The organism is Microcoleus sp. MON1_C1, assembly GCF_036701945.1.
Taxonomy (GTDB): Bacteria; Cyanobacteriota; Cyanobacteriia; order Cyanobacteriales; family Microcoleaceae; genus Microcoleus.
The window spans coordinates 1-57,546 of the sequence record NZ_JAUBRO010000037.1 but is presented as its reverse complement, the minus strand read 5'-3'; the positions used below and the strand labels follow the sequence as shown (position 1 = coordinate 57,546).

55 protein-coding genes and 1 pseudogene (1 of these 56 only partly in view) are annotated in these 57,546 nt (G+C 46.2%); 28 read left to right on the top strand and 28 right to left on the bottom strand.

What is annotated here, in order from left to right; all coding sequences use genetic code 11:
- On the top strand, nt 1–94 hold the end of the coding sequence (locus QUA62_RS20425) for a sodium:proton antiporter (RefSeq protein ID WP_333406267.1). It extends 1,190 nt beyond the left edge of the window; 94 of the gene's 1,284 nt are visible here — the last part of the coding sequence; its start codon lies off the left edge, out of view; its stop codon occupies nt 92–94.
- 94 nt (nt 95–188) lie between these two features.
- Here QUA62_RS20425 and QUA62_RS20420 read toward each other — a convergent pair whose 3' ends face one another.
- The 3 genes from QUA62_RS20420 to QUA62_RS20410 are packed head-to-tail and all read right to left on the bottom strand — an operon-like array spanning nt 189 to nt 1,816.
- Complete coding sequence (locus QUA62_RS20420) at nt 189–824, bottom strand: class I SAM-dependent methyltransferase (RefSeq protein WP_333406266.1); 636 nt, start codon at nt 822–824, stop codon at nt 189–191.
- 6 nt (nt 825–830) lie between these two features.
- A complete protein-coding gene (locus tag QUA62_RS20415) occupies nt 831–1,292 on the bottom strand; it encodes a cupin domain-containing protein (RefSeq protein WP_333406265.1) in 462 nt (153 codons plus the stop codon).
- Nucleotides 1,293–1,336: 44 nt separating this feature from the next.
- A complete protein-coding gene (locus QUA62_RS20410; protein ID WP_190658604.1) occupies nt 1,337–1,816 on the bottom strand; it encodes a hypothetical protein in 480 nt (159 codons plus the stop codon).
- Between the two features lie 148 nt (nt 1,817–1,964).
- On the opposite strand from QUA62_RS20410, the gene QUA62_RS20405 reads away from it, so the two are divergent.
- The 3 genes from QUA62_RS20405 (at nt 1,965) to QUA62_RS20395 (ending at nt 6,176) form a co-directional block, all read left to right on the top strand.
- On the top strand, nt 1,965–3,419 hold the full coding sequence (locus tag QUA62_RS20405) for a folate/biopterin family MFS transporter (RefSeq protein ID WP_190658605.1): 1,455 nt from the start codon (nt 1,965–1,967) through the stop codon (nt 3,417–3,419).
- Between the two features lie 129 nt (nt 3,420–3,548).
- Complete coding sequence (locus tag QUA62_RS20400) at nt 3,549–5,045, top strand: carotenoid oxygenase family protein (protein ID WP_333406264.1); 1,497 nt, start codon at nt 3,549–3,551, stop codon at nt 5,043–5,045.
- A 231-nt stretch (nt 5,046–5,276) separates the two neighbouring features.
- A complete protein-coding gene (locus QUA62_RS20395) occupies nt 5,277–6,176 on the top strand; it encodes a DUF4436 family protein (RefSeq protein ID WP_333406263.1) in 900 nt (299 codons plus the stop codon).
- A 123-nt stretch (nt 6,177–6,299) separates the two neighbouring features.
- Here the strand turns inward: QUA62_RS20395 and QUA62_RS20390 are convergent, their stop codons facing one another.
- Complete coding sequence (locus tag QUA62_RS20390; protein WP_190658610.1) at nt 6,300–7,154, bottom strand: SGNH/GDSL hydrolase family protein; 855 nt, start codon at nt 7,152–7,154, stop codon at nt 6,300–6,302.
- A 362-nt stretch (nt 7,155–7,516) separates the two neighbouring features.
- Between QUA62_RS20390 and QUA62_RS20385 the strand changes: the two genes are divergently transcribed.
- From QUA62_RS20385 to QUA62_RS20350, 8 genes are all read left to right on the top strand, one after another.
- Nucleotides 7,517–7,759 (top strand): DUF7219 family protein, encoded by a 243-nt coding sequence (locus tag QUA62_RS20385; protein WP_190658612.1) that lies wholly within the window; start codon nt 7,517–7,519, stop codon nt 7,757–7,759.
- 113 nt (nt 7,760–7,872) lie between these two features.
- Nucleotides 7,873–8,406 (top strand): RDD family protein, encoded by a 534-nt coding sequence (locus tag QUA62_RS20380; protein ID WP_333406262.1) that lies wholly within the window; start codon nt 7,873–7,875, stop codon nt 8,404–8,406.
- A gap of 38 nt (nt 8,407–8,444) precedes the next feature.
- On the top strand, nt 8,445–8,633 hold the full coding sequence (gene rpmG, locus QUA62_RS20375) for a 50S ribosomal protein L33 (protein ID WP_006631376.1): 189 nt from the start codon (nt 8,445–8,447) through the stop codon (nt 8,631–8,633).
- A gap of 168 nt (nt 8,634–8,801) precedes the next feature.
- On the top strand, nt 8,802–9,017 hold the full coding sequence (gene rpsR / locus QUA62_RS20370; protein WP_006631377.1) for a 30S ribosomal protein S18: 216 nt from the start codon (nt 8,802–8,804) through the stop codon (nt 9,015–9,017).
- A 312-nt stretch (nt 9,018–9,329) separates the two neighbouring features.
- Nucleotides 9,330–11,336 (top strand): ribonuclease R family protein, encoded by a 2,007-nt coding sequence (locus tag QUA62_RS20365; protein WP_333406261.1) that lies wholly within the window; start codon nt 9,330–9,332, stop codon nt 11,334–11,336.
- Between the two features lie 454 nt (nt 11,337–11,790).
- The gene (locus tag QUA62_RS20360) at nt 11,791–13,233 is read left to right on the top strand and encodes a 1-acyl-sn-glycerol-3-phosphate acyltransferase (RefSeq protein WP_333406260.1); all 1,443 of its coding nucleotides are present in this window, start codon (nt 11,791–11,793) and stop codon (nt 13,231–13,233) included.
- Nucleotides 13,234–13,390: 157 nt separating this feature from the next.
- On the top strand, nt 13,391–14,278 hold the full coding sequence (locus tag QUA62_RS20355) for a histidine kinase dimerization/phospho-acceptor domain-containing protein (RefSeq protein ID WP_333406259.1): 888 nt from the start codon (nt 13,391–13,393) through the stop codon (nt 14,276–14,278).
- Between the two features lie 214 nt (nt 14,279–14,492).
- Nucleotides 14,493–15,956, top strand: coding sequence for an IctB family putative bicarbonate transporter (locus tag QUA62_RS20350; RefSeq protein ID WP_333406258.1), 1,464 nt, complete (start codon nt 14,493–14,495; stop codon nt 15,954–15,956).
- A 282-nt stretch (nt 15,957–16,238) separates the two neighbouring features.
- Here QUA62_RS20350 and QUA62_RS20345 read toward each other — a convergent pair whose 3' ends face one another.
- From QUA62_RS20345 to smpB, 3 genes are all read right to left on the bottom strand, one after another.
- Nucleotides 16,239–16,466, bottom strand: a complete 228-nt coding sequence (locus QUA62_RS20345) for an Osc7112_2153 family protein (protein ID WP_333406257.1) — start codon at nt 16,464–16,466, stop codon at nt 16,239–16,241.
- On the bottom strand, nt 16,463–17,179 hold the full coding sequence (locus QUA62_RS20340) for a tetratricopeptide repeat protein (protein ID WP_242728558.1): 717 nt from the start codon (nt 17,177–17,179) through the stop codon (nt 16,463–16,465). The genes QUA62_RS20345 and QUA62_RS20340 overlap by 4 nt, the downstream gene beginning before the upstream one ends.
- A 700-nt stretch (nt 17,180–17,879) precedes the next feature.
- A complete protein-coding gene (gene smpB, locus QUA62_RS20335) occupies nt 17,880–18,347 on the bottom strand; it encodes an SsrA-binding protein SmpB (RefSeq protein WP_333406256.1) in 468 nt (155 codons plus the stop codon).
- A gap of 127 nt (nt 18,348–18,474) precedes the next feature.
- Between smpB and xrtO the strand changes: the two genes are divergently transcribed.
- Together xrtO and QUA62_RS20325 are read left to right on the top strand one after the other, a co-directional pair.
- Nucleotides 18,475–20,061, top strand: a complete 1,587-nt coding sequence (xrtO, locus tag QUA62_RS20330) for an exosortase O (RefSeq protein ID WP_333406255.1) — start codon at nt 18,475–18,477, stop codon at nt 20,059–20,061.
- On the top strand, nt 20,039–22,951 hold the full coding sequence (locus tag QUA62_RS20325; protein ID WP_333406254.1) for a TIGR02921 family PEP-CTERM protein: 2,913 nt from the start codon (nt 20,039–20,041) through the stop codon (nt 22,949–22,951). The genes xrtO and QUA62_RS20325 overlap by 23 nt, the downstream gene beginning before the upstream one ends.
- 203 nt (nt 22,952–23,154) lie before the next feature.
- On the opposite strand, the gene QUA62_RS20320 is transcribed toward QUA62_RS20325, so the two are convergent.
- Both QUA62_RS20320 and QUA62_RS20315 read right to left on the bottom strand, forming a co-directional pair.
- Nucleotides 23,155–23,457, bottom strand: coding sequence for a Rieske (2Fe-2S) protein (locus tag QUA62_RS20320; RefSeq protein WP_333288458.1), 303 nt, complete (start codon nt 23,455–23,457; stop codon nt 23,155–23,157).
- 98 nt (nt 23,458–23,555) lie between these two features.
- The gene (locus tag QUA62_RS20315; protein WP_333406253.1) at nt 23,556–23,792 is read right to left on the bottom strand and encodes a helix-turn-helix transcriptional regulator; all 237 of its coding nucleotides are present in this window, start codon (nt 23,790–23,792) and stop codon (nt 23,556–23,558) included.
- Nucleotides 23,793–23,947: 155 nt separating this feature from the next.
- Between QUA62_RS20315 and QUA62_RS20310 the strand changes: the two are divergent.
- Nucleotides 23,948–25,148, top strand: a pseudogene (locus QUA62_RS20310) (ISAs1 family transposase).
- 243 nt (nt 25,149–25,391) lie between these two features.
- Entirely contained in the window at nt 25,392–25,655 is a 264-nt protein-coding gene (locus tag QUA62_RS20305; protein ID WP_333406252.1) for a peptide ABC transporter substrate-binding protein, read from the top strand.
- A gap of 192 nt (nt 25,656–25,847) precedes the next feature.
- Here QUA62_RS20305 and QUA62_RS20300 read toward each other — a convergent pair whose 3' ends face one another.
- The 3 genes from QUA62_RS20300 to QUA62_RS20290 form a co-directional block, all read right to left on the bottom strand.
- Nucleotides 25,848–26,516, bottom strand: coding sequence for an HAS-barrel domain-containing protein (locus tag QUA62_RS20300; RefSeq protein ID WP_333100500.1), 669 nt, complete (start codon nt 26,514–26,516; stop codon nt 25,848–25,850).
- Nucleotides 26,517–26,675: 159 nt separating this feature from the next.
- Nucleotides 26,676–26,867: an NAD(P)H dehydrogenase subunit NdhS gene (locus tag QUA62_RS20295; protein ID WP_015175937.1), complete on the bottom strand. Its 192-nt coding sequence runs from the start codon at nt 26,865–26,867 to the stop codon at nt 26,676–26,678.
- A gap of 131 nt (nt 26,868–26,998) precedes the next feature.
- Nucleotides 26,999–28,069 (bottom strand): Mrp/NBP35 family ATP-binding protein, encoded by a 1,071-nt coding sequence (locus QUA62_RS20290; RefSeq protein WP_006631390.1) that lies wholly within the window; start codon nt 28,067–28,069, stop codon nt 26,999–27,001.
- Nucleotides 28,070–28,259: 190 nt separating this feature from the next.
- Between QUA62_RS20290 and hemF the strand changes: the two genes are divergently transcribed.
- On the top strand, nt 28,260–29,303 hold the full coding sequence (gene hemF, locus QUA62_RS20285) for an oxygen-dependent coproporphyrinogen oxidase (protein WP_190658642.1): 1,044 nt from the start codon (nt 28,260–28,262) through the stop codon (nt 29,301–29,303).
- Between the two features lie 57 nt (nt 29,304–29,360).
- A complete protein-coding gene (locus tag QUA62_RS20280) occupies nt 29,361–29,723 on the top strand; it encodes an STAS domain-containing protein (RefSeq protein WP_006631392.1) in 363 nt (120 codons plus the stop codon).
- Nucleotides 29,724–29,966: 243 nt separating this feature from the next.
- Here the strand turns inward: QUA62_RS20280 and QUA62_RS20275 are convergent, their stop codons facing one another.
- A complete protein-coding gene (locus QUA62_RS20275; RefSeq protein ID WP_190658644.1) occupies nt 29,967–30,587 on the bottom strand; it encodes a chromophore lyase CpcT/CpeT in 621 nt (206 codons plus the stop codon).
- Between the two features lie 343 nt (nt 30,588–30,930).
- On the opposite strand from QUA62_RS20275, the gene psb29 reads away from it, so the two are divergent.
- Nucleotides 30,931–31,644 (top strand): photosystem II biogenesis protein Psp29, encoded by a 714-nt coding sequence (psb29, locus tag QUA62_RS20270; RefSeq protein WP_190658646.1) that lies wholly within the window; start codon nt 30,931–30,933, stop codon nt 31,642–31,644.
- A gap of 233 nt (nt 31,645–31,877) precedes the next feature.
- Here the strand turns inward: psb29 and QUA62_RS20265 are convergent, their stop codons facing one another.
- The 5 genes from QUA62_RS20265 to QUA62_RS20245 all read right to left on the bottom strand — a co-directional run bounded on the left by QUA62_RS20265 (nt 31,878) and on the right by QUA62_RS20245 (nt 37,170).
- A complete protein-coding gene (locus tag QUA62_RS20265; protein WP_190658647.1) occupies nt 31,878–32,414 on the bottom strand; it encodes a late competence development ComFB family protein in 537 nt (178 codons plus the stop codon).
- Between the two features lie 209 nt (nt 32,415–32,623).
- Nucleotides 32,624–33,565 (bottom strand): M23 family metallopeptidase, encoded by a 942-nt coding sequence (locus QUA62_RS20260; RefSeq protein ID WP_333406287.1) that lies wholly within the window; start codon nt 33,563–33,565, stop codon nt 32,624–32,626.
- A gap of 560 nt (nt 33,566–34,125) precedes the next feature.
- Nucleotides 34,126–34,353, bottom strand: coding sequence for a hypothetical protein (locus QUA62_RS20255; RefSeq protein WP_190658651.1), 228 nt, complete (start codon nt 34,351–34,353; stop codon nt 34,126–34,128).
- A gap of 52 nt (nt 34,354–34,405) precedes the next feature.
- Nucleotides 34,406–35,932 carry a phosphomannomutase/phosphoglucomutase gene (locus tag QUA62_RS20250; protein WP_333406251.1) on the bottom strand — a complete coding sequence of 509 codons (1,527 nt, stop codon included), beginning with the start codon at nt 35,930–35,932 and terminating at the stop codon, nt 34,406–34,408.
- A gap of 332 nt (nt 35,933–36,264) precedes the next feature.
- Entirely contained in the window at nt 36,265–37,170 is a 906-nt protein-coding gene (locus tag QUA62_RS20245; protein WP_333406250.1) for a D-hexose-6-phosphate mutarotase, read from the bottom strand.
- A gap of 40 nt (nt 37,171–37,210) precedes the next feature.
- On the opposite strand from QUA62_RS20245, the gene QUA62_RS20240 reads away from it, so the two are divergent.
- Nucleotides 37,211–37,507, top strand: a complete 297-nt coding sequence (locus tag QUA62_RS20240) for a hypothetical protein (protein ID WP_333406249.1) — start codon at nt 37,211–37,213, stop codon at nt 37,505–37,507.
- Between the two features lie 49 nt (nt 37,508–37,556).
- Here QUA62_RS20240 and QUA62_RS20235 read toward each other — a convergent pair whose 3' ends face one another.
- The 3 genes from QUA62_RS20235 to QUA62_RS29460 form a co-directional block, all read right to left on the bottom strand.
- Nucleotides 37,557–38,294, bottom strand: coding sequence for an SDR family oxidoreductase (locus tag QUA62_RS20235; protein WP_333406248.1), 738 nt, complete (start codon nt 38,292–38,294; stop codon nt 37,557–37,559).
- A gap of 171 nt (nt 38,295–38,465) precedes the next feature.
- Nucleotides 38,466–39,527, bottom strand: coding sequence for an NADH:flavin oxidoreductase/NADH oxidase (locus QUA62_RS20230; RefSeq protein WP_333406247.1), 1,062 nt, complete (start codon nt 39,525–39,527; stop codon nt 38,466–38,468).
- Between the two features lie 75 nt (nt 39,528–39,602).
- Complete coding sequence (locus tag QUA62_RS29460; RefSeq protein WP_445301693.1) at nt 39,603–39,764, bottom strand: glutathione S-transferase family protein; 162 nt, start codon at nt 39,762–39,764, stop codon at nt 39,603–39,605.
- A 586-nt stretch (nt 39,765–40,350) separates the two neighbouring features.
- Here QUA62_RS29460 and QUA62_RS20225 point away from each other — a divergent pair.
- Nucleotides 40,351–42,666, top strand: coding sequence for a cation:proton antiporter domain-containing protein (locus QUA62_RS20225; protein ID WP_333406246.1), 2,316 nt, complete (start codon nt 40,351–40,353; stop codon nt 42,664–42,666).
- Nucleotides 42,667–42,859: 193 nt separating this feature from the next.
- Here QUA62_RS20225 and QUA62_RS20220 read toward each other — a convergent pair whose 3' ends face one another.
- Entirely contained in the window at nt 42,860–43,072 is a 213-nt protein-coding gene (locus QUA62_RS20220) for an Hfq-related RNA-binding protein (RefSeq protein ID WP_333218843.1), read from the bottom strand.
- A 312-nt stretch (nt 43,073–43,384) separates the two neighbouring features.
- On the opposite strand from QUA62_RS20220, the gene dapF reads away from it, so the two are divergent.
- Both dapF and QUA62_RS20210 read left to right on the top strand, forming a co-directional pair.
- Nucleotides 43,385–44,311, top strand: a complete 927-nt coding sequence (gene dapF / locus QUA62_RS20215) for a diaminopimelate epimerase (protein ID WP_333406245.1) — start codon at nt 43,385–43,387, stop codon at nt 44,309–44,311.
- 229 nt (nt 44,312–44,540) lie between these two features.
- On the top strand, nt 44,541–45,683 hold the full coding sequence (locus QUA62_RS20210; RefSeq protein ID WP_333406244.1) for a hypothetical protein: 1,143 nt from the start codon (nt 44,541–44,543) through the stop codon (nt 45,681–45,683).
- Nucleotides 45,684–45,895: 212 nt separating this feature from the next.
- Here the strand turns inward: QUA62_RS20210 and QUA62_RS20205 are convergent, their stop codons facing one another.
- Together QUA62_RS20205 and QUA62_RS20200 are read right to left on the bottom strand one after the other, a co-directional pair.
- Complete coding sequence (locus tag QUA62_RS20205; protein ID WP_333081755.1) at nt 45,896–47,080, bottom strand: aspartate aminotransferase; 1,185 nt, start codon at nt 47,078–47,080, stop codon at nt 45,896–45,898.
- A 99-nt stretch (nt 47,081–47,179) separates the two neighbouring features.
- A complete protein-coding gene (locus QUA62_RS20200) occupies nt 47,180–48,325 on the bottom strand; it encodes an iron-containing alcohol dehydrogenase family protein (protein ID WP_333406243.1) in 1,146 nt (381 codons plus the stop codon).
- 201 nt (nt 48,326–48,526) lie between these two features.
- Between QUA62_RS20200 and QUA62_RS20195 the strand changes: the two genes are divergently transcribed.
- Nucleotides 48,527–48,970, top strand: a complete 444-nt coding sequence (locus tag QUA62_RS20195; protein WP_333406242.1) for a DUF29 domain-containing protein — start codon at nt 48,527–48,529, stop codon at nt 48,968–48,970.
- Nucleotides 48,971–49,099: 129 nt separating this feature from the next.
- Here QUA62_RS20195 and QUA62_RS20190 read toward each other — a convergent pair whose 3' ends face one another.
- Complete coding sequence (locus tag QUA62_RS20190; protein ID WP_333406241.1) at nt 49,100–49,306, bottom strand: DUF2281 domain-containing protein; 207 nt, start codon at nt 49,304–49,306, stop codon at nt 49,100–49,102.
- 105 nt (nt 49,307–49,411) lie between these two features.
- The gene (locus QUA62_RS20185; RefSeq protein WP_333406240.1) at nt 49,412–51,529 is read right to left on the bottom strand and encodes a WD40 domain-containing protein; all 2,118 of its coding nucleotides are present in this window, start codon (nt 51,527–51,529) and stop codon (nt 49,412–49,414) included.
- Nucleotides 51,530–51,838: 309 nt separating this feature from the next.
- Here QUA62_RS20185 and QUA62_RS20180 point away from each other — a divergent pair, with 309 nt between their 5' ends.
- Complete coding sequence (locus QUA62_RS20180) at nt 51,839–52,483, top strand: peptidase M15 (RefSeq protein ID WP_333406239.1); 645 nt, start codon at nt 51,839–51,841, stop codon at nt 52,481–52,483.
- On the opposite strand, the gene QUA62_RS20175 is transcribed toward QUA62_RS20180, so the two are convergent.
- A complete protein-coding gene (locus QUA62_RS20175; protein WP_333406238.1) occupies nt 52,484–52,774 on the bottom strand; it encodes a hypothetical protein in 291 nt (96 codons plus the stop codon). It abuts the gene before it with no gap.
- Between the two features lie 35 nt (nt 52,775–52,809).
- Nucleotides 52,810–53,259, bottom strand: a complete 450-nt coding sequence (locus QUA62_RS20170; protein ID WP_333406237.1) for a hypothetical protein — start codon at nt 53,257–53,259, stop codon at nt 52,810–52,812.
- 403 nt (nt 53,260–53,662) lie between these two features.
- On the opposite strand from QUA62_RS20170, the gene QUA62_RS20165 reads away from it, so the two are divergent.
- The 3 genes from QUA62_RS20165 (at nt 53,663) to QUA62_RS20155 (ending at nt 56,676) form a co-directional block, all read left to right on the top strand.
- Nucleotides 53,663–55,087 (top strand): aspartate ammonia-lyase, encoded by a 1,425-nt coding sequence (locus QUA62_RS20165; RefSeq protein ID WP_333406236.1) that lies wholly within the window; start codon nt 53,663–53,665, stop codon nt 55,085–55,087.
- A gap of 174 nt (nt 55,088–55,261) precedes the next feature.
- Nucleotides 55,262–55,588, top strand: coding sequence for a hypothetical protein (locus tag QUA62_RS20160; RefSeq protein ID WP_333406235.1), 327 nt, complete (start codon nt 55,262–55,264; stop codon nt 55,586–55,588).
- Between the two features lie 128 nt (nt 55,589–55,716).
- A complete protein-coding gene (locus QUA62_RS20155) occupies nt 55,717–56,676 on the top strand; it encodes a DUF362 domain-containing protein (protein ID WP_333406234.1) in 960 nt (319 codons plus the stop codon).
- The last annotated feature ends 870 nt before the right edge of the window (nt 56,677–57,546 follow it).

Sequence of the window (57,546 nt, the reverse complement as noted above, 5' to 3'; positions counted from 1 at the left end):
CGTAATTTCTGTGATTTTGCACGGCATTACTTCCACCCCGTTAATGAACTGGTACGAGCGCCGAATCAAACCTAAAGTACCCGATTTAATTTAATTCCGGCACGCACCTCATACAGATAGTATGGGATATTTGTAGGGACACGACACTGCCGTGTCCTTACCCGGATCTGCGAATTTCACGAAATACTCTAAACAGGTTTCACCCCAACTAATAAAGCGAGTTCCCGCCACTTCCAATAACAGTCTGCATCTGTAAAACCAATTTCTCTAAACCAGCGCAGTTGCGTTTCGGCATCCAGCAATTTATTAGACGGATCTTCGGGTTCGTGACTAATACCCAGCGCCTCTCGAAATTTCTCGTGTAAAGCGGGAGTTGCGGACGCTACGTGTTCCAAATTGCAAAAGATGCCTCCCGGTTCCAAAAGCTCGAAAATCTCAGCGTAAAGCGAACGTTTGCGATCGTCTGCTACATGATGAATCGCAAAACTAGAAACAACCGCATCAAATTTGCCCAAATCCGGCAGCGATTCGTCAAAATTGTGCTCGATTACCGTGACATTCTGGTCATCAGCAAAGCGAATTCTGGCTTTTTCCAGCATTGTCGGCGAAAAGTCGATCGCCACACATTCAACATTTGGTCGATCGCACTTCAGCAAACCCAGCAACCGCCCGTCTCCCGTGCCCACATCCAGAATTCGCTTAACATTTTTCGGCACTTCCTCCAACAAAACCGCTTCACCTTCAGTGCGGTGAGGAATTCCATCAGCTTTAGCAAGATACCACAAAGCGTGTTCCGCTGAAGTCCAAAGATTCACTTGACTCATAAATTTTCAACTCTCATAAACCTCGCCATTTTTGCGAGTAAAAATCCAACTATTCCCGTTAGCTTTTGCAATTAGATCGTCATCGGGATATTCGGCACTATCTCCCAGAGTGCGATCGCCAATTTCCAGATAAACAACCTCTCCCTTCGAGCGGTTGACTAAATGATGCCCATCTGCATCCCCCGCCGGAAAACCCGCCGCCATACCCGGTTTCAGCACTTGCTCTCCCGAATTTGTAATCAGAGTAACTTCCCCTTCCAGAACATAGATTAACTCATCTTGCCGGGTGTGCCAATGCCTGAGAGCAGAACAACTTCCCGGCGCAAGTCTCACCAAATTTACCCCAAAATTCTGCAATCCGGCAGCATCGCCCAAGCGTTTTTTAACTCTCCCCGCAACAGCAGATTGGAATTGCTGAGGGTACTTGGAACCCGTAATTTCCGGCACATTTTTAGGATCGATAATCATAAAACATTCCTTTCATCTACCCACTGTTATCCAAAAAAAATCAGCTATTCTAACGGTTTCAAAGTAGTAGGATTTTCCCGAATCGGTTTAATAAAACTGCTATTAGCCCGCACAAAACAATTACCCTTATCCGTTGAAATCGGCAGCCAAGGTTTGCCCTGAGAGTCAGCAATCATAATTTGATTGGCATTATTTCCTGTCACCGCTTGCAAGCGTTCCCCCCGTCTAAACGTAGTCACGACAGGCCACTGCGAAACATTGTGTTTATTTCTTTCAAACAACTCAGCAGGCGCATCCAAACCGTCTACAGAAATTGATCGAAATCTCTGAGCCATCCGGCAATTCAACCCTTTAGAATCCGAGTCCACAACCAACCAATTTACCTGCCTGTTGCCCCGCTGTCGCGCAGGTGGCACCGGATAATCACCTTGCTTGTTAGCAACAGGTATTGCTGAGGCTAAATTAGCCTCCATTCCTAAAATCCAAGCCGCTGCGAGAAAGACAACTCTAATTTCTGCTTTCATTGCTACCAAAAATCCTTTAATTCGAGCTCATCATAATTTTATATTACCTGCCACTTTCCCGTCACTTTCGCATCCCACCTGCGACAGTTCCCGGAACTCATTAAGAATGTGTTATAAATATTGAGATTCATTAAGAAATATTGCTCAAATGCTCGTTTCCCCCTCCGGCGTCAGCAAACTCAAAGAATCTTTAAAAGAAAAAGTATTCTTTGGGAATGAGCCAACTCCCGAACTCATAGCCATCTTAGTGATTTACTTCGTCCAAGGCATTCTCGGACTATCCCGCTTAGCCGTCAGCTTCTTCCTGAAAGACGAACTCGGCATGAGTCCGGCAGAAGTCTCGGCAATGCTGGGCGTCGTCGCCCTGCCTTGGATTATCAAACCCGTGTTCGGCTTCATGTCGGACGGCTTGCCGATATTCGGCTACCGCAGACGCCCTTACATCGTCCTCTCCGGGCTGCTGGGCACCTTAGCATGGGTGAGCCTCGCAACAATTGTACACACACCGCTTGCAGCTACAGGCGCGATCGCCCTGAGTTCTCTCTCCCTCGCCGTCAGCGACGTAATCGCCGACTCCCTGGTAGTCGAAAGGGCCAGAAAAGAATCCGTTACCGACGCCGGTTCCCTGCAATCCTTGTCTTGGGGCGCTGCAGCCCTCGGCGGACTAATTACCGCCTACCTCAGCGGTTCCCTGCTGCAACACTTCAGCACCCACACAATATTTTTAATCACCGCATCTTTCCCGCTAATTGTATCAGCAACAGCTTGGTTAATTGCCGAAGAAAAAACCGACAAAAGAAGCGACTTTGAAACGGTCAAAGACCAAGTAAAACAACTGCGGCAAGCTGTTACCCAAAAAACAATTTGGCTGCCCACCGCCTTTCTCTTCCTCTTGCAAGCCACCCCAAGCTCTGACTCCGCCTTCTTCTTTTTCACCACCAACGAATTAGGCTTTCCACCAGAATTTCTCGGCCGAGTGCGCTTCGTTACCAGCATTGCCGCCCTCGCCGGCGTCTGGGTGTTTCAGCGCTTCCTCAAAACAGTTCCATTTCGAGTAATTTTTGGCTGGTCAACCGTCCTTGCGACTGCTTTGGGCATGACTACTTTATTATTAGTAACTCATGCGAACCGAGCTTTAGGAATTGACGATCAATGGTTCAGCATCGGAGACAGCCTGATCCTGACAGTAATCGGACAAATTGCTTATATGCCGGTGCTGGTACTCTCCGCCCGCTTGTGTCCCCCAGGCGTCGAAGCAACTTTATTTGCACTGTTGATGTCAATCACCAATTTAGCAGGACTTTTGTCCCACGAAGGCGGTGCACTTTTAACCCACTTGCTAGGAATTACCGATCGCAATTTCGATAACCTCTGGCTGCTAGTGATAATCACAAACCTCTCCACACTTCTGCCCCTACCGTTCTTAAATTGGCTGCCCGCCGAGAGTACAGAAAGCGGCGATCCAAACTATCAAAAGTCTCTTCCCGTATTAGAACCAGAACTGGGCAGTTCCAAACCAGGCGGACAGCATTTCATGCCCGAATACTTTCCCGACTTAGTACCGACAGTAAGGTCACAAAGCCGCACGGCAGATAGCAAATAAAGGAACGCACACAGGGATTTTGACACGGATACACGGATGAATTTAACTGTGTTTCCCCATTCTCCCAATTTCCTTCTCTCTGCGCCCTCTGTGTGCTCTGCGGTTAAAAAATTCGCTCCCGTAACACCAATGCAAAACTTACAACTTTCCCCATCTCAAACAGCCGCCCAAAAGGTATCATACGATCGCACAGACTGGCAGCGCGGCTACGAATCCCAACCCAACGAATCAGACTACTGGATTGACGACATAGAAGGCGAAATCCCCCCCGGCTTGCAAGGCACATTCTTTCGCAACGGGCCCGGATTATTGGATGTCAACGGCCAGCGCATCCACCACCCGTTTGACGGTGACGGGATGGTTTGTGCGATCGCAATATCCGAAGGCCGCGCCCATTTCCGCAACCGATTCGTCCGCACAGAAGGCTATCTCGCCGAACAAGAAGCCGGAAAAATTCTCCACCGAGGCGTTTTCGGCACACAGAAGCCAGGGGGCTGGCTAGCCAACATCTTTGATGTCAAAATCAAAAACATTGCCAACACCAACATCATTTATTGGGGCGACAAACTGCTAGCGCTTTGGGAAGCCGCAGCACCCTACAGACTCGACCCCCGCACCTTAGAAACATTCGGCTTAGACACCCTAGACGGCATTTTACAACCCGGTGAAGCCTTCGCCGCCCACCCCAGAATTGAAAAAGGGAAAAATGGCAAAGGAGACAGATTAGTAAACTTTTCTGTCAAGCCCGGTTTGTCGAGTACCATCACGATTTACGAACTCGACGAAAGCGGTAAACTTTTGCAGCGTCACGCCCATGCAATACCGGGTTTTGCCTTCCTGCACGACATGGTAATTACCCCGAATTACTGCATATTCTTCCAAAATCCCGTCAGCTTCAATCCGCTGCTTTTCGTGTTAGGATTTCGGAGTGCATCCCAGTGCATTCAATTTTCGCCAAACAAGCCAACGCAAGCAATTTTAATTCCCCGCAACGGCACTGACGAGGTAAAGATATTAGAAACCGAACCTTGTTTTGTCTTCCACCACTGCAACGCATGGGAAGAAGGAGACGAAGTTTTTGTTGACTCAGTTTGTTACGAATCATTTCCCACTGTAGAGGCGGACGGCGATTTTCGCGAGGTTGATTTTGACAGCGTTCCAGCGGGCGAATTGTGGCGGTTTAAGTTAAATTTGCAAGACAAAACGGTGCAGCATCAAGTTGTTGAAACTAGGTGCTGCGAGTTTCCAACTTTGCATCCGAATAATGTGGGACAACCTTACCGATATCTTTACATCGGTGCTGCTGATGCTCCCACGGGAAATGCTCCTTTGCAAGCTATCCTCAAAATGGATTTCGTGACTGGTGAAAGGCAAATTTGGAGTGCGGCACCACGCGGTTTTGCGGGGGAACCGGTGTTTGTTCTCCGTCCCGATGCTGTTGCTGAGGATGACGGCTGGCTGCTGCTTTTAATGTATGATGCAGCTCATCATCGATCGACCTTAGTGATTTTAGATGCTCGCGACATCACCAAAGGGCCCCTAGCGCGCTTGCATTTAAAACAGCACATTCCCTACGGTTTGCACGGAAGTTTCACACCAAATGTACTGCTTCCTATCGGTTCGTAGTTGCTCGTTGATTCGCCTGGTTCTTGCGCCGATGAGCGCCACAGCCCGCCGGGGGTTGAAAACCCCCGGCTCACAGCGAAAGCCTCTAAAAGAGGACTAAAACCAACATTTATTATCGATCGAGTTTCTTTAGTCGGTTTCAACCGACTTTAGCTATGAGCCAGGGGTTTAAACCCCTGGCGGACTGCGGAGAGTGCTAACAACTATTCCAGATGAAAAATATCATAATAGATGCAAACTATCAACACATTTAATTTCAAAAAAATACTTATTTTAATTGGCACTTTCCTCGCACTTTTCGCAATCATCTTATCTATTTACTCTCACAATGCTAACGCCCAAGAGCCTTACAATCCCTCTCCAGAAAGCGCTGTAGCGTCCAAAGGCTTGGTTGAGGTCAAAATGACGGTAATTGCAGTTGATCCCATTAAGAACGAATTAGAAACCCGCTTGCAGTTTGAACTCAAAGGTATCTATAAAAAAGGACCAACTTACCCGGCTCAAGACTTGTTAATGACAGTTAACGGCGCAAATGTACAGGATTCGGAAATTACCTTTAAAGAAGGCAAACCGATGATTGTTCCTGCATTGAAGTTTAACTTAGTCAAAGGAAAAATTAACAATTACCCGTTTGACAAGCACATTGCTAAAGTAGCTATTTCGCTCGACCCGCTGCCTTCAATTGGTAAAAAGTTTGCTCCATTTGAACTGAATCCCGTGCCACTTAAATTTAATTTTAATGCCGACGTTCCCGGTTTCGACATTAGTTATAAGCCGATGGAGGAGAATTCCTCTATCTTTATTTATATTGATGTTTCTGCAACTCGATCGCTCCCGGTCAAATTCTTTGCTTTAGTGATTATTGTCATCATGTGGGTGTTGTCAATTATGGCATTTTTACTAGCATTAAAAGTGATGAAATCGGGCAAGTTGCCGGAAGTGGGAATGCTGAGCTGGACTGCTGTGATGCTGTTTGCTTTTCCCGCGATTCGCAACGCTCAACCGGGAGTGCCGCCGGTGGGAACTGCAAGTGATTTTCTGTCGTTTTTTTGGACGGAAATTATTGTTGTGGTGGCGTTGGTGATTATCGGTAGTTGTTGGTTGAAGCGGTATCATCCGCCAATTGAATGATTTGAGATTTGAGATTTGAGATTTGAAGAATTTAGCCCAGAGATAAATCTGGGGGCTTTTACCCTGGATACTTTAAATTAACAGTCAACAGCCAACAGTCAACAGTTAACTAAATTCAAAGATTCAATTTTTGACTTCCAAATTCTCAATATCCTTTGCAGGTACGCCCAAACCGCGCAAGATAGTAAAAGCAATAATTCGATATCCCGACGGATTGGGATGAACTCCATCTGCGGCTAACAAATTCAGAGTCTTGCCGGCGTGTTTTTGATACGTGCCGATAACTTCCCGACAAGGCCCATTCAAATCGATAAACAAGCACTGATTCTGCAATGCAATTTCTCGCATCGCGGCAATATACTCTTGCAACCTGCGATTTTCTGGGCCGTCGAGAATTTCGCCGATCGGAGTAGGAGAAAGCAGTACAACTCGAATTCCTGCAGCTTTTGCAGCCAGCACCATTTGAGTTATTTTCTCCCGATATTCTGCCAGTGGCACTCCCTTGGGCAACTTGCCTTGCGGATAAAACTGACGGTTTTGGAAGTCGAAGAAAGCGTGCCAAACGTCGTTTACTCCGACATTAATCATCACTAAATCTGGCTTTTGGTCGATCGCATCTTTCTGGAAGCGCGCTTGCATATCAGTCGCCTTGTTACCGGAGATTCCGGCGTTGACGATTTCGATTTTGCGATCGGGATAAAGGGCATTCAGATAGCGTTGCAGCAGCCAAACGTAACCTCCGGGGTATTTCCCTGCCTCGGTGATGCTGTCGCCCACTGTGACAATTTTGCGCTTGCCGGCGAGCACGTTTTGGATTTCTGGTGGTGGCGTTGCTTCGGATACGGATTCTTTAAACACGGGAATTAAGGAGTGAGGAATGTTGAAGGCGATAATAGCAGCAATTACGGCGATGGCAAGTCTAATTAAAGCTTGCCTCAGCCGGGGTTTGGGACGGGGCGATCGCGCATTTGCAGACATTATGCGGTTTTTTACTCAAAGTCTAACTATTTATGGCTTCAATAATATTATCGATTTTGGTTTTTTTTGTCACTTATTTCAATAACTCAGTCCTAAGACTAACAAAAACCTGGTTTCGACGCCAAATCCGCAGTTATAAGCGTTAAGCCGTAAACCTAGCTGTTGACCCCGCCTGCGTAAATTGTACACGTGAAATTACTGAGGTTTTTGTCTTCCTCATCTGTCGGTGTAATTGCCATCACAAAAAAGTTCGCCCAATGTCACATGATTTCTGCTACTTACAGCACAACTTTAGCAGGTGATCGCGGTTTACAATATTATTGATTAGTTCAGGAAACAAGTTTTCATGCGAGGTTAAAGCAATGGTAGCAAATTCAAATTTTTTATATCCTCAAAATCGCTATTACGGTGAAGTAAAGCCAGAGAATTTGGTATTTAATGCGAATTTACAAGAGTTTTCTCAGCGAGTGGGTTACATAAGTTCCTTGACATCTAACGGTAAAATCTCTGTGGAACAGGCATTTACTCAGATCCAAACACTGTGGGAACAGGTAGAAAAGTCGAAAAAGCAGTTGGGAATTGGCGAAAATCCATTTTCCGCTTGAATAATTAGCGGTTGGCTTTGACGTTGATTTAGGCACCATTGGTGGCGATCGATTATTCCACAGCTTAAGATGAAAAATGAAAAAGTAGCTAGTGGCGATCGACCTTTTTGCCTATGAGTTCCGACCTAGTTCCTCTCCTTCCCAAAGTATCCGTCGGCCGCCGCGCTGCGGCCCTCTGCATCGACGGAATAGCAGTTTGGCTGCCCAGTTTGCTTCTGGGCACTAATGCCATCGTCCAAACCATATTTTTTGTCCTGCTGTGGCTGATCCTGCGCGTACCTATCGTCAGGAAAAACCAAGGTCAAAGTCTCGGGCGCTGGGCCTTGGACATGAAAATTGCCGATACCAGATTCCAACGGACTCCTGGAGTACAAGAACTGTGCAAGCGCGAGGCATTGCTGGGCCTGTGCGTGGCTTTAGCCTTCGCAGGTATAGCTGGGCTCACATCTACCAACGCCGCCGTCTTGCTGCTGATGCTGCCCCTGGCGATCGACTGTAGCGTTGCCCTCACCTCCGCCGAAAGGTTTCCCCAAGCTTTCCACGATCGCATCGGCGGGACGATCGTCGTCGGAGCCCGCCGTGGCTACTCGCTCGACATCAAAGTTAGAAGATTGCTTGACCAAGTGCAGAGCAATGTGAGAAGATAATAAATTGTGTTTAAATTAGTCGAAATTTATTTAGAATTATGGCTAAAGGCGTCCGCATCATAATTACTCTAGAGTGTACTGAGTGCCGTACAAACGTAAGCAAACGCTCGAAAGGCGTGTCTCGGTACACCACGACCAAGAACCGTCGCAACACGACGGCGCGGCTGGAACTCAAGAAGTTCTGCCCCCATTGCAACAGCCACACTGCCCACAAAGAGATCAAGTAGTGATTAGTCATTAGTCCTTAGTCATCAGTCATCAGTTGTTGGCAATTGATATTGACGCGCGAAAAGCAGATAACTAACCAATGCTTTCCTGAGGGCTAGCAACTAACGGCTAATAACTAAAAACTAACAGTCAACAGTCCAAGAACAACAGTAAACAAACAACAAACCATGACTTACTTTCGCCGGCGCGTTTCGCCAATCAAACCAGGAGACCCGATCGACTACAAAGATGTTGATTTGCTCAAAAAATACGTCACAGAACGCGGTAAGATTTTGCCCCGCCGGATTACCGGTTTGACGGCAAAACAGCAGCGAGACCTGACCAGAAGCATCAAAAGAGCAAGAATTGTAGCTTTGATGCCCTTCGTAAACCAAGAAGGTTAACAGGATTTGGGATTTTGGGTTTTAGATTTTGGACTGGGAATAAGACTTGCGCGAAAAGAACGTCTTTCTGTCATTAAGAGTGCAGCAAGAATGCAGCGAAATAATCGCGAAATAGGGTTAAGAGTCGTTGCAGCGCAAGTCTTAATCACAAGTCAAAAGTTAAAAAAAAGCAAGAAGAAAGAACAACTTTTTAGATTTTAACTTTCACAATTGACCAGAAAAATTGCCAATATCCAAAATCTAAAATCGCAAGCTCGAAACTCGATAAGTGGCCACGGTAAAAATCCAAAATCTCAAATATAAAGCTGGCAAGTGGAGAAGGGAACGTTAGTAGAATTTAGAGTGCACGGCGACCGCCGTCTGGCAGTTGCCGATCGCCCCGACGGCAAGAAAAACTGGGTTGTGGTAGACGAAAACGGTCAACCGCACAGCATACCGCCCAAACAAATCACCTACGAAGTAGTCGGAGAAACTTACAAACCCTCGGATATTCCCAAATTTCTCAAAGAAGTAGAAGCATACTCAGATCCGTCGAGTTTGGAAGTCGCTTGGGAACTTTTAGTCGGTGACGGAGAAACAGCAGATCCCGAATCCCTGGCAATGCTGCTATTTTCCGAGCGCAGTGCGGCCCAGTGTTACGCGGCTTACTGTTTGCTATCAACAGACAAACTGTATTTCAAACAAAAGGGCGATCGCTACGAACCGCGACCCGCCGCCCAAGTAGCCGAAATCAAACACCAGCAGGAAGTAGAACAGCAGCGACACCAAGAATCCCAAGGATTTTGGGATCGAGTCAAACAGCGGCTGGCAGGGGAAAATGTAGATTGGGAAAATAGCGACAGAACTCGCCTCGACGCCCTAGAACGCTTTGCCCTCCTCGGAGAAGAAGCAACGCACCGCACCCCAGCCTTAGAAACTTTAGCCAGCTTACAACGGTCCGAAAACCCCGAAGCAGCATTTGGCCTCCTCGTCGATCTCGGCCTCTGGAGTACCCACGAAAACCTGTTTTTGCGGCGCAGCCAAATTCCCCTACAATTCTCCGCAAAGGTATTAGAAGTGGCCCAACGCTGCCTAGAAAATCCCCCAACCGACTCCGACACAAATCGTCTCGATTTAACTCACCTCAAGGTTTACACGATCGACGACGAAAGCACCACCGAAATCGACGACGGCCTCAGCTTAGAATTCCTCGAAAACGGCCAGCAGCGCCTGTGGATACACATCGCCGATCCCACCCGCTTGCTTTCCCCCGGAGACGAACTCGACCTCGAAGCCAGAAAGCGCACCACTACGGTTTACCTGCCAACGGGAATGATTCCCATGTTTCCCCCAGCTTTGGCAACCGGGCCGATGAGTTTAATTCAAGGCAAAGAGTGCAGCGCGCTCAGCTTCAGCGTCACCTTAGACGAAATCGGCGCGGCTCAAGATTACAGCATCCACATCAGCACCATAAAACCCACCTACCGCTTGACCTACGATGACGTAGACGAAATGCTGGAGTTGGGAATTGAAGCAGAACCGGAAATAGCAGCGATCGCCTCTGCGGCCAAACTGCGCCAAAAATGGCGGGAAGCCCAAGGCGCAATCAGCATTTTCATGCCCGAATCAGTCATCAAAGTCAACGGCGACGACATCAAAATCCACGTCATCGACGACTCCACAGCCCGGATGCTAGTAGCCGAAATGATGATTTTAGCCGGCGAACTAGCCGCCCGCTACGGTCAAGCTCACAGCCTGCCAATACCCTACCGCTATCAGCCACAGCCCGAACTCCCTCCCGATGAAGAACTGCTGGCCGTACCTGCAGGCCCCGCCCGCGCTTGCGCCGTGCGTCGGTGTATGCCCCGCAGCGAAATGGGCCTCACCCCCGGACGCCACGCCGGCTTGGGTTTGGAATTATACACTCAAGTTACTTCCCCGATCCGCCGCTATACCGACTTGCTGACTCACTTCCAAATCAAAGCCCACCTGCGGGGCGAACCACTGCCTTTTTCTGCTGAAGAAATACAGGACATTGTGATGTGCCTCGGCACCGCAGTTAAAGAAGCATCCACAGTCGAACGCCAAACTAACCGCTATTGGGGATTGGAATATTTGCGGCGCAACCCAGACGAAGTTTGGGAAGCTTTAATGCTGCGCTGGCTGAGAGAAGACAGCAATCTCGGATTGATTTTATTGGAAGAGTTGGGTTTAGAATTGGCAATGCGATTTGGTCGATCGGTCGCAATAGGCGATCGGCTAGAAGTCAAAGTCACCCACTGCGATCCGCGATCGGATGTCATTAACTTCCAAGAAATGATATTTGAAGCCGCGCAATAGGATTTTAGATTTTAGATTTTAGATTTTGGATTGCAAAAATCTGTGTTGAAGGCTGAAACAGAGGATAAATCTCGTTTTTAGTCGAGTTTCTGACCCCCTCGCATCCCCCTTGTCAAGGGCAGGGGGGTAAAAAAGATGATGGTTTCATATCTAGTCCTGTAAAATAATCGTAATTCTTGTCAGGGCTAGTTCACCCCCGAGCTGTAATATAAGCCAGAAATCCCGTAAACCCGCCCCGACCCAAATATTGGGGTCGATCGACTGGACATGATATTCAATCCAAGACCGGTAATACTTTTGACATTAAATTGACACGCTTTGCTATCTCCTCTCTTCCTCCGTGTCCTCTGTGTCCTCTGCGGTTAATAAAAAAAACTTCAGCATCATAAAAATTGGAAAATTTTACCGCAGCCTAGTAATCTAAAATCTAAAATCTAAAATTTAAAATCGCAAAATGCCCAATTCAATTAGCCAAGTTCAGCCGCCGCTGGAATTCATACCCCCAGCCTACAACCCTCTAGTGATGCAAGGTTGTAAGCAAATATTCCCCTGGTGGCTGCGATTTCGGACGAGTATCAGCCAGGTTCAAGCCGAAAACGTCGAAACCCTCGCCGAACTATTCCACCAATTTCAAAATCAGAAAGTTCGCTTCTTGCTAGCCTTCCGCCACCCCAACTCAGACGATCCCTACTGTTTGGGACAACTAATTTGGAAACTCGTTCCCCAGGCAGCGCGCGCCAAAGGCATTCCCCTGCAATTCCCGGTACATTCCCACTTTATCTACGATCGCGGCATTCCCCTGTGGGCCGGTGCGGGAGTCGGCTGGTTGTATTCCCAACTCGGTGGCACTCCGATTGTTCGGGGTAAAATCGATCGCGCCGGATTGCGATCGGCCCGCGATTTATTTGCCAACAGCCAATTCCCGATCGCCGCCGCCCCAGAAGGCGCTACCAACGGTCACAATGAAATAGTTAGTCCCCTCGAACCGGGAATTGCTCAAATGGGTTTCTGGTGCGTTGAAGATTTGCTGAAAGCCGGACGTACTGAAAAAGTTTTAATTGTGCCGATCGGCATTCAATACCGCTATGTCAACCCACCTTGGCAACCCCTAGAAAAACTTTTAACTCAATTAGAAATTGATTGCGGACTGCCACCCTTAGAACGCACCGAGATCGCTAATTTAGAGACTGCAGCTCCCGATTCCGAAAACCACAATCACAAATTCCAATATCTGCGCCTGATTCGACTGGGCAGCCATTTGCTAGCAGTAATGGAAGAGTTTTACAGCCGTTTTTATCATAAAAATTTACAGCCTGAAACATCTATTTTAACATCATTATCGCTACCAGCAAAAACGGGAAATGATTCGGGAAATGAAGTAATGATGGCTCGACTAAAAGCCCTGTTAGACGTGGGTTTGCAAGTAGCAGAAGAATATTTTAACTTGAAGCCCAAAGGCAGTTTAATAGACCGCTGCCGCCGTGTGGAACAAGCAGGCTGGGAGTATATTTATCGAGAAGATATCAAAGATATTGCAGCACTTTCTCCCTTAGAAAGAGGATTAGCCGATCGCCTCGCTGAAGAAGCAAGTCTTCGGATGTGGCACATGAGACTTGTAGAAAGTTTCGTGTCCGTCACGGGCAGGTACGTCGCAGAACAACTGACAGCAGAACGTTTGGCAGAAACAACTTTACTGCTGTGGGACGTACTGGCTCGCATCAAAGGGGGAAATCCTTTCGGCCGACCGAAGTTGGGCAAACAGCAGGTACAAATGACCGTGGGCGAACCCATATCAGTGAGCGATCGTTGGGATCGATATCAAACCAGCCGCAGGTTAGCAGTTGCCGAACTCACTCAAGACTTGCAATCAGCTTTAGAAGCAATGATTAAATCTTAATTAGTCAGATAAGGAAGAGCTTCTAGGGAAGAAGGAATATATATTTTTCTTCACTACGTTTTTTTCTGGTGAATTATAAACAGATTGTTATAGACTTTTGGAATAGGTCTAATGAACCGCAAACGCTCGCTCGACAATGAACCAATAAAAATTAGCGATGACTAACAAACCTATCGATTTGTCTACTAACTCAATTAAAATAAAACTGCTAAATAATTTAGCGCAGGAATTGCTCACACCGCTCACTTCTGTCCTCGGCATGGCAAGCGTGTTGAAACAAGAAATTTATGGCCCCTTAACGAGCAAGCAAAAAGAATATATTGACGTGATCCAAGACAGCAGCCGCTCTTTGCGATCGCTAGTTGAAGAAATTTTGGAACTGGCAGAACTAGATGATTCTGCTTTCACCTTGAAGCGAACCGCAGTCGATATAGAAACTTTGTGCCAGCAGGTTGTGACAATCCTGTCGTCGGCGGCAAGTAGACGAGAGCAAGAAATTAATTTGTCGATGGGGCCCGGGTCGCGCATCTGGCTGGTAGATAAAGATAAGGTTCAGCAAATGCTGCACCACTTAATTTTTAGCATTATTCAATCTGCTGGGGCAGGCAGCGTGATTCGAGTCCACGTTTCTCGGAAAGAAGACGGTATCAACATCGGAGTTTGGGTTTTTCATCCTTGGTTAGGGGAAAGTTTGCCCCATGCTAAACTCTACACCGACTACTTGTTGAAGGCCGGATCTGGTAGCGGTTCGCCATCGCACTCCGAAACCGACTCCCTCGGACTCGAAGCGCAACTCCCGACACAGGGTTCGCAGCGATTAACGCTGGCGTTTTCTGAGTTGGCGGCTTTGGTGGCCCAGAATGCCGAGGATACCGCACCGGTGTTAGCTGGTTACGGGGCGCGGGAACGCTTGGGGCTGCTGCTTTGCTGCCAGTTGGTGGAAATTCAAGGCGGTCAACTCTCAATTCAAGGAGCCCCGGAATCTGGATATCGCTACGTGCTCTGGCTGCCCTGCACAAATGCTACGGAATTGTTGGAAGGGTAAAGAAGGAAGAAGGAAGAAGGAAGAAGGAAAAAGGAAGAGGGAAGAAGGAAGAGGGAAGAAGCAGTGTACAGGACGTAACTGCTGAAAGAAGGAAGAAAAATAACTCAACTTTTTTCAATTATCAATTCCCAATTACCAATTCCCGATTAGCGATTAGCGATTCCCAATTCCCAATTACCAATTACCGATTACAAAGTACAAATCTAAAATAGCAATGAATTCAGTTTGGCAACAGTTAACTCTGGCAAATTTGCCGCTATCTCAGTGGCAAAGTAGAAGTTATTTATTCAATTTGGCGATCGGCTCTTTACGCAGTTGGCGACAAAGTAGCTGGCTGATGCAGTGGGCAGAACCCTTGGGTTTTGTTTTGCTGGCCTTGACTTTCGGTTTTGCGCCGTTTGTAAACAATGCCTTGGTGGGGGTATTGATGGCGGCTAGCGCTGCATTTTGGGTGCTGCTGACTGTTTCGGACGATCGCGACATCCCCTTCACACCGATTCATTTGCTGGTTCTGCTGTACTGGGGCATTGCCACCGTCGCAACCGCCATGTCGCCGGTCAAAGTCGCCGCTGCTACTGGTTGGAGCAAGCTAACGCTGTATTTGCTGTTTTTTGCGCTGATGGCTCGGATATTGCGATCGCCCCGTTGGCGAGCGTGGTTAATTGCCGTATTTTTGAACGTCTCTTTAATTGTCAGTTTCTACGGCGTGCGGCAGTGGATTGACAAAGTGCCACCATTAGCTACTTGGAACGATCCGACTTCTACTCAAGCCAATGTCACGCGAGTTTACAGCTTTCTGGGAAATCCTAACTTGCTTGGTTCCTATTTACTGCCAGCCATTGCATTGAGCGCCGCCGCACTTTTTGTGTGGAAAGGATGGGGAACAAGAATTTTAGCGCTGACGATGCTGGTGGTGAATTGCGCGTGTTTGCGCTACACGGACAGCCGGGGTGCTTGGATCGGTTTTGTGGCTCTACTGGTGGTATTTTTAGTGCTGCTGTGGTACTGGTACAGCCCTTTGATGCCTCGGTTCTGGCGAACTTGGGCGCTGCCGTTAGGATTAGGAGGTTTGGCGGGAGCCTTAATTTTGGGAGTGGCTTTAGTGGAGCCTCTGCGCGATCGAGTTTCGAGTATGTTTATCGGCAGAGGTGACAGCAGCAACAATTTTCGGATTAATGTTTGGACGGCGGTGGTTGACATGATTCGCGATCGACCAATTCTCGGAATTGGGCCGGGAAACACTGCTTTTAATAAAGTTTATCCGCTTTATATGAAGCCGAAATTCACTGCTTTGAGCGCTTATTCCGTGCTGCTGGAAATTGCGGTGGAAACCGGTTTTATCGGTTTAATGTGTTTCCTTTGGCTGATGACTGTCACCGTCAATCAAGGTTTGTTGCAGATCAAACATCTGCGGGATTCACAATTTAAGATCTCTAGTTTAGAGGAAGAATCCCAAAATCCCAAATCTCAAATCCAAAATCTCAAATCGAATCAGGGGTTTTGGTTGATTGGGGCGATCGCAACTTTAGCCGGCATGATGGCCCACGGTTTTGTCGATACAGTTTGGTACCGACCGGAAGTTAATATGCTTTGGTGGTTGATGGTGGCGATTATTGCTAGTTTTTACAGCAACTCGCATCAGCAGCAGCAAGATTCAGCTTTGACGGAGGGCGAGTAGATAGAATTGCTGGCGGGGCTTTCTCCCCGCCCGGTGCGGATTCCAGCAATAGCCGATACAGCAATTATTAAGATGTTATATCAGTGCAAAAAAAGAATGCAGCTTTATGCAAGCTGCAAACCATTATAGCCATAAGTTATTTCCAATTCTTCAATTCTTAATCTCAAATCTCAAATGCTATAAGGTGCGGACGGCGCACCCGGCATACTACTACTACATACTACATACCTGTTCCTGTAAAGTGGTGATGGTACACTCTACAAAATTTATTGAAAATAAGCCTTATTCTTCGCTCTCCGGAGGCATGATGAATCTCGGACACGCATATTTTCCACCATTTTTATCTCTGCACTGTCGCATCGACTGACTCGAGTTGAACAGCATCTCGACTGATTCATTAACTGCAGATTTAACAGTCCGAGGAGTTGGCACTGCTTTTGAGGCTTGACTTAGCTCCAGTACCGTTATAATTGCCAGTATGGTTGATGAAAGCAAAACTGTGCGTTTCATTTATTTGTTTTTTCCTCGTTTAATCGTTGACGTGCCATCCCTATCCATATATCCTCATCGAATTCTTGAGAATCCGCATACTTTAGACAAATTTTCCACTGCGGTAGCGCTTCCTTAGTATTTTTCATCTTTTCTAGGACTTGCGCTTTTAAGCAGTAAGTTGCTGGTCCTTCACTATCAAGTTTAATCGCTGCATCCAGATGTTGCAATGCCTCTGAATATCGACCCTGTTCCAGCCGAGCCCATCCCAAGTTTTTGAGTAAAGAATATTTTACTCGATCGTCCTCCGCTAATTTCAAACCTTGCCACAGAAAGTGAACGGCAGCCGGATAGTTTTTTTGATCGACGATATATAATCGAGCCAGATTGCTGTAAGCAGCAGGCAGACCGAGTTTTGCAGCTTGCAGATATTTTCCTCGGGCGCATTGTAAATCTTGCACCTCTTCGCAAAGCCATCCTAAATTGTAAAGAGCTGTTCGGCTTTTTGGATCTACCCAGAGCGCTAACTCATATGCTTGTTGAGTATCCGCCAATCGATTGGCTTTGTAGTTTTCAAACGCAATATTATTAAAAAAAGATGCCAGTTCCGGCAAAGCAATTTTCCAGCCGCCAAAGCCTACTGCTAGCATCAGTAAGAAGGCTCCCCACTTGGAGTTCTGATGCTTTTTTGCTGGCTCTTTCATGGCATTGAAAATGTTAGCTAATGGTGTCATTTTTAGCATTTTTTAACTTGAGAGTTGGGCGATATTTTGTTTGCCAGATTTAATTGCCACCCTAATGGCATCAGAATCTTACGAAATGACTCAGGTTTGAGCTTATTTCTCATAAGAGTTTGTCAGTCCACAGCCAAATGCTTGGGTAATGCCCCACTACCCAGATGTATTCGAGCATAGGTTAATCATTCATGACGCTCCACAAGCTATCCGGATATTTTCAGAAAAAAGGAAGCGGGAAGCAGGAAGAAGGTAGAACTGTTGCCTTGCCTAAGTAATAATACTTAGTCAGCGGTCAGTCGATCGACAGTATGCGACTGTATGAGGAGATACAGCGTATTCCAGGTTTATGAAGTGTAGGGACTTACCCTAGGCCGTTTCCCTACGGGGATGGAACGAGCTGGGGTTTAGTTCATCAACATAGAATCTGCTGTAAGATGGGTTCCGGTGAAATAACTCTAATTAAGTTTGTAGTGACGATAGAAGTCGTCAAAATCCTCCCTGGAGGATTTTGAAAAATATTATGATGAGTAATTAACCGAACTCGATTTAAAATAGCCAATCATTAATGAGCAATCACCAATCATGAATCATTAAGGACTCCTGACTAATAAACATCTCCATAACTTAACTTTCAACCTTCGAGTAGCAAAGGTTGTAGTTTCTTTTTCGGAGATGTTTAATGACTGATGACTAATGACTAATATTGCTTCATCGCTCTTTCCATATCCCGCTTGTCTTCGCGTTTCTTCAAATCTTCGCGCTTGTCGTACAGTTTTTTTCCTTTACCCAAACCGATATCGAGTTTTACCCAGCCGCCTTTCAAATACATTTTTAACGGCACTAAAGTCAAACCTTTTTCTTCGACTTTACCTATCAATTTACGGATTTCCTGCTTGTGCATCAGCAATTTACGGGTGCGGCGGGGTTCGTGATTAAAATAGTCGCTAGCACTTCTCCAGGGCGAAATGTGAACGTTGATAAGCCACAGTTCCCCGTTCCGAACTAAACCATATCCGTCCCGCAAATTGGCTTTTCCTTCCCGAATTGATTTGACTTCGGTTCCCTTCAACTCGATGCCCACTTGGTATGTCTCTAGAATTTCATAGAGATGGCGCGCTTGTCGGTTATCGCTAACAATTTTGTATCCTGGGCTTTTTTCGCTCATTTTTACCTCCGCTAAAATTAATTACTATAACGCTAGCTTCTCTGTAGAGAAAATCGAAGCTTGACAAAACTTAAATAATCGGTCTAGACATTACCAATTTGGCTGAGCTAAGATGTCACCAACGTGAATGTCAAGCGGTATCATGCAGCGCACCAATATCACTGATTCTGCAATTGCAGATTCTGTTACTCCTCATCCTGCGGTTAATTGGGTTTGGCTGGCTCCTTTTTTACTGGCGCTTGCTTGGTTTTGGGCCAATATCTCGGCTGTTAAGTGGCTGTTATCCTCGTTTGTTGAGATACCCACACTGTACAAGATAGTAATTGGTTTTTTGATTGTAGCATTAGTAGTGCGATCGATTGGCAACTCCGTTAGCGTAGCCCTCGAAGAGGATCGCCCGCCGGGATTTTCGCCAAATTTCGTTTTGAGGCGATATCCGCTGCTGTTGATGTTGGGTGCGGGTATTTGCTCGATCGCCCTTCAGTACATAATTGATATCAAACAAGTTACTGTCCTGCTATTTATCCTCGGAACTTACGGGCTGTGCGGCTTATTCGTCGAGCAGAACTTTTGGCAAAAAAACTTGCCAGTTGCGGGCTTGCTGGCTTGTATTTTACCATTCAACAGTCAGTTTAATAGTGGCTTAGGTTTGCCGGCGCGAGTGCTGACTGCTCAGGTAGTAGAACAGTTGCTCTCAATGCTGCACGTTGCGGCTATTTCTTCTTACGATATTATCCTTTTGGAAAACGGCATCGCTCACGTTGACGTGCCTTGTAGCGGCATTAAAACCCTCTTAGTCGGAACGCTATTTTTGCTATCTGCTACCTGGCTGGAAGGGCGTAAATTGAGGTTAAAATGGCTAGCAGTCGCCGCTGCTAATCTCTTAATGTTGGTGTCTGCTAACGCTGCGCGGGTTGCCGTGTTAGTCCTGGTTTCAGAAGTGTTTAAGCAGCCAAAAATAGCAGAAATTATTCACGTTCCTCTGGGAATTGTCGGTTTAGTATGTGCTTGTTTTGTGACCTGGTTAATGCTGCAACGAGTACCGAAATTTCAGCCAGAAAAAACCAGCGGTATTTCTGCAAAACCCAACTCAGAAATTCTCGAAAATCACCCTTTAGCCAAACCAGGAATAATTGCAGCAGTCACAGTTTTGGCAGTCATGGCTCAACTGTCTAATGTAGAAACGTCAAAAATGGCGATCGCACCTTTAAGATTGCCTGAATATATTAAATCAGAGTCAATTCCCCTGAATGCTAGCGAACAAAAATTCTTTGGCAACTATCCGGACACGCAAACACAAAAAATCAGATTTGTCGCCGGCAACTTGCGCGGTTCCATGCTCACAGTAGCCAGCACATCCTGGCAAACTTATCACGCCCCCGAGTTGTGTTTTGTAGCGAGCGGAATTCCCGTCAATCGCATAGAAAAAAAACAACTAACTCCTTCAGTAACAGCGCGCTGGCTGTCTCTCAAAAACAACCAATTCTCAGCAGCATACTGGCTGCAATCTGCACAGCTAACTACAGATAACTTCATGTCCCGTATCGGCAGCGATCTCACTCACAAAAATCACAATTGGGTGCTAGTTTCCATTTTATTTAACAGTTGGTTACCCGCAGAAAATCCTGAAGTAAAAGAGTTTGCTGGTAACGTCTACGCTAGCGTTAAACAAAGCTTACAAGGAGAAATGAATGAAAATAAAACAGGTATTTGATGGAATTTTAAAAAGAATTTTTTGGTTCTGGAATTTGAGTTTTTTATCGCTTGTTTACTTGGGAATTTTGCCGATTATAGGAGTGCCATTAATTATGGCGACAATCGATGGCATCATCCCGCTAGAGTTTACTTTGACGATGGCAGCTACGATCGCTGTACCCACGGTATGTACAGTAATAGGGTATAGGCGTTTTAGCGAGCAACCCCTAGAGCTAATGCGTTGGTTTTACGGCGTAGAAGCACCGCTATTTTTGCTGTGTTTGCTCCGCTTGTTCCTGCTGCGAGAACTCACCCCAGCTAGTTATCAAATCATCGCTACTATTGCTTTGTGCATTGCAGCATTTTCAGTGGAAATGCTGTACGGATATCTGGGTAAAAGAGAAAATGTTCAAAATATCTCAGATTCTCAAACTTCCCCTAATAAACAGCCTCTTTTTTTAAGATTGATCGGAGAAAAACGAAGTGCGTGGCTGCAATTAGGATGTCACAGTTTAATGCTAGTAGTTGGCATTTGGGCGGCAACATTGCTGATGTATTACGCTGTACCTGTGGGATTAGTGACAGTTGCTGGATTCTTCACTGCAGTGATTGAATTCTTCAAGTTTACATGGGTATTACCATTTTGGGATATGTTTAGATACGGGGCGTGGGTATGGGGTTTAATTTCGGGTTTAACTTGGATAGCGTTATTCTTGATATTCTTTGGTTTAACCTGTAGCTTATTCGTTGTCATGCCTTCGCTGTACGGCTTTCTCTACATTCATTCCGGGCGGAAAATATGGCAGAGTTTTGCTGCACAATACGGGAAAAATAAAGCGATAATCGGAAGTTTGGGAGTCATAGCAGCTTGGCTGGCTATTTTCTCCGCTTTGCAGCAGCAGCCACAAGTTGCAGCACTGAAAATGCTGGCGACTCCGCCGGCAAATGACACGGTTCGCCAAACTTTATTAGCCAAGTCTGATATGATTCGATCGGGCTTAGTTAACGCTTATTTGTCGCCTTACCGCTACCTGAGCACTGTAGGAGAAAACAACCACATTTATGAGCTCTACAAAAATACTTTGAATTTGCCTGACGGAGCAGCTCAAACGGTGCAGAACAGCTATAATTTTTTAATGTCGCCGTTTTTGTATCAAGGCTCTAGTGCTGATGTGGAAAAAGCCGAAAAACTCTACGGCGAATTCTTCGATACGGAACTGCAAAAAGGCGACACAGAAGCAGTAAAACATGCGGTGCAGTCAACATCAAACCGGGAAGAGGCTAAAGCTGGTTTGCTGAATGTCAATCAAGAAAAAGTATGGTTGCAGTCGCAAGAAGTGACAGTCAAAGAAAACGGCGATTGGGCAGACGTTCAACTCTACGAAGTTTACAAAAATCAAACGCCGAACTTGCAAGAAGTATTCTACTACTTTTCGCTGCCGGAAAGCGGCGCAGTTACAGGAGTTTGGCTGGGAGATACTGGCGATTTAAACAAACGTTTTGCATTTACTGTATCGCCTCGCGGTGCGGCCCAGCAAGTCTACAATCAACAGGTAGTAGAAAGAGTCGATCCGGCTTTGCTAGAACAAATTGGCCCCAAACAATACCGTTTGCGGGCTTTTCCAATCCCGGCTAAACGAGAATTCACCCAAACTGACGGACCAACCGAAATGCACCTGTGGCTTACTTACAAAGTCATGCGCCAGCCACAGGGTTGGGCGATGCCTGTTTTGGCTGAAAAACGCAACATTTTTTGGAACCAAAATACTCGCCGCACGATCGCCGGAAAAGAGGTAAAATACAGCGGGAAAGAAGCAAGAGAAACTTGGCTACCACCCTTTTTGCCCGCAGTCGCACAGCAACCTCTAACAGCGCAGCAGGCGATTCTACCGGGAGGAAATATCATTTCTGCTAAGCCGCTGGCTGATGCAAATTACTCGCTACCGCAAGGCAAGAAATTTGCAGTTATTCTGGATACTTCTCGCAGCATGGCGGCAGAAAGTAAGGAAGTAAAAGAGACTTTTGAATGGTTGAAAGCTAATGCAGCCGGCAAAAATAGTGTTGATTTGTATGTCGCCAGCGCTGCGGGAATGCCACCTAAGTTGGTGGAAGATGTACGCAATTTCGATGCCGCAAAGGTGACGTTTTACGGTACAATCCAGCTCAAAGATATGCTGCAACAGTTTGCACAGTTGCGGGGCGATAAAAGTTACGATACTGTATTTGTGGTGAGCGATCGCCACAGTTACGAATTATCGGACGATCGCAAACTTAAACTTTCCATCTCTGCACCCCTATGGACAGTGCATTTGGGTGGTTTGCCCCCCGGCTACGACGACGTAACTTTGAAGGTTATTCAAGATAGCGGCGGCGGAGTTGCTACAGATATGAAAGAGGCGATGCAGCGAGTAGCAACCACAGCAGCTTCGGGCCAATCTACCGTTAGTGTTGTTGACGGCTATGTTTGGAGCTATGCCAAAACGCCACAGTCGGGAAAAACCGCAAAATCGGCGCCAGTTGCAGAGTCCAAAAATGCCGGAAATGAAGGCTTTAAACCGATAGCTGCGCGGCAGTTGATAACTGCACTTAGCAAGCAGAAAAGTTCAAATCAACTGACGCAACTGGATGCGATGCACGCAGTAGCTAAAAATTTCAAAGTGGTGACGCCTTATTCTTCGATGATTGTGTTAGTTAATGACGCGCAAAGGGAGCAGCTAAAAGCAGCGGAAGCTAAGAGCGATCGATTTGACAGAGAGGTAGAATCTGGTAAGGAACAGTTGAGTAAGCCGAATAATCCTCTGAATGTTTCGGGGGTTCCTGAACCGGAAGAATGGCTGCTTTTGGCGGTAGGTGCGATCGGGCTTTTGGCGGTTTTCCTCCGCCAGCGGCGCGCGAAAATGGTAGGTTGAAAGTAAATCCGGGTTGGCTACTCCCTCGATGGTTCGGCGGTTTCAACCGCTCTTTGTCAAACAAAGTCTGCCTCCGCAGACTAAGAGAGTGAGGGAGTATTTAAGCCGGACTTGATATCAAATATTAATCTAAAGTCGTCTTTAGACGACTTTAGCTATGAGACAGGGGTTTAAACCCCTGTCTCATAGCTAATAACGAATAACTAATCTATGTCTACAAAAACGCGATCGCTCTCAATCTTTACCGGATAAGATTCCAGGGCATCGCTGGGTGCATTCAAACATTTACCAGTATCTAATTTGTACTGATACTTATGAAACGGACAGGTAATGATACCGCTGCTTACCTTACCCATGTCGATCGGATATTCTAAATGAGTGCAAGCATTGCGGTAACAAGTGACATTCAGACCTTGACGATTCAAAATCACTGAAGTACCCTCAACTTTTACCTTCAACACACCCCATTCGGGAACTTGATTGAGCCCTGTTATCTCTACCCACATATAATCTTTCTCGCTTTAAATAAATGATTGCAAACTAATAGGCGATCGCCCTTGAATGCAGGACAATGAGAGGTGCGAGACTCTTCACACCTCAGAAATTAACCGTTTTCCTCCCCATCTCCCAGGTACAACCTGACGAATTCATTAGCAGCCTCTCGATTGAATGTTTGCAACGCTTGCTTAATGGCAAATACCGCCTCAGCCGACGGGTCTCGTTCTTCACTTACCCAACGGCTAACGTTTGAGCGATCGATTTCCATCTGTGCTGCCAATTGATATTGACTGATATCGTATGCCTCTAATATTTTTTTGAGGGCTTTACCTGCTCTTCCCATGCTCCCGATTGTGTCAGAGAGTCACGCTCCTGTAAACGTTGCTGATTGTCATCTAAGGTCCTACACAGCAGGGTAAACGCATCTTAATTTCAACCTTAAACATGATAAGATGAAGTATTTAGCTAAATCAAGTGCGTAATTCATAGGTGCGATCTATGGCGAAAGGGTTTACTTCGACTTTAACTTCCCAACAAAAAACAATAGGTGTATCGAATCCGACAGACTTATTGAACGTTAGTTTTTTGAACCATTTTGAGGCCTTGACCGATCCAAGAATAGAAAGAAGTAAAGAGCATTTACTAATAGATATTGTAGCCATTGCCATTCTAGCTGTCATCAGCGGTGCGGATGGATGGGGAGCAATAGAACTCTATGGAAAAGCTAAATATGAATGGCTAAAAGGTTTTCTAGAACTGCCGAATGGAATTCCTTCTCATGATACATTTAGTCGAGTATTTGCTCGAATTGAACCGAAGCAGTTTCAAGAGTGTTTTGTGAGTTGGGTAAATTCAATTACCCAAAAATTGGAGCTAGAAGTCATAGCCATCGATGGCAAAACAATGAAACAATCTTATGACCGGAATCAAAGCCAAAAACCGTTACATATAGTCAGTGCATGGTCGGCGTCCCATCAATTAGTTTTAGGACAAAAAAAAGTCAATAAGAAATCAAACGAAGTGACAGCAATTCCGGCTTTGTTAGAGCTGCTAGAAATTGAAAAAAGCATAATAACCATCGATGCTATGGGATGTCAGAAAGAAATAGCAGCGCTCATAATTAAGAAGAAAGGAGATTATCTTTTAGCGCTAAAGGGAAATCAAAAACTCATTCATAAAGACGTAAAAAACTGGTTTGAATTAGCTCGTAAAGAAGAGTTTGCTGGCAGAGAGCATAGCTATTATCAACAAATAGAAGGAGGGCATCATCGAGTTGAAAAAAGACAAATTTGGACGGTGGCAGTCTCGGAGTTGCCACCTCTTCATAATCAATCATTATGGACTGGATTAAAAACGGTTGTGATGGTCGTCAGTGAAAGACGTTTGTGGAATAAAACTTCCACAGAAGTTCGGTTTTATTTAAGTAGTTTAGCCAGTAATGCCGAGAATATTGCTCAAGCAATTCGCAGTCATTGGGGTATTGAAAATAGCTTACATTGGACATTGGATGTTACTTTTTCTGAAGACAAGAGTCGCATTCGTAAAGATCATTCTCCTGAAAATTTTGCTCTTATACGTCGCGAGTGCTGTCAATTTACTGAAACAGGAAAAAGAATTTAAAGGAAGTTTAAAAATGAAGCGATATCTGGCGGGAATGGATAATAATTATTTAGTTCAAATTTTAGACTCGGCCAGCTAACGCTCGAAAACTAAAACGGATTCCCGATCTAAATTGATTCAGCTTTGAGAATTCAGAAGTTCTTAAAGCTCGATTTTAAATGGGTTAATTGCATTATATTTAAGAGTGTTAAGAATGGTTTTTTCTGAAAAAACCTAACGCAAAAATAGGATTTTCTGTCAACTTAATTTAGATGCGTTTACCCTGTCCTACACAGCCGATTGTTGACAATTAGCACCAATCGGATCGACGAGATCGAGCGCAATGACTCAAACACAGCTTTTTGTTGCCACAGATATCAACGAAATCCAGACATCGCCGACATCGCAGCCAAATCCTGTGCCTGCTGAACCAGACCGGGAACCTGTGCCGATCCTAGTGATTGGCGAGCAGTTGGGAATCGATAAAATGGTTAGCGCACTTTACTTGCGTCGCTTTGCAGCAGTTCTGGAATGGTCGCAGATTTTACCGATCCCGACTATCGGCAAGCTCGTGCGGAGTTTGATTCGCTATGTTTCTTTAGATTAAATTGGGCAAAAATGGTCTTTTACATCAGCCGCAGTGCTATGCAAAACTCAATGGGACGATCGCATTTTGAATTAAGTGCGCTCGTTTCTTCTTTCTCAAATTAATTGTAAGGCCGGTCAAATACTAGAGTCGGGCTGGTGCGATCGCCTGAATATTTGACGATCGGCCTCAAACATACTATTCAGCTTTTCCCTACGGATGAATCTGACTTAAAATCACCCTCAACCTGTCATAATCATCCTTCAGCAAAACACTCAAACTCCTCCCCGCTTCTACCAACCAAGATCGATCGCGCATCCGCAACTGATAAATCTCCCGAATCGCCGCCGCCGTCAGCGCATCCACCGGCGCATTAGCCACCCCCAGCAGCGTCCTCAAAAAATCCAATTGCACGGTAAAATCAATCACCTCATCCGGTTCGCAGCGATAAACCGCCTGGTGAATTTGTGGCGGGCGCGGCGGCAAATACTGATAAATTTTACCCCTCGATGGGCCGTGACCGTTAAACCTTTCCGGCGCAGCCTCAAACCCCACAATCGCCACTCGGAACTCGGTTTTGAGCATCGCAAAAATCTGCGGTTGTTCTTCCCGCAACTCTTCCAGCGACAAACCCAAAGCGCGAGCTCTGTGTACCGAGTCGATCGGGCTAGTCGTAGCGTAATAAACCACGCCGTAGATTTGATTTTTAGACTCTTCATCCTCGGCCTTCACCCAACTCCCAAAAGGTGGCATCACGGGAAAACTTAAGTCTTCTGGTTCCAAACATTGAGCCAAAAACTCCGAAGTTGCCGTCTCGATTACCTCAGCAATGCGATCGGGATGGCGCTCTTTTGTAGCAAATTGGGGTAAAGGTAAACGCATATTAGTCAGTTGGCAGTTGGTTGTTGGTTGTTGGCTGTTGGTTGTTGGCTGTTGGTTGTTATTTATTATTATTTGTAAGTGGGTACTAATAAACAATAACTGACAACTGACAACTGACAACTGACAACTGTCAACTGTCAACTGTCAACTGTCAACTGACTATTTCGCCCGACCAGCCGTAGCATCGACAAGTTCCAATTGCGACAGCCGGAACGTGATCAGCTTGTCCCAATTGCCACCTTCAAACAGTACCGCGACCTTCCCATCGCTAACTCGCTGAACTTGTCCTTGAAAGGCGTAGTAAATCTCACCCTTATCTTTAACTCGAACTGCCGAACCTGGAAAAATCATAATTCTGTGAATGTTAAGTTGGCTCTTTATAGCTTACCTTTTCTCGTTTCTAGTTCCCAAGCAGAGCCTGAGAACTAGGCAAATCTTCGTTTACAGGAAGACGCGAGGCAAAGCCCAGAAACGAGAGTTGGTTAGGCTAAGGCTGCTACGGAAACTTTACCGGCAATGCGGCCCGCGATCGCCCGCAACTCCCTAGCTGAAGCAGAACCCGGTTGCCCCACCACGATCGGCACCCCCGAATCGCCACCTTCCCGCAACGGAATTTCCAGCGGAATGCGGCCTAACAGCGGCACTCCCAACTCAGCAGCAGTCTTTTCCCCGCCACCGGAACCGAAAATATCGTATTGCTTGTCGGGCATATCCGGCGGCACAAAATAGCTCATGTTTTCCACAATTCCCAACACCGACACTCCCAACTGCTGGAACATCTTTAAACCCTTGCGGGAGTCCAACAATGCCACAGTCTGCGGCGTGGTAACGATCACCACACCAGCCATCGGCACCGCTTGCGCCATTGTCAACTGCGCGTCTCCAGTACCCGGAGGCATATCGACAATCAAATAGTCTAAATCGCCCCAATTCACCTGATAGAGGAACTGTCGAATGATCCCGTTCAACATCGGGCCGCGCCAAATGACGGGCTGGTCTTTGTCAATTAAAAATGCCATCGACACTAATTTGACGCCGTAGTTGAAGGCGGGTTCGAGGCTTTCCCCGCTTTTCCCGTCCCTAACCATCACTTTCGCGTCCCCCAGACCCAACATTGTCGGGTCATTGGGCCCATAGATATCCGCATCCAGCAAACCCACCTTAGCGCCGGTTTGCGCTAGCGCTACTGCCACATTTACCGCCACTGTGCTTTTGCCGACGCCGCCTTTGCCGCTGGAAATTGCGATAATATTTTTCACTCCTTCAATGCCTTGGCGATCGACCACACCCTTTTGCTGGGGCGTCTCGGCTGTCACCTCCACCGCCACTTTTTCGACTCCTGGCAACTGTTTGACCGCTTTTTGGCAATCTTCGACAATAAATTCTCGCAGCGGGCAAGCAGGCGTTGTCAGCACTAAAGTAAAACTGACGACACCGCCGTCAATTTTTATGTTACGAATCATGTTCAATTCCACCAAACTCTTTTGCAGTTCGGGGTCTTGCACGGGTCGCAGGATTTCTAAGACTGAACTAACATCGAGTGTATTGGGCATTGTGTTCTCCACCATAGCTCTGCAATTGGGTTAGCGAATTTTCGATCGCAGGTTTAAGTATATTTTTATTGCTATTTTTTAATGTAACTTCATAGCGATCATTTGCAGACCTACGGTGGCATAATTACATGACGACTGGATTTGGGATTCATCGCCCATCTAAGACTCAAATCTGACAACAGAAAATTTTATGACAGTTTCTACAACACTTAAAACAGCCACTTCCCCGTTTTTGCCACCCGCTGACTCTAGAGCTAGAGTCAGCCAATTTATGAAAAGCCTACAAGACGAAATTTGTCAATCCCTCGAACAGCTCGATGGCGTTGGCAAATTTAAGGAGGACTCTTGGGAACGCTCCGAAGGCGGCGGCGGACGTTCTCGCGTCATGCGCGAAGGCGATGTTTTTGAACAAGGGGGAGTCAATTTTTCCCAAGTGTGGGGCGAAAGTTTGCCGGCTTTGATTCTGGCAAAGCACCCAGAAGCTGCTGGTCACGATTTCTATGCAACGGGCACTTCGATGGTGCTGCACCCCCGCAATCCCTACTTGCCTACGGTTCACCTGAATTACCGCTATTTTGAGGCCGGCCCGATTTGGTGGTTTGGCGGCGGTGTGGATTTGACTCCTTATTACCCGTTGGCTGAGGATGCAGCTCATTTTCACAAAACTCTGAAAGCAGTTTGCGATCGCCACCATCCCGGATATTATCCGACCTTTAAACTCTGGTGCGACGAATATTTCTACCTCCCCCACCGCCAAGAAACTCGGGGCGTGGGCGGCCTGTTTTTTGACTACCAAAGCGCTCAAGGCGCGCTTTACCGCGACCATCATGTCAAAGGTAAAGCCGCTGAGTGCAGCAACAACATCGGCGTGCCGGAACCTAGGACTTGGGAGTCGCTGTTCGCCTTCGTACAGGATTGCGGCCAGGCATTTTTGCCGGCTTACACCCCTATTATTGAAAAGCACCGATCGAAAGAATACGGCGAGCGCGAGCGTAATTTCCAACTTTACCGCCGCGGCCGTTACGTTGAATTTAACTTGGTGTACGATCGAGGCACGACCTTTGGCTTACAGACCAACGGACGCACCGAATCGATTCTAATGTCCCTGCCACCTTTGGTACGCTGGGAATACTGTTACGAACCAGAACCCAACTCTCCCGAAGCCGAACTCTACTCGAAGTTCTTAAAACCGCAAGATTGGGCGAATTGGATGCCTCAGCAGTCACCGACCTGAGTTAAACTACTGGGACAGTAACCACCGCGATAGATAATAAATTTGAGGGAAGGGTCAGTGATTCATATTGATCAAAAAACCCACACGCTTCAAGACGGTACAACAGTTATCGTCTTAGCACCGACAGGACGGTTGGATATCACTACAGCTTGGCAATTCCGCCTCAAGTTGCAAGAGTGTATTTCCAAACTCAGCCGCCATGTCGTAGTGAATCTTGGTCAGGTTAACTTTATCGATAGTTCTGGCCTGACCTCACTTGTAGCAGGTATGCGGGATGCGGATAAAGTTAAGGGAAGTTTCCGCATTTGCAATGTTCATCCCGAAGCCAAACTGGTGTTTGAAGTCACCATGATGGATTCTGTGTTTGAAATCTTTGAAACGGAAGAAGAAGCTCTAGAGGGGGTGCCACGCGCAAGTTGAGCACTCCTGCTGGCATCGATTGCAGTGTCGCGGGTAATTTAAGCTTGAGGCTCACAAAATGCGCCGGAACCCTGCACAAGAACAGGAAGCAGGTAAACTCTTGCCAGCTTCCTTATGCTTTCTTCCTTTCTTGAGAGGTTGAGAGGTTCAAAACACTAAAGTAGAAGAATAGGTCAAGGTAAAGTCTTGCCTTCTATCCTAGATAGCTAAATCTTTCTTCCTTGTTTATTGTTGCTTCTTGCTTCAAACCAATATCTCAGCAGCAAAATCCTGACGCTTGACAAATCTAAAAGGGCCCATTAAAGCTCCCCAGATAGCCTTGCCTGTCGTGGGGCTTATTCCTTTGTCGTAGCTGAGAAATTCCTCGCCTGCGGCTTCAAATCCCAAGTCTACTTGGTAATTTTGCCCCCCGTAGGCAAAGCCGCAGCGAGTTCCCTCCGGCAAAGATGCCCGAAAGCGATAGCTGTTTGAGCCTAAATTTTGCACTGCAACCGACAGGGTGCAGCCGGGGAGGAGTTGGATTTGCTCCTTCGTTAGCTTTCCAAGCAAGTCGGGGTTGCAACCGGCTCCTTTGACGGCTGTAATGTCGTGGAACATATAATACTGAGCTTCGATAAGTCCCGGCGCTATCTGTGAGTGCCTCAGTTGCACGATGCGGGGGCGGTATGGCTTGTCTAATTCCAGAATGTTGGCTTGTTCTGCAAACAGCGCAATGCTGGGTTCGGAAAATAAACGAACCGGCAGGGGTCTTTGCCACAAACGAAGGTGGACGTACCACGTCGGCTCTGCTAGCGCTTGTTCCCGGTTGTCAAATTCGCCCGCCATGTACTGGGCTAAAGCTATTAATTCAGGAGAAATTGTCATGTTTGTTTGATTTTTCACAATTAGTGGTTGACAAGAAAAATTTATTGTGATATGCAAGACCATATCTAGGCTGGGCAAGTCAGAAGATTAGATTTATGAGCGATCCCAGCTAAGCTATGATTGTAAAGATACTGGGGTTTTTCCCTCCTATTGCGACATATTAATTGTTGCTGCCGATCGCGCGTAAAATTTTTTTGATAAAATTTTGTCTCGCAAGGAGGCGGCAACGCTTAAAAAAAACTGGCACTTTTTGTCAGACCGATCGCAGAATTGACTCCCACGACTTTACTCACGCCGCGCTGGCACGCCCGCTACGGCAAAATTATTTATCTATAAGACTCAGGTGAACAATAACCGTACTGTTTCAGATACTAAGCGAAGTTTCTATACGATTCACACTCGACCGATCAATTCAATTTACCGTCGAGTGGTGGAAGAGTTGATGGTAGAAATGCACTTGCTTTCGGCGAATGCCGATTTTCAATACGACCCGATTTATGCTTTGGGTGTAGTGACAGCTTTCGATCGATTCATGCTTGGGTACGCCCCAGAAGCAGACAGAGTTTCGATTTTTAACGCTTTGTGCAAGTCCCTAGAAGACGATCCAGATCGCTACAAGCAAGACGCTCAGCGATTGGAAAGCTTGGCAGATAGACTTTCCGGGCAAGAGTTGCTCTCGTGGCTCGATCGTTCGACCAGCTTTGAAGATACAGCGGATTTGCAAGCGTCTTTAGGGGCGATCGCCAGCAACCCTCAATTTAAGTACAGCCGGTTGTTCGCGATCGGTTTGTTCTCGCTGTTAGAAAAAGCTGACCCTAACTTAGTAAAAGACCAAGAAACGCGAAACAACGCGATCGCTAAAGTCAGTGCGGCCTTGCACCTGCCAGAAGACAAAGTTAGCAAAGATTTAGATTTGTACCGCAGCAATTTGGAAAAAATGGCTCAAGCGCGAATAGTGCTTCAAGATGTCATCCAAGCGGAACGGAAAAAACGCGAAAAGCGAGAAACAAAAGTTACCGCTGGCCCCTCGGCAGACTCTTCTGACAGCAACAATTAATCGTTTGAGGGAAGAAGGAAGAAGGAAGAGGGAAGAAGGAAGAGGGAATTTTTTATTTGATGTAACAAATAAAGAAAACTCTTAAATTTTAATTTTTTTTCTTGAATTCTGGCTTCGGTCTTGTGCCTTCTGGCTTCGGTCTTCAGATGAATCTTGCTGACTCAGAAACTAAAAATCCCGCTTTCTGAATTGAGCGGGATCGACTTAACTGAAATAGAGCTGTTGGGGTGGTACTAAGGCTGCGGCTCAAAATTAGTGGCGTTAGCTTGCAGCCAAGTGCTTAGCTGTGAAAGAACCTCGTTTCCAGAAGACTTGCCCAAAGCTGTGGGGTTTGGGGTGTCAGGCCGATCCAAGTTGCGGGAGATCGCTGCGTTGACTTCTTTGGAAATCAAATCGTGAAGTTGCTCTTTAGCCCTAGCCCTTTGAAAGTGAGCGCCCTCTTCCGTCGTAGCGTACAGAGGTGGCAGCCTATTTAAAGCATAAGCTGCAATATCTCCCACATCTAGACTCAGGTCGCTCGTCGCCTCAATTTCGGCCACCCTAGCGATCGCATCGCTCAGGACCAACTCTTCCATAACGTTGATGAACTGTTTGCGTGGCAGAACCACAACTTCGCCAGTCAACAAAGATCCCATCAGACGATCGAGAGCCATGTACTCTTCGATCGACAATTCCGAAGCCGTATTGCAGATGCGTCCCACCTCAGCTTCCATAGACGGCGTTAAATAACCATCCTGCAAAGCCTGTTCAACAATTTTTTCAATACTCATATATGCGTCCCCGCTCAACGGCATCATTAATAAAGTTTTGTGAAGACGCGATGGTTAGCGTCTTGAGATTCGAGTTGTGAGGGTTGAGTTGAGAAATTTTATACAAATCCTAACTCAATTACAGATAACCCATAACAGTTATCTGCACACCCCAGCCACAAACTTACCCCATAATTGACTGATAAATCCGTCAAAACCTGTAAAAAATCCTACTCAACTCCCTGAAGCCGCCAAGGTACAGGATCGACGGACTGCCCATGCACGTAAAGTCCCCAGTGCAGGTGAGGGCCTGTGGAAGCCCCCGTTGACCCCAGAGCACCGATTACTTGACCAGCTTTCACGACATCGCCTTCCTTGACATCAATCCGGCTGAGGTGCATCAAAATACTTGCTACCCCCTGACCGTGGTCGATACCAACCACGTTCCCGTGGATTTTGAAGCCTTGCGATTCGCGTCCCACTAGAGACACCCGACCTGCTGCTGGTGCCACGACAGGGGAACCGTAAGCACCTGCGTAATCGACGCCGCGGTGGTAGTAGTCTTGAGCAAATACCCCATTATAATAACGTCGCACCCCGTAAATAGTAGTAATTTCGCCGGAGTTGGGGCGCAACAATTTGCCGTCCCAAAATTTTTCGGGTGTCACCAGTGCTTTAAATGCGTCTACGCGATCGAATTCGGCATCTGTACCTTCCTCGTCTTTCCCAGGCGGTAGCCAGATGGATTGAGTGGGAAAATCTCGACCGCGCACTTGCACGCTCAACTTCTGCACTTGTCCATCACCTGTGACTTGGATTTGGCGGGCACCGGGTTTCTCTAACGGCGTCGTCGGCAGCAAGGCCCGAAAGCGCCCGTTGCCGATGGGAAAGGCGGGGTAGTTTTTTTGCTGTAGAGAAACTTTTGGAGTTTCCCCGCCATTACCGTCAGCCTGAATAATTACTGACAGCGTATCTCCCAGTTCGGGATTTGTCGGCGTCACAACTACCTGCAAAGCTTGCACCGGCAGGGCAAAACTCAGAAAGCCAGCAACAATTCCCCCGATCGAACTGGCGGTTAGCTTGTTTGCTTTGAACTGCCGCCACCGCAAAATCCGACCCGTAACTATTTCAGCACTTAGCCCGCCGTTGCCTCGACTCACAGTCATTATCATCACTAGGTGTCCTTAATCTTTGTCTCGCTGATATATTTTTAACTATCTAGACTAACTATAGCAATCCGCAATAAGTCGAGAGAAAAAGCCTTAGGTAAAAAGCTCGGTCAAAGATTTGGAGATGAGAGACTCACTTTAATAAATACTTAACTTGAGGTGATAAGAATAATAAAAATTCCCGTAGCGGGGAGGAAAGCCCGCTTGAGGCAGACGCTCACACTACCCTTTCCACCACAAATCAAGGAGAGCCCAACTTTTAACATAAACACTCTTCATCTCTAAGCGGATAGGATTATATTTTATCTGTCCTAGCTACTGTTGCATAACCTTTAACAATTGGTATTAGTTATAGTTCACGGCGCTACAACCCAATTATTTTTAACTCAAGAGCTGTTAAATCAATTCTTTCTTTGCCGTTTACTTTCCCACAAACTTCCTCAAACTCTCTAGTTATTGTAGCCTGTTTTTGGCCTAATAGTATTGATTCCCAATTTTAAAATCTCACCTCTAAAATGGTATGAGATAAAAATTGAGACTTGCTATAATCTTATCACCTAGAATTATAGGGATTCAAAGGTAGCAGTGAAACCATCTAATGTCAAGCATTCTTCCATAAATTCCTCTACATCATTGACATTCTCAAGCTGATATTCCATGATGCGTTGACCGTCGCCTTTCATCTTTTTGGAAGAGGAAGGCGTGGCCGGATATTTGGCCGCGATGGCTTTGAAAGCTTTGGAATGGGTCTCCCAGCTTTCAGCAGAACATTTTATGATTAAAAGCCACATGATTAAATTCCTCCTTGGGTTTGGTTTACTAATAGTCTGACACGAGTAAAACTTAGATCGATAGTGCCGAAAAATCAAGGGATTCGGTGGTTTGGAAAAAAGCTAAAAGCCGAGCGACTATGCGAGCGACACCACCCTTAACATTCGACTCAACATTCAAAGGCATCACCGGATCGTGGAGTGATAATCGTAACAGAAACCAGCCGGATTCGCTAGCTGACGTGCAGGAAATTCGCAAACCTTCGTAGTTATTGGGAACTATTTTCCAGTCGGCTTGCGTTGAGACAAATTCTTGCAGTTGTTCAATAACGAGATCGCCGTGAGCCTTGAAATCATCTACACCAAGTTTAATCCGAAATTCTGCACTTTCTTCGGGTTCTTTTAAAGTCGCAATTAAATCGGGCAAAGATTGATTTGCTAACTTGGATTTAGCCAATTCAATCAATAATTTGCTGACCAAATAAGCGCCATCATCCAGAAAGTAATTTTCTTTCAAAGCTCCATGTCCAGAGGTTTCAATCGCCAGCCATGATTCCTGTCCCGCTTCATTGAGGCGTATCGACTCGTCAATCACATTTTTGTAGCCACGTTTAAAGCGATGGTGAATCCCTTTTAGATCCTGTTCGATGAATTGTGTCAAGCCATCGGAGGTGATAGAATCGGTAACAATGGTAGAGCCTGGGTGTTCTTTTAATACGATCGCAGAAATCAAGGCAATTAAGCGATTGCGATTGAGTTCCTTGCCAACTTGATCGACAGCCGCGCTGCGATCGACATCGGTATCAAAAATAATCCCAAAATCTGCTTGATGTTCAATTACCGCTTGACAAATTGACTGCATTGCCTGTTTATCTTCGGGATTTGGCACATGATTGGGGAAAGTACCGTCGGGTTCTAAAAACTGACTGCCCGTAGTGTCTGCACCTAAAGGTTTTAAGACTTTATCAACATAAAAACCGCCAGCACCATTGCCCGCATCTACAACTACTTTTAATCCTGTTAGTGGTTCATCAAAATTATCGGGATGATTGACTGATTCCCTAATCTTTGTGACAAATTGGTTAGCATAAACAGAGATAAAATCATGCTTTATAATCTTACCGGGCGATGAGGCTGGCTCAAAGTAATTGCTTTGGGCTAGTGTTAAGATATCTGTAATATCCTGCTTTTGTAACCCACCTTTGGCAGTGAAAAACTTTAAGCCGTTGCGATTAAATGGCAAATGGCTAGCAGTGAGCATAATCGCACCGTCGCAATCAAAACCAGGGGTAATGGTACTCATAAACATGGCGGGGGTTGAGGCCATTTCAAAGTCGTATACGGTTGCACCAACTGAGGCGATTCCCTCCATGACTGCTTGCATTAGGCTTGGCCCTGATAGGCGACTGTCACGCCCGATCGCGATCGTTAATTCTGCCGCTGGCTTATTGACTTTTTGCACCAGCCAACTGACAAAGGATTTACCTAAGATTGTCGCAATTTCGGGCGTTAGGTTGACTGTTTCATTGGGAACGCCTTCGAGGGCGATACCGCGAATGTCTGATCCATTTTGAAGTTTTGTCCAGTTGAAGATTTGCATAATAATTGATGGTAAGTAAAAAGATCGGAGCCGGCGGTTGAAACCGATCGTACAAACTTTCGTCGGTGGCTAGACGGTTCGAGTCCCATTAGCCCAACGTCTTTCGCGGACTAAGAAATAAACAGGGGAGAAATTTTAGATTTGGTATTATTAGTCATTAGGGTGACAGAGTGTTTCAATTCAATCAGCTAATCGGCATTTAAGTTGTATTTAAAGAAACAATCCCAGTCTTGTGCGTGGGATTTCAGCAACGCCCAAAATATCCAATCGAAATGTTGAACCGCTTACTGGGAATTTTGACCCCATCACCGCTAAGATTAAGTTCTAATTACTTAGTCGCGTTCAACGCTGTAAATTGCCTGCAAGCGGAACTCACCATGAGCGGGAACTTCCACAATATCTGTAGCTGCATTGGTCGTTTCTACGCAGAGTAAACGCTGATAATCTGCATCATCAAGGTCGGCCATATTTGCAGAAATTGTCACCCAGGGATTCCACACTACGACGGATTTACTACCAGATGATTTAATGCGAATCCGACGATTGAGGGCGCTATCGTCAATGACTAATTCGTTAGTGACATCGAGATAAATGCGATCGACTTCACCTGTTACTACCACTGCACCCACTTGAGTTTTTTCGACACCACCATCCGCTTTATCAAGATACTGGCTATTTTCTAAACCTAAAACCTGCACGCGGTTGATATCGCCGACTTGGAAATAGGTGTGCAAAGCTTGGGTGAGGGGAAATGCTTTGTCGCCTAAATTGCGGGTGATTAATTCTACAGTGAGGCTGGTGCCGATCGTAATTGCGATCGCCAGTTCAAAGGCTTGCGGCCAAATTGCTCTAGTTTCATCGGTATCCTTGAGTCCTAGAGTGACTTTGGTTGCGCCGTCTGGGGTTGTGGCGGTTTCTAGCACATTCCAGAGGCGATTCCGCACAAACCCATGACTCGGACGCCCCAAGGCTTCGGGATCTGGGCCAAACCAGGGCCAACAGATGGGTATACCGCCTTTGATGGCTTTCCCTTCGGCGTAGTAGGCTTTTTCGCTGACGAACATCAAGTCTGTGGTTTCGGTGGCGGGTTGAAAGGAGAGCACTTGACCGGAATACACAGAAATTAAGGCTTTGGCTTGGCCGTTGTCGATGTGAATCATCGGGAAACCACCGTTTCCGGTGGCGAAGGTGAGGTGGCCGGCGATGCCGTAGTCCGTGTTTAATTGGTCAATACTCATGCTTTTGGCTTGGTGAATTGCTTTACAATTATCCGATATTATGGTTGCTAGATTGATTAGATTGTTGGGTTGGAGGGGGGAAGGTGCGATCGACACAACCATGCCCTCCGACAAACAGATTGGAAGTGCCAACCGATGGCGAGGGGATGTGCGATCGAACGCACCGACGCACCTTGCTGAGTTATTCGTAAGCAAGCCGATCGCGTTTAGCAGCGAGCTCGTTGAGGATGGGATGCCCCGATCGCCAGCTTCCCGCCAAACTATGAATCAGCAGCAACGGCTTACCTGTGCAACCTCGAATCTAGTGCATTTCACCAGCCATTCGGTCTCCCGTTGAGCCATTGGGTTAAATTCAGTTGAGTCGATCGACTCTGATGCGCCCCACTTTACAACTCCTGACGAGTCGGACGGATGATCATTTCGTTGACATCCACATCACCGGGCTGCTCGATGGCATAGGCAATCGCCCGGGCGATCGCATCGGCATCAATGGCGACTGAATACAACTTATCCACCCCTGATGCCGTATCACCATGAGTGATGGTACTGGTCAACTCAGTCGCAACTGCACCGGGTGAAATGTTGGTAGAACGAATTTCACCGTTTGACTCCAGCCGCAGCCCTTCGGAAATCGCTCGCACTGCATACTTGGTAGCACAGTAAACTGCCCCCGCCGGAAATACTTTATGTCCTGCAACAGACGACAAGTTGATTACGTGCCCAGACTTCTGTTGGCGCATAGTCGGCAGCACTGCTGCGATGCCGTAAAGTACGCCTTTAATGTTGACATCAATCATTTGATCCCACTCATCCACCTTAATCTGGTCAAGGGGAGACAATGGCATTAAACCGGCATTGTTGACCAGCACATCAATGCGTCCATAGGTTTCCAGCGTTGCGTCAGCCAATGCTTGCACCTGCGCGCGATCGGCAACATCGGTGACTCGATAGGCAACTGTGCCACCTGTTTTTTCGATTGCAGCCACCAAGTCCTTGAGTCTATCTTCGCGGCGGGCAGCAAGCATGAGTTTGGCTCCGCTGGCAGCTAGACGATGAGCGGTGGCTTCACCTAAACCGCTACTTGCTCCTGTAATGATGACAACCTTGTTTTGAATCTCAGACATATTCACTCCTGTTAGTTGATTAAATCGACTCGCGTCACGGCGATGAGAACGTGCCTTGTACTTGAAGGGATCGCAGAATCAAACAAGCCTTTATTGAGCCACTGGTTTACATAAACACTAAAAAAGGGATTCCTAGTGGAGTTGTGTAAAATCGATCGCAAATCCGCTTAATTACCAAGCGCGAGCGTATTGAACTGGAGCAGGCACGGATTGACGTAGTTGCTTCGCAGCCTGCATCGGCCAATAAGGATCGCGCAGCATTTCTCTGGCAAGTAATACCATATCTGCTTGACCTGTACGGATGATGTGGTCGGCCTGCGCGGGTGCAGTAATCATACCAACGGCTCCGGTGGCGATGTTGGCGGAGCGTCGAATGCGATCGGCAAAGGTAGTTTGATAACCTGCACCCGTCGGAATTTTTTCACCCGGTACAATTGCGCCTGAGGAACAATCGATTAAATCAACGCCCAGTGACTTTAATTTATAGCTGAGTACAATACTTTGTTCAATGTCCCAACCATTTGGAAGCCAATCGGTTGCAGAGATGCGAACCCAAAGCGGTGTTCGATCGGGCAAAACATTTCGCACCGCTTCTACGACTTCACATAAAAACCGGATGCGATTCTCAAAACTGCCACCATAGTCATCTGTCCGTTGATTGCTCAAGGGAGACATAAATTCATGCAGTAGGTAGCCGTGAGCCGCATGAATCTCTATTAGGTCAAATCCGGCTTCGAGGGCGCGTTGGGCTGCGCTGACAAAGAGTGTGGTCTGCTTCTGAATGTCTTCGATACTCAGAGCGATCGGGGCGGGGGTACCGGGTTCAAATGGAATGGCGCTAGGGGCGATCGAAGTCCATCCTCCTTGAGATTCCGAAAGCACATCGCCGCCATCCCACGGAGCTGCTGTACTGGCTTTTCGACCTGCATGAGCAAGTTGAATCCCCGCAACCGCACCGTTGCGGTGAATTAACTCGACGATTCGCGCCAACATTTCAATGTGAGCATCTTGCCAGATTCCCAAATCTTGCGGCGTAATTCGTCCTTCAGGCTCGACTGCCGCTGCTTCAGTCATCACCAGCCCTGCCCCTCCTACGGCTCGACTGACGAGATGAACCAAATGCCAATCATTCGCGAATCCATCAACGCTTGAATATTGACACATGGGAGAAACTGCAATGCGATTTCGGAATGTAACACCGCGTTGATCCAATGGCTCAAATAAATGCGACATGGTTGTAAACCCTTAAGTTATAAAGTGCACAGATGTCAAGCACAGACTTTTTTCACACTGGGAAGTTGAGTGACCTCATTCCACCAAGTCCGCAGCTTTGAAGTTCGCGCGATAGTTGATCGTTGCTTCGTACTCTGGGGTCTGCGATAGGTAGCTGAAGACCGGAATTAGGTAGAAATCGGCAATGCTCAGTTCGTGACCGAGCAAATACGGGTGTCCTGCAGTTAGGGACTCGATCGCCTCTAGCGCTGTTTTTACAGGTGCGACGGCAGCTTTGTCCCACCTGCATCCCGAATGGACAAGTCATTTTGAGGTATCAAGAGCAACGACCAAATTACTTGTCTAAAACCTAAATCTTTATTGTTAGCAAAACCGGGGATTGCTAGAAAAAGAGACAAAAGTGCCTGAGTAATTATCCAGTATATCGGGTAAATCCGCAACCAGGGCTTGAATAAATAAAAACGATTTTAACTAATCCTTTTTACCGAGCGCAGATTTGTGAACCTACACCGTGATAAAACCGCTCAATACAAAAAAGTAATCAACACCACTTTATTCGATCTGAAATGGATTAAAAAAAGTAACTTGATTTAATCTCACCGCGCTCATCTCGTTGAGGTGAAACATTACCCTCAATCAAGGCGCAATGCCTCGCTCTACTTGCAAGAGGTTAAGCTTTTTTTGAGGAGTGAAACTCTTTGGTCTCAGAAAATACCTGCTTCTATAGTTGCAGTTGCCCTGGCTCCCCAACTACAGTCAACCCCCTAAACATAATCAACACATTAGACACTATAATATAACTTTATACTTTTTTCATAAAGTTGTGCAAGAAGACTTCCGACTGATCGTTGACTTAGTTCTAGTTCTCGCTGCTGCCGCAGCAGGAGGACTCTTTGCATCCCTGTTGCGACAGCCGGTAATTCTCGGCTACCTGCTGGGAGGGATCGTAGTTGGGCCGGCCGGTTTGGGGCTGATTAAAGAATTAATTCAGGTAGACACCCTGGCTGAATTTGGGGTTGCCTTTCTGTTATTTGCCTTGGGAGTGGAATTTTCCTTCGCCGAACTCCAAAAAGTTAAAACCATTAGTTTGGGCGGGGGGGGCTTGCAAATTGTGCTGACGATCGCCATTACTACTGCAATTTCCTTGGCTGTAGGCTGGGTAGAATCCCCTGCTCAAGGCGTGTTTTTAGGATCGATCCTGTCGCTTTCTTCGACCGCAGTCGTCCTGAAATGCTTGATGGAGCGCAATGAAGGCGGTACTTCCCACGGTCAAGTCATGCTGGGAATATTAGTAGTTCAAGATTTGGCTTTGGGGCTAATGCTAGCGGTTTTGCCGGCACTCAACCAGCCCGCAGAAGCGATCGGCATGACGGTAGCGTGGGCCCTAGTGCGGATCGGGTTATTTGCTGTCGGTGCTGTAGTCGCCGGCATTTGGATGGTACCGCAGTTGCTGCGATACCTCGCGAAAACAGAAAGTCGAGAACTGTTTTTGCTGGGAGTTGTGGTTTTGGCTTTAGGGATTGCGCTGCTTACAGAATATTTGGGTTTTTCGATCGAGATGGGCGCATTTGTGGCGGGTTTAATGATTTCGGAGGTGGAATATGCCGACCAAACTCTAACTTATGTCGAGCCTTTGCGAGATATTTTTGCATCCTTATTTTTTGTCACCATCGGGATGTTAATTGACCCGGTGTTTCTGTGGAACCATCTAGAAGTAATTCTGGGACTGGTATTTATAGTATTTGTCGGCAAATTCTTGATTATAACGCCGATCGTCCGATTATTTGGCTATCCGCTAAAAACAGCATTGATCGCAGGTTTGGGCTTAGCTCAAATAGGAGAATTCTCCTTTGTACTCGCTAGTTCCGGCCAAGTTATGGGGCTGGTTTCGCGGGACGTTTACCTGTTAATTTTAGGAACGACAGCCGTCACCCTCGTGCTAACCCCGTTTGTGTTGAGAAGCGTGCCGCAGTTATTGAAATGGGCGGAAAATTTCGGGCCTTTGCAGCGCTATTTTGACGAAACATCTCAACCTGTGGAAATAGCTGAAACTTTGCCGGAACACAATTATGTTGTGGTTTGCGGCTACGGGCGAGTCGGCAGAATTTTAGTCAAAATGCTGCAAAGTCGCAACTGTTCAGTTGTGGTGATCGACGAGTCAGAAAGTAGAATTCAAGAGTGCAGAGTCCAAGGAATTCCTTACATTTACGGGAATGCTGCCAGCTTGCACGTATTGGAAGCCGCCCGGGTGGAACGGGCAAAAGCAATGGCGATCGCCCTTCCCGATCCCATGAGCACTCGCTTGTGTCTGAAGCGGGCTTTAGAATTAGTCCCGGATTTGGATATTGTGGTGCGGGCCAACCAAGATAAAGACATCGAACTGCTTTACCAACTGGGGGCCTGGGAAGTGGTGCAGCCGGAGTTTGAGGCGAGTTTAGAACTGTCTGCCCACTTGTTGGCTAGTATTGGGATCTCGGCAATGGCGATCGGGCGGGAAGTGCAGCAAATTCGCAGCAGCCGCTATCTGGAATTGCGGCCACCGCGCGAACCTTTGGCGATTTCGCGGGATTTGAAAGTGGCGGTTCGAGATATGAACAGCGAGTGGTACAGCTTGCCGTCGGGTTCTCCCATCGCCAGCATGACTCTGGAAGAAACTAACTTGCGACAGTTGACAGGGGTCAGCGTGATGGCGATCGTCCGCGAGAATGGCGAGGAAATTGATTATCCTAACGGCAAGACAGCTTTGCACTCGGGCGATCGACTTTTTGTAGTGGGAGAACCGGAAGAACTCATCAGTTTTGAGTTACTGGCGAAGGGGGAAGTTGCAGTACCGCAGGGCGACAGTTCTTGCCAGTGGCTGAGACTGCCAGCAAAGAGCCCTTGGGCGGGCAAAAAACTGTCAGAGGTAGAATTGCTGACCCAGTACGGGGTGCAGGTGCGGGCGATCCGCCGGGAAGGGAAATTTACTCGCTGGCCCGACGGAACTACGAATTTGCAAGAAGGCGATCGTTTGCTGCTGTGCGGCGGCTTCTACGAGCTCGGCTTGATGCAGCGGACGGCCTCACCGCCGGTGCCGCAACCTGCTTTAAAGCTGCCTTTGGTCAAGGTTCAAGTCAGCGAAAAGCTGTTTAGCGATTAGGGAAGGAAGAAGGAAGAAGGAAGAAGGAAGAAGGAAGAGGGAAGAGGGAAGAAGGAAGAGGGAAGAGGGAAGAGGGAAGAGGGAAGAGGGAAGAGGGAAGAGGGAAGAAGGAAGATTTGTTCCACTGTCTCCCTCTCCCAATCTCTCCGTCTCCATTCTCCCACTGTCCCCCTCTCCCACTCTCCCCGTCTCCTCAGCCGTTGGGTTTGAGATAAGCAATTGCTGGCCGCGAGATCAGAATTTGTGTTTCTGAGGCATCGAGGAGGCAAATGCAGCTATGATCCTGCCAAAAAATTCTGCCCTCTAGCAAGTCGCCGGTAACGAGTTTGAGCTGCACCTGTTCTTTGTCTTTGATGTAGCTTTGTATTAAGCGAACGCTGGGCAATCCGGTTTCAAATTCAGACATAGTTCAGAAAAATATAGTCAAATATTACCTTAAACCATATTCTTCTGTTTATACCGTTTAACCCTTACTGCCGCAATTACAAGCGCCTCTCCCCAATGAGAGAGAAACCCCTTGGTGGCTAATTTTCGACCGATATTCATTGAGCCATTGACATCAGCATTAATTAGATATCTCTGTGGAGTTATAAATATTATATTTGTTTATATTTGACTAGAAAGGACTATAAATTGCATAAAGTTTTATAATACTGGGAAATGGGTAATTTGGTCATCAAATTATCTAATCAGTTTTAACCAAAAGAGGTTTGTTTTTATGCCGATCGAGTTTGCGAAGTATCACGGACTGGGAAATGATTTTATTCTGATTGACAACCGCCACTCGTCAGAACCGGTGATCACGCCAGAACAAGCTGTGGATTTGTGCGATCGACATTTCGGGATTGGCGCAGACGGTGTGATATTTGCTCTTCCGGGTCAAAACGACACTGACTATACGATGCGGATTTTTAACTCCGACGGTTCGGAACCGGAAATGTGCGGCAACGGGATTCGCTGTTTGGCTAAGTTTATCGCCGATTTGGAATCGAAAGAAATTCACCCCCCCCAACCCCCCCTTGCTAAGGGGGGGAGTGAATCGGAAGAAATTGACCCCTCCCTTGCTAAGGGGGGGAGTGAATCTAAGACTGAGTACCGGATTCACACCGGTGCGGGCGTTATTATCACCGAATTGCGATCGGACGGTCAGGTGAAGGTGGATATGGGGGTTCCCCGGCTGCTGGCGGCGGAAATTCCGACAACTTTGGCCGCACCGGATGCCAAAGTTATAGATGTGCCGATCGAAGTTGCCGATAAATCTTGGTCTGTTACCTGTGTCAGCATGGGTAATCCTCACTGCATTACGTTTGTAGAGGATGTTACGGCTGTTGCTTTAGAAACTGTCGGGCCTCAATTCGAGCACTACCAAGCCTTCCCGCAGCGTACCAATACGGAATTTATTCAAGTGGTACGTTCGGACTATGTAAAAATGCGGGTGTGGGAAAGAGGCGCGGGTGTTACTCTAGCTTGTGGGACTGGTGCTTGTGCTGCTGTGGTAGCTGGGGTGTTGGTAGGGAAGTGCGATCGGGCAACTGCAGTTGAGCTCCCTGGCGGCGTTTTGGAAATCGAATGGGCAGAAGTTTCTGGGCGGATTTACATGACCGGGCCAGCACAGCGAGTATTTACTGGTTGTATTAGTGATTAGTAATTAGTCATCAGTCATCAGTCATCAGTCAGAAGGTTTTTTTGGTGGAATTCACAAACAATAAAAATTATTGAACTCAAAATTTTTATTGAATTCTGACCAATGCCTTGGGCCTTCACAAGTTATTGGCTGCGGACTGAAGACTGAAGACTAATAACTAAGCCTGAAATCTAAAATCTAAAATCTAAAATCTAAAATCTAAAATCTAAAATTAAGTAGGTGGGCTTGCATGGCTGGAGGTATTTATCTGATTCAGGATGACGATAGGCTGGTAGAAATGATGGAACAGCCCTATGACTCGGAAGACCAGTTACAAGACTTGCTACTAACTTATCCCAATTTGATCGCGGGAGACCAAATCGATCGGGCGACGGCGCGCAGGTGGCTGTTAATTTCGCGGGAACCTGCACCCAGCGATGAGGAAACAGCGGTGCAGTGGTCGCTGGATCATTTGTTTCTCGACCAAAATGCAGTTCCTACTTTGGTGGATGTCCGGCGAACTCCTAATGCGGAACTGCGGCAAAAAGTTTTGGGTCAGTCGATGGACTATGCTGCTAATGCGTTGTTTTACTGGCCCATCGATTCAATTATTGCTCTGTTTGAAGCTAATTGTCGCGATCGGGGTCGCGATCCCGAACAGATTTTTGAAGAGTTTCTCGGTGCAGATGCTAATGAAGATTTATTTTGGCAGAAGGTTAAAACTAATTTGCAAGCGGGTAAAGTTCGCTTAGTGTTTGTAGCTGACGAGATTTCTGCTGAAATGCGCCGAGTGGTGGAATTTCTCAACGAACAAATGGACCCGGTTGAAGTTTTGGCCTTGGAAATTAAGCAGTATGTAAGTGAAGACGGTTTAAAAACGCTGGTTCCCAGAGTGATCGGTCAGACAGCCGAAGCACAGCAGAAAAAATCCAGCGCAACGCGCGAAAGAAGGCGTTGGGATGAATCTTCATTTTTTGCGGAAATAAAAGCTAGACGAGGCGCGGACGAGGCGCAAATGGCAAAAGCAATTTACTTGTGGGCGAAAAGTCAAGAACCCGAAGTTCAGATCCAGTGGGGAACGGGGGACGCCTACGGCGGTTTCGCCGCTCAATTGCCTCAAAAGGGCAGAAAACCCTATCAGTTATTCACTGTAGATATTGCTGGCAGAATGGAAATTTCTGCTGATAATTATGGTTCCCAGCCGCCTTTTAATGCGGAACCACATTGGCTGGAATTGAGAAGTAAGCTGAGTTCGATCGGTCTGTCGCTACCTACAGAACCTGGGGAGAGAAGGTCGCCGAGTCTGGCTTTGTTTACTTTGCAAGACGAATCTGCCCTCAAGCAAGTTATGGAAACTTTTGATTGGGTGATTGAGCAAATTAAAAGGTTATAGTTATCAGTCATTTCTAGGGTGATATTTGGCGCAACTTACCCCTATTTTTAGGGTGCGCCGAATATCACTGAAGAACGATCGGGAAGCCCCTGGTTTTAGCACTTTACCCTTATTAGCTGATTTCATTTGTCCTCAATCTTGATTAAATAGTTATTAGTTGTTAGCTGTTAACTACTAACTAATCACCAATGACTAATGACTAATAATCATGACTATTGATAGCGAATGTTTGCTTGTTTCAAACGCCGCAATGCTTCTCCCAGCCGATCGCAATCTGCAATCAAACTAATTCTCACATATCCTTCGCCGCCGGGCCCAAAAGCATTACCAGGAGTCACCACAACACCGGTTTGCTGCAAAACATTCAGGGCAAAATCAGTCGAACTCATGCCCGGAGTGCAGGGAACCCAAAGATACATTGCAGCCAGAGGTTTAGGAATATTCCACCCTAATTCTGCCAATCCTTCCACCATGAAATCCCGGCGAGTCCTGTAACGATTCTGCACTTCGTGCAAGTAACTGTCCGGCAATTGCAGTGCTGTTTCTGCTGCTGTTTGCAAAGCGGAAAATATACCGTAATCTAGGTTAGTTTTTAATGTCCGCAAACCTTGGATAATTTTGCTATTTCCTACTACAAAACCGACGCGCCAGCCGGCCATATTGTAGGTTTTGGACATGGTGTGAAATTCGACGCCGATTTCTTTACCGCCGGGAATTTCTAATAAACTTGTCGGTTGATAGCCGTCAAAGGCTAATTCCGCATAACACAAATCGTGAACCAGCAAGATTTGATGTTTGTGTGCGAAAGCCACAATATCTTTGTAAAATTCGCGGGGTGCAGTTGCTCCTGTCGGATTACTGGGATAATTGAAATAGAGTATTTTGGCTTGTTCGGCTACGCTGTCGGGAATGTCGGCTAAGTCAATTACCCAGTCATTTTCCGGTTTGAGGATGATGTTGTGAACTTTTGCACCAGCGATAATCGGGCCGCGAAATAATACCGGATAAGCGGGACTTGGTACTAATATTACGTCCCCTGGATTGATATAGGCGATCGCAAAATGTGCTAAACCTTCTTTAGAACCCAACAAAGGCAATGCTTCGCTTTCTGGATCGAGTTCAACGTTGTAGCGGCGGCTGTACCATTTAGTAATAGTACGGCGGAAACTGGCAGTTCCTTCAAAGGGTGGATAGCCGTGATTGGCAGAATTTTGGATGGCTGCGACGGCGGCTTCTACTACTGGTTGAGGAGTGGCACCGTCGGGGTTTCCCATTCCTAAGTCTATTAAATCGAGTCCTTGTTCGCGGGCGCGGGCTTTGAGTTCGTCGAGACGGGCAAATACGTAGGGCGGTAGTTTTTGCAACCTGTCAGCAGGGCTAATCCAATCCAAGGTCATTTATTTTTTGTCAGTTGTCAGTTTTCCTGGTTTGTAGTAAGGACTTTCGTCCTTGCTAGCACAGCCTTTTCAGGACTTTAGTCCTTACTACAAACTGTTTTAATTCTTAATCTTTAATTCTCCCACAGGTGCGGTAGTAGAAACCATCGCTGCCATTAATTGTTGGGGAACAACTTTAAAAGGCAGTCGGTGAATGTCGGAATTGGGATTGCAGGCTATGTCGGCGGCGCGCTGCAATTCTGCTATGGTAATGTCTCCGAGTCCGAGGTTGTCTAAAGTTTGGGGCAATCCAATCTCGGCATAGAATTTTAGCAGTTGCTGTCTGGCGCTAGCGGCAAGTTGATTGTTTTGCAGCATTTCTTCTAGTCGCAGTTGTACTAAAATGCCGTAGGCAACTTTTTCGCCGTGCAATGTGCCGTGACTTGCTAATAGATGAGTTAGACCGTTGTGGACAGCGTGGGCTGCGACGGTGCGACATTGGGCGCCGCCAATTCCGCCGATTACTCCTGCTAGCAATACGGCGGCATCTGTGACTTCTTGCCAGGTTTCGCTACCGGGTTCTTTGAGGGCGGCGGCTGATTTTTGGAATAAAATATCGCGCAGTATTCTAGCTTGTTGAACGGCCGAAATAATCAGGGTTTGTTCCGAGTGTCCGCTGCTGACTGATGCTTCGTACCATTTGGCGATCGCATCTCCAATTCCTGCTACTAATGTCCGCTGCGGTGCGGTTTGAATTAAGCCGTAGTCGAGTATTAATAAGTCGGGACATCTGGCTAATGTGACATCGTATTGGAATGCACCTTGTTCTGAATAAATGTTAGAAAGGGCTGTCCAAGCGGCACAGGTGGCGGCTGATGTGGGTATTGTGACGATCGGGATTTTGCACTGATGGGCGACGAGTTTGGCTGCGTCTAAGGCTTTGCCGCCGCCGACACCGATGATGAAGTCGGCTTGATGGGTTTGGGCTGCTGCGCGGAGGGTTTCGAGGCTGGTTTCGCTGCAATCCTTGCCGTAGGCTGTTTGGGCGGATTGTAACTGCTGCTGTTCGAGGATTGGTTGCAGGTAGGGTTGGGCGGCGGCGAGGGAGTTGCTGCCGCCGACGATTAGCGGCCGCTTTCCGAAACGGGCGATCGCATCTCCGGCTTGTGCGATCGCCGAGCGACCTCGCAATACACAGGCGGGAGCAATTGTCAAGGAATAAATTGCTGGTGCGGTGGCGGTCTTAGTGCTTTGGGTTTGAGTCATCGAACCACTGGATAAGTGACGAGAAGGTTGACGCTTTGCAGGATTGCTGGATTTTCTAGGATAACTCTAATCTATGCGAACATGGTAAGTTTTATAAACTTTTTATTAAGTATTGTTGGGCTGTTGGGGGATGGGAGGGCCCAGTTGAGGGGCGATCGCTATGATAAATTTAGGAATATAAGCAATTTCAAGGATAGGGCAATGCTGACTAAACAAGATTGGGACTGGTTAGCAGTGTGTTCTCATTATCAAACGGCTGTCACAGTCCAGACACTTCTCAAAGAAGGAAAATGTATGGAAGCAACGGCAGGTTTAGAATCTTTAATAGAAGCAATAGGGAGAACCGAAAAACGAGCATTAAAAAGCCAGTTAATTCGTTTAATGCTTCATATTATTAAATGGAAATCTCAACCTGAAAAAAGAACTGCTAGCTGGGCTATTAGTATTCGTTCGGCGCGGCGAGAAATTGAAGAAAGTCAAGAAGAAATGCCGAGTTTAAATCGTGATTTTATTGAGTCTATCTGGGAGAAATGTTTTCAAGTTGCGGTGAAAGATGCCGAGGATGAAATGGGTAAAAAATGTCAATTAACCTCACTTGCTTGGTCTGAAGTTTTTGAGGATGAATATAGTTTTGAGAGTTTTTGAATTCTATCATCCTCCCAGTCTTCGCCATCGAGTACAGAAAACTCGGTTAATTCAGAATATGTCAAAAAATCTTCGGCTGTAGAAGGTATAAATGCTGCTAGTATTTTATGGCGTTCTGCTATTGGCAGGCTAGCAATTTCTCGCGTGTGATAGCTTGAGAGTAGGTGCGGTTGTTGACGAACTGTTAGACTCAGAACTTTCGCTGGATAACTGCTGTTTCTGTTCCGTTTTTTGCACCAGGAATTGTGCAAAGTCGAGCAATTCTTGTTGTTTCTCCCTTGGCAACTGTCGCAGATTCTCTAAGACTGCTTGCTCAAAATTAATGGTTTCTGACATTTCAATTACTTTCCCTAAGTGTTTATCAGTTTATTCCTCACGCAGTCAATTTTTGTAGTTCCATGTTTGCAAATCGCGCCATAATTTTTATCTTTCCCTCTTACTTCACCCATCACACCGCCAAATCTTTATCCTCCCATCATTACTGCCACTAACCAGAGTGTTTCCATCCGGGCTAAAACAGACCGAATTAACATTATATGAATGCCCTGTGAGAGTGAAAATTGTGTGTCCATTTTTTAGATCCCATAGTTTGATTGTACTGTCTCCACTACCACTAACAAGAATTTGTCCATCCGGGCTAATGGCGACAGAATTAACATAGTCTGAATGTCCTCTGAGAGTGCGAATTTCCTGGCCTGTTTTCAGATTCCAAAGCTTGACAGTATGGTCATAACTGCCACTAGCAAGAGTTTGCCCATCCGGGCTGATTCTAACAGAAGAAACCGACTTTGAATGCCCTCTAAGACCGCAAATTGTGTGTCCATTTTTTATATTCCACAGTTGAATAGTTTTGTCATAACGGCCACTAGCAAGAGTTTGTCCATCCGGGCTGATGGCGACAGAATAAACCGAGGATGAATGGCTAGGCAGAGTGCAAATTTCCTGCCAGTTTTTCACATTCCACAGTTTGATACTATTGTCTTGACTGCCACTAGCAAGAGTTTCTCCGTCGGGACTAAAAGTAAGAGACCGAATTAAACTTGAGTGACCCTTGAGAGTGCTAATTTCTTGTCCAGTTTCTAGATTCCACAGCTCAATTGTTCTGTCATAACTTCCACTAGCTAAAATTTTTCCATTAGGGTTAATAGCAACGCAATTAACCGCACCTGAATGCCCTGAAAAAGTACGAATCAGCTCTCCTGTATGGAGATTCCAAACTTGGCTGCAATTTCCATTGCTGTTACTAGCAAAAGTCTTGCCATCTGGACTAATAACTACGCAATCAACAGATGCCATAGCTACGTGATTAAGAGTTTGGACACATTTGAAGGAGTGAGCTTTTATAATGATTTTTTCTTCTATTTGTTGTCTGCGTTGTGCTTCAGCTTTGGCTGCTTCTAGTATTTGTTGTTTACGTTGTGCTTCAGCTTTGGCAGATGCTTGAGATAGACGTTCCGCTTCTACTTGCTCAATCAGCTTTTTCAACTCCTGTTCATACTCTTCTCGCTGTCGTCGCTGAATATCCTGAAGAATATCAAAATAAGGTTTCACCCATTCTTCTGCCAACCCATCTTGAGCCAATTCATCCTTTAAATTAAATAACAAAGGTTCATAGCCAGGGTCAATATTGAGATAATACAAATCTGCTAAAAATCCCGCCAGCAATTTGTGAATCGCTACAATCAATTGCCGAATCATGCGGAGGGCTTTTTTCTCACTTACCCCAGATGCTAAAAGTGCATCTTTTGCCTCTTCCCAGTCAAAAACTTTGGTAGAAAACAGGGAGACTTCCTGATTATTCAGGAATCCCCAAAAGCCGACGCGAAAAGTTACCGCACAATCACTGATATCGCTATATAAAATTGTAGTCGGAACCGGAGATAAAATTCGCTGCAAGCGTTCCACATCAATATCACCAATCGACTCAGTGAAATAGTCGCTATAAAACTTAACTGGGCGTAAGACATCCTGTTGAGGATAATGCTGTCTGAGAAAATCTCCCACACTTCTCATCTCTATTGGCAAATCTTCACAGAAGGTTTCCGGGCATCGCTTGCTAATTTTTGGCGGTGACAGTAAGATTAAGAGGCGGTGTTGCTGCTGAAGTAAAATCTGCTTAGTTTCCTCTCGATTCAACTTAGAAAACCAAGTATCTTTATCCCAAATTGTTTGAATTTCAGCCAGCTTGACCTGAATATCCTTTGCTTGCAATTCCCGCATCAAATCCCGTTGCAAAGCTGCCAGCTTCAGTCTGTCTTGCTGTTCCTGTTCCTGCAACTCAAGGCGGCGTGCTGTTTGTACTACTGTTAGCTTTAACAATTCCCGATCTCTGGTATCTTTCGCCTTCGCGTATTCCAGCATTTCTTGAGAATAACGCTGTTTTGCTCGCTCTATCTCAGTCGAATCAGATGAGTTATTGGGAGCGGGAATCAGAATATCTCGGTACTTTTGAGAGTTATTGCCGAAGGCTTCTCCTAGTTTGTAGCCGATATTTTCGGCGATGGGTGAGAGCACTGCCGAGATGTAGGGAGCGATAGCGGCGAAGATTGTTGGAAGCATAAATGTGGGTGAGGATGCGGTTATTAATAGTGTAGCAGGATGTTAGGAGGTATAATTCGGATGGTTGCCAGATATTCTGCACTTGTTGATTTTTAGATTTAATTTCATCATTGATACTCCTGGACGCAGAAACCAGGTTTTTTACGGACATACTGCATAACAATATTTTTAGAATTTATCATGTATTGTACCGCAGAGGTGGTACAATTATCAGTTAGCTGGCTTCGCTTTGGGCTGAAACAATGCTTCTAAATTATCTGTCAGTATTTAACATTAAGCTATTCACCTCTAATTGCTGTAGTTCATTCTATGAGAAAACCACAAACTGTTAAAGCTTTGGAAGAGCTAGGACGGGTTCAACTCTCTAAGAGTTTTTTCATGCGTGAGTTTCTTTATTCAGAAATCTCTCAAATTGAAGGTATCCCTAACATTCCTAGCGATCCTGAATTGGCGATCGAAGCAGGAAAGAATTTGTGTGAGAGGGTGCTTGAACCAATTCAAGATGCGCTTGGTCGGATTAGTATCCGCTCAGCCTATCGTTCTTGTGCGGTGAACGCCAAAGGAGCAGAGAATAAAAATCAGTACAACTGTGCCAGTAATGAGTCCAACTATGCACAACATATCTGGGACGTAAAAGATTCAGATGGGTATATGGGAGCAACAGTATGTATTATTGTTACATCATTCATCCCTTACTATGAACGCACTCAAGATTGGACAGCATTGGCATGGTGGATACATGACCACATTGATGCTTATGCAGAAATGACCTTTTTCCCAAACTATGCAGCGTTCAACATTAGGTGGAGCGAGAATCATAAGGTTTCAAAAAAAATTTCTAGCTACGTAAGAAACCCGCACACTGGTAAGAATAGCGGGTATCTGACAAAGGAGGGGATGGATAATTTCTTAGGTTTGCATGAGCAGTTTTACCAAGAATTTATCGATCGCTGACTAAACATCTTTTTGAACTTCTATGCGATAGTTGTAGCCCTGTTCGGTGAGGAAGAGTTGGCGGTGGCGGGCAAAATCTTCCTCGCAAGTTTGTAGCGAGACTAATGTATAAAAACTCGCAGTATGTCCGTCAGATTTCGGGCGTAGAATTCGTCCGAGGCGCTGCGCTTCTTCTTGGCGAGAACCATACTTTCCTGATACCTGAAGCAACACATCGGCATCGGGTAAATCGACGGCAAAATTGCCCGCGCGAGACAGAACGTAGAATGCGTCGCTACCAACAATCTCCAAGCAGCTTCAATATCTCGTGGCGACGCACCATACAATTAGTCGATCGAAACTGATAGAGTGTAACTGGCTCCTCCTCGTTCTGTACCGACGACTATCTGATATTTACCCGTCTGCGGCAATTCTCCAGACCAGCTTTTTTCTCCTTCAGCTACGGCGTTTGTATTCGGATCGACAACCTTAAAAGCAGCATTTCCCTCAACTGATTGGATCTCAACATTCATGGTTTGACCTTGTTTGGCGTTAATCAGATAAATCATGACTTCGCCGCGCGCTACTCCTCCTTTTACTTCCGCTGAACTAGCACCGCGCTTAAACTGAATCTCCTGCTGGCGCTGACTCATTAAAATCGCCGGTTTTTCCGGGATGGCTGCTGTGGGAACAATACTGGATATAGCCTTTACTGAAGCCGGAAAAATTGCAGAGGCGCTTAAGCCGATTATCAAAATATTTAGCGGGTGTTTGAAAGTTTTTGCTGGTTTGTTCATGGGAGTTTAACACTCTTGTGAAATGGATTTACTTGTATGATTATAGCTGACTCGCCTTGTCTGTATGCGATCGCCATTACCGATAGACTAATTTTAGCTTTTGCAAACTGTCAATCGATTTTAGATTTGAAATTTTAGATGGAAGCCTAAGATGTGGGATAATTTTGTACGATCGGGACTTACGCATTACTGTAAAGTTGCCTGGGGGCGCAGAAAAGTAAGATCGCCCGTCAGCCGTGTTACCAAAAAAAATGCCAGTCCACGACACACAAAAACCTTCAGAAACCGGGTTTCTTGACAAAAAACTACGCTTTCAAACAGATTCCCCGACAAGAAACCCGGTTTCGGACCAACTGTGCGTAAGTTCTGTTGCACAATTCCTAATTATCACAAGCCAGACGATATGACTCAAAAGCCAATCGCAACCTATCGCACAGAAAGCGACTCGATGGGAGACAAACAAATCCCATCTAATGTCTACTACGGCATCCAAACCCTGCGCGCAGTTGAAAATTTCCCGATTAGCGGCATTAAGCCTTTATCAACATACGTTGATGCTTGTGTTTTAATAAAAAAAGCAACGGCGATCGCCAATGGCGAACTCCGCTGCATTCCCGAAGACATCAGTCAAGCAATTGTCCAAGCAGCAGATGAAATCCTAGCTGGCCAATTGCGCGATCAATTTGTAGTTGATGTCTACCAAGCCGGCGCCGGAACTTCTCACCACATGAACGTTAATGAAGTTCTTTCCAATCGCGCTTTGGAAATTATGGGCGATGAAAAAGGCAACTACAAGCGCGTCAGTCCTAACGATCATGTAAACTACGGTCAATCGACAAATGATGTGATTCCGACGGCGATTCGGATCGGCGGATTGTTGGCGTTAGAAAAAACTCTGTTTCCGGCTTTGTCGGATGCCGTAGTCGCCCTCGAAAACAAAGCAGAAGAATTCAAAGATATTGTTAAATCCGGCCGCACTCATATGCAAGATGCTGTGCCGGTTCGACTCGGCGACACCTTCGGCGCTTGGGCGCAAATTCTCAGAGAACATACCTTGAGAATTGACAGGGCATCCGATGATTTGACATCACTGGGATTGGGGGGAAGTGCGGCAGGAACCGGGTTAAATACTCACCCTGAATACTGTCAAAAAGTTGCTGAAATTCTCTCAGAATTAATCGACCACCCCCTGAAACCAGCAAAGCATTTAATGGCTGCTATGCAGAGTATGGCACCGTTTGTAAATGTGTCCGGTGCACTGCGAAATCTCGCTCAGGATTGCGTTAAAATGTCCCACGACTTGCGTTTGATGGACTCCGGACCGAAAACAGGTTTGAAAGAAATTCAACTGCCTCCTGTGCAACCTGGTTCGTCAATTATGCCGGGAAAATACAACCCTGTGATGGCAGAAATGACATCGATGGTTTGTTTTCAAGTTATGGGTTACGATAGCGCGATCGCCCTGGCAGCCCAAGCGGGACAATTAGAATTGAACGTGATGATGCCCCTGATTGCCTACAATCTCATTCACAGCATCGAAATTTTGGGCAATACCATCAGCGCTTTGACTACGCAATGCCTCGAAAAAATTGAAGCTAAGGGCGATCGGTGTCTCGCTTACGCAGAAGGCAGTCTCGCCCTCGTTACCGCCCTCAACACTCACATCGGCTATCTCAACGCCGCCGCCGTCGCCAAAGAATCGCTAGAAACGGGCAAATCTTTGCGGCAAATTGTGCTAGAACGGGGTTTAATGAGTGAAGAAGACTTGGCAAAAGTTCTAGATTTAGAGAAAATGAGTGCGATGCCGGCATCTTCTGCTAACGTTTAGGATCTCGCAGGTATCAGCTAGAAACTAGAAGGCTGAACTCGATTTTATTCTGCCTTCTGCCTTCGGATTTCTGCCTAATCCCTGTCACAGGTTAAAGTTAAACAATTCAGAATTCAATTTTGTTAGATTTAATTCTGAATTTTTTTTATAGTTTAAAGTTTGGGAGCAACATTTATGCGCGCAGGTTCTTTTGGGAAATTAACTCAAGATAAAGAGAACACAACTCAAGTGACATTTCATTATGTGGAAGGTCACGCAGAAACCTTTACTCTTCCGATGCCTGCACAAGAATTCCAAGAGGAAGTGCTGAATTTGTTAAATCAACCTTGGTTGACTTTTCATTTAGCAGATCAAACGGTTTTTATCTGTACTGCCCGGGTAGTAAAAGTAGAAGTAAAACCTGCTATTCCGGCACTTCAAGGTCAAGGAGTATTCTCTAATTCGCTGCGAGTTAGTACCATGCAGCGGGCAGCAGTTGGCAGATTGCCGATGGATACTTAAACCGAGTGGCTAGTTAGAGGTAATGGGTAATGGGTAAGGACAATCGCTGACAATTTATAGCGAGGAAAAATTACCAATTACCAATTACTAATTACCAATTACCGATTACCAATTACCAATTACCCATTATGTCGGCTGTTAGTTTAATTCGTGCCAATTCATACGATCGCCAAATCTTGCAAGCATCTTTAGAAAGTTTGCTGGCACCCTGGGGCGGAATCTCGGCTTTTGTCAAATCGGGCGATCGGGTTTTACTCAAACCCAATCTCCTGACAGGTTCTCGCCCTACAAAAGAATGCGTCACCCGCCCGGAATTGGTTTACTGCGTCGCTAAAATGGTGATTGAAGCGGGAGGAAAACCGTTTTTAGGCGATAGTCCAGCTTTTGGTAGCGCCATGGGTGTAGCCAAAGCCAACGGTTATTTGCCGCTGTTGGAAGAACTGAATTTGCCAGTAGTTGAGTTTCAAGGAAAACGCTACAAAACAGTCAGCGAAGATTTCAATCATCTGCGAATCTGCAAAGAAGCAATGGAAGCGGATGTAGTGATTAATTTGCCCAAACTCAAATCTCACGTTCAATTAACGGTGACCATGGGCGTGAAAAATTTGTTCGGCTGCGTCCCCGGCAAAATGAAGGCTTGGTGGCACATGGAAGCTGGCAAAGATAGCGCCAGATTCGGTGAAATGCTTGTAGAAACTGCCCGGGCAATTAACCCAAATTTGACGATTTTGGATGGCATTATCGGTCACGAAGGTAACGGGCCAAGCGGCGGCGAACCTAAGTTTTTGGGAATTTTGGCCGCGTCTGATGATGTGTTTGCTTTAGACAGAACTTTAGTGGAAATTATTAATGCTGATCCGGCGGCGGTTCCGACTGTAGCTGCGGCGATGAGATTGGGACTTTGCTCGAATTTAGAGGCGATTGATTTTCCGCTTTTGCAGCCTGAACATCTCAAGGTTTTGGATTGGAAGTTGCCGGAAAACATGATGCCGATCGACTTTGGTATGCCCCGCGTGGTGAAGTCGGCTTTCAAGCACCTTTATATCCGGTTTATTAAAGAAAAGTTCAGCATCAAGGCTTCGCATTAGCGAAGAGAGAAGGGGTAAAATTTCTTTTTTCTATTCCTTCTCTTTTGCCTTGTTAATTGTAAATAAATATAATTTCTATGTTACAAAATATGTATTTATATAAAACTTTAATAAATTTGTTATAACTCTCTGGTTTAAGTAGGTACGCCGGATTAAACCGCATAATGTAACACTATGTAAACAGCTTTAAGTCAGCCAGTAGAGATCACTTGGAGACTTGGCCCTCGTTTAAATAGGAGCGTTTTTTCGCGCCGACTTACTTAAAGCATTGGTCTCGCCGTATTAGGAACTCGCGCTCATTCTTGCTAGCTAGAAGCAGTTAAAGGATATTACTTAAGTAGAAATACTTATAACAGCCCTTGTTTTAACCAAACTAACCCTAAAATTGCGCTCTTCTTTATAATTGACAACTCAATTATAAAGATTGAGTAAAGCTCGGAAAAGGTTATTGACACTTATACGTAGATCCCAGATGATTGCGAGAGATCAAACAGACCTCACCTTAAATAATAAAGGTCTAATGCAGTTGCTGCCTCCATCTTAAGTATTAGATATCTCCGAAACAGAGTCTGAAATGCTTCTCGTATCAGGCGGCGAAATTTAAGTTCGGTAGATGTCTGTTATATAGATCGATCAACAGCCCTTGCCAAATACAGCAAAGATTCACTACCGCATCAACAGTAAAAGCTGAAAATCAGGGAGTACCTAACCTATGCTTACTAAGAGGATGTTTTAAAAGTCAAAGCGAGTCAAAAATTATGCAAGCCGCCTGACCATGATTCGGATCATGGCGATATATAGCAATTCCATTTGAGATGTAAATATGGATTTCTCTGGTAAAATAGGAAAGTTTGATAATAAATGAAAGGG

Excerpts from the sequence above, each read along its gene's own strand:
- QUA62_RS20420 (WP_333406266.1), bottom strand. The coding sequence starts at position 824 with ATGAGTCAAGTGAATCTTTGGACTTCAGCGGAACACGCTTTGTGGTAT.
- QUA62_RS20415 (WP_333406265.1), bottom strand. The coding sequence starts at position 1,292 with ATGATTATCGATCCTAAAAATGTGCCGGAAATTACGGGTTCCAAGTAC.
- QUA62_RS20410 (WP_190658604.1), bottom strand. The coding sequence starts at position 1,816 with ATGAAAGCAGAAATTAGAGTTGTCTTTCTCGCAGCGGCTTGGATTTTA.
- QUA62_RS20405 (WP_190658605.1), top strand. The coding sequence starts at position 1,965 with ATGCTCGTTTCCCCCTCCGGCGTCAGCAAACTCAAAGAATCTTTAAAA.
- QUA62_RS20400 (WP_333406264.1), top strand. The coding sequence starts at position 3,549 with ATGCAAAACTTACAACTTTCCCCATCTCAAACAGCCGCCCAAAAGGTA.
- QUA62_RS20395 (WP_333406263.1), top strand. The coding sequence starts at position 5,277 with ATGCAAACTATCAACACATTTAATTTCAAAAAAATACTTATTTTAATT.
- QUA62_RS20390 (WP_190658610.1), bottom strand. The coding sequence starts at position 7,154 with ATGTCTGCAAATGCGCGATCGCCCCGTCCCAAACCCCGGCTGAGGCAA.
- QUA62_RS20385 (WP_190658612.1), top strand. The coding sequence starts at position 7,517 with ATGGTAGCAAATTCAAATTTTTTATATCCTCAAAATCGCTATTACGGT.
- QUA62_RS20380 (WP_333406262.1), top strand. The coding sequence starts at position 7,873 with ATGAGTTCCGACCTAGTTCCTCTCCTTCCCAAAGTATCCGTCGGCCGC.
- rpmG (WP_006631376.1), top strand. The coding sequence starts at position 8,445 with ATGGCTAAAGGCGTCCGCATCATAATTACTCTAGAGTGTACTGAGTGC.
- rpsR (WP_006631377.1), top strand. The coding sequence starts at position 8,802 with ATGACTTACTTTCGCCGGCGCGTTTCGCCAATCAAACCAGGAGACCCG.
- QUA62_RS20360 (WP_333406260.1), top strand. The coding sequence starts at position 11,791 with ATGCCCAATTCAATTAGCCAAGTTCAGCCGCCGCTGGAATTCATACCC.
- QUA62_RS20355 (WP_333406259.1), top strand. The coding sequence starts at position 13,391 with ATGACTAACAAACCTATCGATTTGTCTACTAACTCAATTAAAATAAAA.
- QUA62_RS20350 (WP_333406258.1), top strand. The coding sequence starts at position 14,493 with ATGAATTCAGTTTGGCAACAGTTAACTCTGGCAAATTTGCCGCTATCT.
- QUA62_RS20345 (WP_333406257.1), bottom strand. The coding sequence starts at position 16,466 with ATGAAACGCACAGTTTTGCTTTCATCAACCATACTGGCAATTATAACG.
- QUA62_RS20340 (WP_242728558.1), bottom strand. The coding sequence starts at position 17,179 with ATGACACCATTAGCTAACATTTTCAATGCCATGAAAGAGCCAGCAAAA.
- smpB (WP_333406256.1), bottom strand. The coding sequence starts at position 18,347 with ATGAGCGAAAAAAGCCCAGGATACAAAATTGTTAGCGATAACCGACAA.
- xrtO (WP_333406255.1), top strand. The coding sequence starts at position 18,475 with ATGTCAAGCGGTATCATGCAGCGCACCAATATCACTGATTCTGCAATT.
- QUA62_RS20325 (WP_333406254.1), top strand. The coding sequence starts at position 20,039 with ATGAAAATAAAACAGGTATTTGATGGAATTTTAAAAAGAATTTTTTGG.
- QUA62_RS20320 (WP_333288458.1), bottom strand. The coding sequence starts at position 23,457 with ATGTGGGTAGAGATAACAGGGCTCAATCAAGTTCCCGAATGGGGTGTG.
- QUA62_RS20315 (WP_333406253.1), bottom strand. The coding sequence starts at position 23,792 with ATGGGAAGAGCAGGTAAAGCCCTCAAAAAAATATTAGAGGCATACGAT.
- QUA62_RS20305 (WP_333406252.1), top strand. The coding sequence starts at position 25,392 with ATGACTCAAACACAGCTTTTTGTTGCCACAGATATCAACGAAATCCAG.
- QUA62_RS20300 (WP_333100500.1), bottom strand. The coding sequence starts at position 26,516 with ATGCGTTTACCTTTACCCCAATTTGCTACAAAAGAGCGCCATCCCGAT.
- QUA62_RS20295 (WP_015175937.1), bottom strand. The coding sequence starts at position 26,867 with ATGATTTTTCCAGGTTCGGCAGTTCGAGTTAAAGATAAGGGTGAGATT.
- QUA62_RS20290 (WP_006631390.1), bottom strand. The coding sequence starts at position 28,069 with ATGCCCAATACACTCGATGTTAGTTCAGTCTTAGAAATCCTGCGACCC.
- hemF (WP_190658642.1), top strand. The coding sequence starts at position 28,260 with ATGACAGTTTCTACAACACTTAAAACAGCCACTTCCCCGTTTTTGCCA.
- QUA62_RS20275 (WP_190658644.1), bottom strand. The coding sequence starts at position 30,587 with ATGACAATTTCTCCTGAATTAATAGCTTTAGCCCAGTACATGGCGGGC.
- QUA62_RS20265 (WP_190658647.1), bottom strand. The coding sequence starts at position 32,414 with ATGAGTATTGAAAAAATTGTTGAACAGGCTTTGCAGGATGGTTATTTA.
- QUA62_RS20260 (WP_333406287.1), bottom strand. The coding sequence starts at position 33,565 with ATGATAATGACTGTGAGTCGAGGCAACGGCGGGCTAAGTGCTGAAATA.
- QUA62_RS20255 (WP_190658651.1), bottom strand. The coding sequence starts at position 34,353 with ATGTGGCTTTTAATCATAAAATGTTCTGCTGAAAGCTGGGAGACCCAT.
- QUA62_RS20250 (WP_333406251.1), bottom strand. The coding sequence starts at position 35,932 with ATGCAAATCTTCAACTGGACAAAACTTCAAAATGGATCAGACATTCGC.
- QUA62_RS20245 (WP_333406250.1), bottom strand. The coding sequence starts at position 37,170 with ATGAGTATTGACCAATTAAACACGGACTACGGCATCGCCGGCCACCTC.
- QUA62_RS20240 (WP_333406249.1), top strand. The coding sequence starts at position 37,211 with ATGGTTGCTAGATTGATTAGATTGTTGGGTTGGAGGGGGGAAGGTGCG.
- QUA62_RS20235 (WP_333406248.1), bottom strand. The coding sequence starts at position 38,294 with ATGTCTGAGATTCAAAACAAGGTTGTCATCATTACAGGAGCAAGTAGC.
- QUA62_RS20230 (WP_333406247.1), bottom strand. The coding sequence starts at position 39,527 with ATGTCGCATTTATTTGAGCCATTGGATCAACGCGGTGTTACATTCCGA.
- QUA62_RS20220 (WP_333218843.1), bottom strand. The coding sequence starts at position 43,072 with ATGTCTGAATTTGAAACCGGATTGCCCAGCGTTCGCTTAATACAAAGC.
- dapF (WP_333406245.1), top strand. The coding sequence starts at position 43,385 with ATGCCGATCGAGTTTGCGAAGTATCACGGACTGGGAAATGATTTTATT.
- QUA62_RS20210 (WP_333406244.1), top strand. The coding sequence starts at position 44,541 with ATGGCTGGAGGTATTTATCTGATTCAGGATGACGATAGGCTGGTAGAA.
- QUA62_RS20205 (WP_333081755.1), bottom strand. The coding sequence starts at position 47,080 with ATGACCTTGGATTGGATTAGCCCTGCTGACAGGTTGCAAAAACTACCG.
- QUA62_RS20200 (WP_333406243.1), bottom strand. The coding sequence starts at position 48,325 with ATGACTCAAACCCAAAGCACTAAGACCGCCACCGCACCAGCAATTTAT.
- QUA62_RS20195 (WP_333406242.1), top strand. The coding sequence starts at position 48,527 with ATGCTGACTAAACAAGATTGGGACTGGTTAGCAGTGTGTTCTCATTAT.
- QUA62_RS20190 (WP_333406241.1), bottom strand. The coding sequence starts at position 49,306 with ATGTCAGAAACCATTAATTTTGAGCAAGCAGTCTTAGAGAATCTGCGA.
- QUA62_RS20185 (WP_333406240.1), bottom strand. The coding sequence starts at position 51,529 with ATGCTTCCAACAATCTTCGCCGCTATCGCTCCCTACATCTCGGCAGTG.
- QUA62_RS20180 (WP_333406239.1), top strand. The coding sequence starts at position 51,839 with ATGAGAAAACCACAAACTGTTAAAGCTTTGGAAGAGCTAGGACGGGTT.
- QUA62_RS20170 (WP_333406237.1), bottom strand. The coding sequence starts at position 53,259 with ATGAACAAACCAGCAAAAACTTTCAAACACCCGCTAAATATTTTGATA.
- QUA62_RS20165 (WP_333406236.1), top strand. The coding sequence starts at position 53,663 with ATGACTCAAAAGCCAATCGCAACCTATCGCACAGAAAGCGACTCGATG.
- QUA62_RS20160 (WP_333406235.1), top strand. The coding sequence starts at position 55,262 with ATGCGCGCAGGTTCTTTTGGGAAATTAACTCAAGATAAAGAGAACACA.
- QUA62_RS20155 (WP_333406234.1), top strand. The coding sequence starts at position 55,717 with ATGTCGGCTGTTAGTTTAATTCGTGCCAATTCATACGATCGCCAAATC.